The 55,058-nt window shown below is 72.5% G+C and carries 56 protein-coding genes (1 of these 56 running past the window's edge); 21 read left to right on the top strand and 35 right to left on the bottom strand.

Annotated features, from left to right (window positions below):
- Position 1 precedes the first annotated feature (1 nt).
- From ACRB68_RS14140 to ACRB68_RS14165, 4 genes are all read right to left on the bottom strand, one after another.
- Entirely contained in the window at positions 2-1,507 is a 1,506-nt protein-coding gene (locus ACRB68_RS14140; RefSeq protein WP_153532947.1) for a fibronectin type III domain-containing protein, read from the bottom strand.
- A 3-nt stretch (positions 1,508-1,510) separates the two neighbouring features.
- Positions 1,511-3,184 (bottom strand): fibronectin type III domain-containing protein, encoded by a 1,674-nt coding sequence (locus ACRB68_RS14145; RefSeq protein ID WP_153532948.1) that lies wholly within the window; start codon positions 3,182-3,184, stop codon positions 1,511-1,513.
- A 120-nt stretch (positions 3,185-3,304) separates the two neighbouring features.
- Positions 3,305-5,923 (bottom strand): fibronectin type III domain-containing protein, encoded by a 2,619-nt coding sequence (locus ACRB68_RS41230; protein WP_235959383.1) that lies wholly within the window; start codon positions 5,921-5,923, stop codon positions 3,305-3,307.
- A gap of 65 nt (positions 5,924-5,988) precedes the next feature.
- Positions 5,989-7,278, bottom strand: a complete 1,290-nt coding sequence (locus tag ACRB68_RS14165; RefSeq protein WP_153532949.1) for a DUF6801 domain-containing protein — start codon at positions 7,276-7,278, stop codon at positions 5,989-5,991.
- A gap of 709 nt (positions 7,279-7,987) precedes the next feature.
- Between ACRB68_RS14165 and ACRB68_RS14170 the strand changes: the two genes are divergently transcribed.
- Entirely contained in the window at positions 7,988-9,181 is a 1,194-nt protein-coding gene (locus ACRB68_RS14170; protein WP_194293314.1) for a helix-turn-helix domain-containing protein, read from the top strand.
- Between the two features lie 36 nt (positions 9,182-9,217).
- Here the strand turns inward: ACRB68_RS14170 and ACRB68_RS14175 are convergent, their stop codons facing one another.
- The 6 genes from ACRB68_RS14175 to ACRB68_RS14200 form a co-directional block, all read right to left on the bottom strand.
- Entirely contained in the window at positions 9,218-10,951 is a 1,734-nt protein-coding gene (locus tag ACRB68_RS14175; protein ID WP_153532951.1) for a pyruvate dehydrogenase, read from the bottom strand.
- Between the two features lie 55 nt (positions 10,952-11,006).
- Positions 11,007-12,413, bottom strand: a complete 1,407-nt coding sequence (locus tag ACRB68_RS14180; RefSeq protein ID WP_207709691.1) for a DUF2079 domain-containing protein — start codon at positions 12,411-12,413, stop codon at positions 11,007-11,009.
- Complete coding sequence (locus ACRB68_RS14185) at positions 12,410-12,856, bottom strand: hypothetical protein (protein ID WP_153532952.1); 447 nt, start codon at positions 12,854-12,856, stop codon at positions 12,410-12,412. Before ACRB68_RS14185 ends, ACRB68_RS14180 begins: the two co-directional genes overlap by 4 nt.
- Positions 12,849-13,352, bottom strand: coding sequence for a SigE family RNA polymerase sigma factor (locus ACRB68_RS14190; RefSeq protein WP_153532953.1), 504 nt, complete (start codon positions 13,350-13,352; stop codon positions 12,849-12,851). Before ACRB68_RS14190 ends, ACRB68_RS14185 begins: the two co-directional genes overlap by 8 nt.
- Positions 13,353-13,446: 94 nt before the next feature.
- Complete coding sequence (locus tag ACRB68_RS14195; protein WP_207709692.1) at positions 13,447-13,989, bottom strand: hypothetical protein; 543 nt, start codon at positions 13,987-13,989, stop codon at positions 13,447-13,449.
- Positions 13,990-14,064: 75 nt separating this feature from the next.
- Positions 14,065-15,477 carry a DUF2079 domain-containing protein gene (locus tag ACRB68_RS14200; protein ID WP_153532955.1) on the bottom strand — a complete coding sequence of 471 codons (1,413 nt, stop codon included), beginning with the start codon at positions 15,475-15,477 and terminating at the stop codon, positions 14,065-14,067.
- 198 nt (positions 15,478-15,675) lie between these two features.
- Between ACRB68_RS14200 and ACRB68_RS14205 the strand changes: the two genes are divergently transcribed.
- Positions 15,676-16,254: a TetR/AcrR family transcriptional regulator gene (locus ACRB68_RS14205; protein ID WP_153532956.1), complete on the top strand. Its 579-nt coding sequence runs from the start codon at positions 15,676-15,678 to the stop codon at positions 16,252-16,254.
- On the opposite strand, the gene ACRB68_RS14210 is transcribed toward ACRB68_RS14205, so the two are convergent.
- The gene (locus tag ACRB68_RS14210) at positions 16,255-17,460 is read right to left on the bottom strand and encodes a PucR family transcriptional regulator (protein ID WP_153532957.1); all 1,206 of its coding nucleotides are present in this window, start codon (positions 17,458-17,460) and stop codon (positions 16,255-16,257) included. It abuts the gene before it with no gap.
- A gap of 257 nt (positions 17,461-17,717) precedes the next feature.
- Between ACRB68_RS14210 and ACRB68_RS14215 the strand changes: the two genes are divergently transcribed.
- Positions 17,718-18,386 carry an esterase/lipase family protein gene (locus tag ACRB68_RS14215; protein ID WP_153532958.1) on the top strand — a complete coding sequence of 223 codons (669 nt, stop codon included), beginning with the start codon at positions 17,718-17,720 and terminating at the stop codon, positions 18,384-18,386.
- On the opposite strand, the gene ACRB68_RS14220 is transcribed toward ACRB68_RS14215, so the two are convergent.
- From ACRB68_RS14220 to ACRB68_RS14240, 5 genes are read right to left on the bottom strand one after another with little or no spacing between them, the layout of a single operon-like run.
- Positions 18,383-19,621, bottom strand: a complete 1,239-nt coding sequence (locus ACRB68_RS14220; RefSeq protein ID WP_153532959.1) for a DUF4032 domain-containing protein — start codon at positions 19,619-19,621, stop codon at positions 18,383-18,385. The two genes, ACRB68_RS14215 and ACRB68_RS14220, sit on opposite strands and share 4 nt — an antisense overlap.
- Before the next feature lie 2 nt (positions 19,622-19,623).
- Positions 19,624-20,868 carry an ABC transporter ATP-binding protein gene (locus tag ACRB68_RS14225; RefSeq protein WP_153532960.1) on the bottom strand — a complete coding sequence of 415 codons (1,245 nt, stop codon included), beginning with the start codon at positions 20,866-20,868 and terminating at the stop codon, positions 19,624-19,626.
- A 10-nt stretch (positions 20,869-20,878) separates the two neighbouring features.
- Positions 20,879-21,709 carry a carbohydrate ABC transporter permease gene (locus ACRB68_RS14230; protein ID WP_153532961.1) on the bottom strand — a complete coding sequence of 277 codons (831 nt, stop codon included), beginning with the start codon at positions 21,707-21,709 and terminating at the stop codon, positions 20,879-20,881.
- The gene (locus ACRB68_RS14235; RefSeq protein ID WP_153532962.1) at positions 21,709-22,629 is read right to left on the bottom strand and encodes a carbohydrate ABC transporter permease; all 921 of its coding nucleotides are present in this window, start codon (positions 22,627-22,629) and stop codon (positions 21,709-21,711) included. The genes ACRB68_RS14230 and ACRB68_RS14235 overlap by 1 nt, the downstream gene beginning before the upstream one ends.
- Before the next feature lie 13 nt (positions 22,630-22,642).
- The gene (locus tag ACRB68_RS14240) at positions 22,643-23,956 is read right to left on the bottom strand and encodes an extracellular solute-binding protein (protein WP_153532963.1); all 1,314 of its coding nucleotides are present in this window, start codon (positions 23,954-23,956) and stop codon (positions 22,643-22,645) included.
- Positions 23,957-24,184: 228 nt separating this feature from the next.
- On the opposite strand from ACRB68_RS14240, the gene ACRB68_RS14245 reads away from it, so the two are divergent.
- Entirely contained in the window at positions 24,185-25,501 is a 1,317-nt protein-coding gene (locus ACRB68_RS14245; protein ID WP_328594193.1) for an ammonium transporter, read from the top strand.
- On the opposite strand, the gene ACRB68_RS14250 is transcribed toward ACRB68_RS14245, so the two are convergent.
- The gene (locus tag ACRB68_RS14250; RefSeq protein WP_153532965.1) at positions 25,502-26,482 is read right to left on the bottom strand and encodes a hypothetical protein; all 981 of its coding nucleotides are present in this window, start codon (positions 26,480-26,482) and stop codon (positions 25,502-25,504) included.
- 170 nt (positions 26,483-26,652) lie between these two features.
- On the opposite strand from ACRB68_RS14250, the gene ACRB68_RS14255 reads away from it, so the two are divergent.
- The 3 genes from ACRB68_RS14255 to ACRB68_RS14265 all read left to right on the top strand — a co-directional run bounded on the left by ACRB68_RS14255 (position 26,653) and on the right by ACRB68_RS14265 (position 29,249).
- Positions 26,653-27,306 (top strand): hypothetical protein, encoded by a 654-nt coding sequence (locus ACRB68_RS14255; RefSeq protein ID WP_153532966.1) that lies wholly within the window; start codon positions 26,653-26,655, stop codon positions 27,304-27,306.
- A 118-nt stretch (positions 27,307-27,424) separates the two neighbouring features.
- The gene (locus tag ACRB68_RS14260; RefSeq protein ID WP_153532967.1) at positions 27,425-28,036 is read left to right on the top strand and encodes a hypothetical protein; all 612 of its coding nucleotides are present in this window, start codon (positions 27,425-27,427) and stop codon (positions 28,034-28,036) included.
- 718 nt (positions 28,037-28,754) lie between these two features.
- On the top strand, positions 28,755-29,249 hold the full coding sequence (locus tag ACRB68_RS14265) for a hypothetical protein (RefSeq protein WP_153532968.1): 495 nt from the start codon (positions 28,755-28,757) through the stop codon (positions 29,247-29,249).
- Between the two features lie 30 nt (positions 29,250-29,279).
- On the opposite strand, the gene ACRB68_RS14270 is transcribed toward ACRB68_RS14265, so the two are convergent.
- Both ACRB68_RS14270 and ACRB68_RS14275 read right to left on the bottom strand, forming a co-directional pair.
- Entirely contained in the window at positions 29,280-29,774 is a 495-nt protein-coding gene (locus ACRB68_RS14270; RefSeq protein ID WP_153532969.1) for a hypothetical protein, read from the bottom strand.
- Positions 29,771-29,926 (bottom strand): ATP-binding protein, encoded by a 156-nt coding sequence (locus ACRB68_RS14275; protein ID WP_153532970.1) that lies wholly within the window; start codon positions 29,924-29,926, stop codon positions 29,771-29,773. Before ACRB68_RS14275 ends, ACRB68_RS14270 begins: the two co-directional genes overlap by 4 nt.
- 111 nt (positions 29,927-30,037) lie before the next feature.
- Here ACRB68_RS14275 and ACRB68_RS41235 point away from each other — a divergent pair, with 111 nt between their 5' ends.
- Complete coding sequence (locus ACRB68_RS41235) at positions 30,038-30,796, top strand: hypothetical protein (RefSeq protein WP_235959385.1); 759 nt, start codon at positions 30,038-30,040, stop codon at positions 30,794-30,796.
- 6 nt (positions 30,797-30,802) lie between these two features.
- Here ACRB68_RS41235 and ACRB68_RS14285 read toward each other — a convergent pair whose 3' ends face one another.
- Positions 30,803-31,336 (bottom strand): hypothetical protein, encoded by a 534-nt coding sequence (locus tag ACRB68_RS14285; RefSeq protein ID WP_153532972.1) that lies wholly within the window; start codon positions 31,334-31,336, stop codon positions 30,803-30,805.
- Between the two features lie 444 nt (positions 31,337-31,780).
- Between ACRB68_RS14285 and ACRB68_RS14290 the strand changes: the two genes are divergently transcribed.
- The gene (locus ACRB68_RS14290) at positions 31,781-32,485 is read left to right on the top strand and encodes a hypothetical protein (protein ID WP_153532973.1); all 705 of its coding nucleotides are present in this window, start codon (positions 31,781-31,783) and stop codon (positions 32,483-32,485) included.
- A gap of 2 nt (positions 32,486-32,487) precedes the next feature.
- Here ACRB68_RS14290 and ACRB68_RS42470 read toward each other — a convergent pair whose 3' ends face one another.
- A complete protein-coding gene (locus ACRB68_RS42470; protein WP_328594195.1) occupies positions 32,488-35,181 on the bottom strand; it encodes a helix-turn-helix transcriptional regulator in 2,694 nt (897 codons plus the stop codon).
- Positions 35,182-35,243: 62 nt separating this feature from the next.
- Here ACRB68_RS42470 and ACRB68_RS40170 point away from each other — a divergent pair, with 62 nt between their 5' ends.
- Genes ACRB68_RS40170 through ACRB68_RS14305 form a run of 3 tightly spaced genes read left to right on the top strand, consistent with a single transcriptional unit; the run spans position 35,244 to position 36,840 of the window.
- The gene (locus ACRB68_RS40170; RefSeq protein ID WP_194293315.1) at positions 35,244-35,594 is read left to right on the top strand and encodes a hypothetical protein; all 351 of its coding nucleotides are present in this window, start codon (positions 35,244-35,246) and stop codon (positions 35,592-35,594) included.
- Positions 35,561-36,202 carry an ABC transporter ATP-binding protein gene (locus tag ACRB68_RS14300; protein ID WP_194293316.1) on the top strand — a complete coding sequence of 214 codons (642 nt, stop codon included), beginning with the start codon at positions 35,561-35,563 and terminating at the stop codon, positions 36,200-36,202. The genes ACRB68_RS40170 and ACRB68_RS14300 overlap by 34 nt, the downstream gene beginning before the upstream one ends.
- On the top strand, positions 36,187-36,840 hold the full coding sequence (locus ACRB68_RS14305; protein WP_153532976.1) for a hypothetical protein: 654 nt from the start codon (positions 36,187-36,189) through the stop codon (positions 36,838-36,840). Before ACRB68_RS14300 ends, ACRB68_RS14305 begins: the two co-directional genes overlap by 16 nt.
- Here the strand turns inward: ACRB68_RS14305 and ACRB68_RS14310 are convergent.
- The 5 genes from ACRB68_RS14310 to ACRB68_RS14330 form a co-directional block, all read right to left on the bottom strand.
- Entirely contained in the window at positions 36,830-37,576 is a 747-nt protein-coding gene (locus ACRB68_RS14310; RefSeq protein WP_153532977.1) for an alpha/beta fold hydrolase, read from the bottom strand. The genes ACRB68_RS14305 and ACRB68_RS14310 overlap by 11 nt on opposite strands.
- Positions 37,563-38,642 carry a hypothetical protein gene (locus ACRB68_RS14315; protein WP_153532978.1) on the bottom strand — a complete coding sequence of 360 codons (1,080 nt, stop codon included), beginning with the start codon at positions 38,640-38,642 and terminating at the stop codon, positions 37,563-37,565. The genes ACRB68_RS14310 and ACRB68_RS14315 overlap by 14 nt, the downstream gene beginning before the upstream one ends.
- Before the next feature lie 7 nt (positions 38,643-38,649).
- Complete coding sequence (locus ACRB68_RS14320; RefSeq protein ID WP_153532979.1) at positions 38,650-38,970, bottom strand: DUF2795 domain-containing protein; 321 nt, start codon at positions 38,968-38,970, stop codon at positions 38,650-38,652.
- Positions 38,971-39,067: 97 nt separating this feature from the next.
- Positions 39,068-39,247, bottom strand: coding sequence for a DUF6243 family protein (locus ACRB68_RS14325; protein ID WP_153532980.1), 180 nt, complete (start codon positions 39,245-39,247; stop codon positions 39,068-39,070).
- Between the two features lie 177 nt (positions 39,248-39,424).
- Entirely contained in the window at positions 39,425-39,808 is a 384-nt protein-coding gene (locus ACRB68_RS14330; protein WP_153532981.1) for a YybH family protein, read from the bottom strand.
- A gap of 48 nt (positions 39,809-39,856) precedes the next feature.
- Between ACRB68_RS14330 and ACRB68_RS14335 the strand changes: the two genes are divergently transcribed.
- Positions 39,857-40,225 (top strand): winged helix-turn-helix transcriptional regulator, encoded by a 369-nt coding sequence (locus ACRB68_RS14335; RefSeq protein WP_328594197.1) that lies wholly within the window; start codon positions 39,857-39,859, stop codon positions 40,223-40,225.
- On the opposite strand, the gene ACRB68_RS14340 is transcribed toward ACRB68_RS14335, so the two are convergent.
- A complete protein-coding gene (locus ACRB68_RS14340; RefSeq protein WP_153532983.1) occupies positions 40,183-41,022 on the bottom strand; it encodes a helix-turn-helix transcriptional regulator in 840 nt (279 codons plus the stop codon). The two genes, ACRB68_RS14335 and ACRB68_RS14340, sit on opposite strands and share 43 nt — an antisense overlap.
- Positions 41,023-41,152: 130 nt before the next feature.
- Here ACRB68_RS14340 and ACRB68_RS14345 point away from each other — a divergent pair, with 130 nt between their 5' ends.
- The 4 genes from ACRB68_RS14345 to ACRB68_RS14360 all read left to right on the top strand — a co-directional run bounded on the left by ACRB68_RS14345 (position 41,153) and on the right by ACRB68_RS14360 (position 44,851).
- Positions 41,153-42,160: an aldo/keto reductase gene (locus tag ACRB68_RS14345; RefSeq protein WP_207709693.1), complete on the top strand. Its 1,008-nt coding sequence runs from the start codon at positions 41,153-41,155 to the stop codon at positions 42,158-42,160.
- A gap of 14 nt (positions 42,161-42,174) precedes the next feature.
- Complete coding sequence (locus ACRB68_RS14350; RefSeq protein ID WP_153532985.1) at positions 42,175-42,465, top strand: putative quinol monooxygenase; 291 nt, start codon at positions 42,175-42,177, stop codon at positions 42,463-42,465.
- Positions 42,466-42,534: 69 nt separating this feature from the next.
- On the top strand, positions 42,535-43,590 hold the full coding sequence (locus tag ACRB68_RS14355; RefSeq protein WP_153532986.1) for a quinone-dependent dihydroorotate dehydrogenase: 1,056 nt from the start codon (positions 42,535-42,537) through the stop codon (positions 43,588-43,590).
- Positions 43,591-43,663: 73 nt separating this feature from the next.
- The gene (locus tag ACRB68_RS14360; RefSeq protein WP_153532987.1) at positions 43,664-44,851 is read left to right on the top strand and encodes a sodium:proton exchanger; all 1,188 of its coding nucleotides are present in this window, start codon (positions 43,664-43,666) and stop codon (positions 44,849-44,851) included.
- Here ACRB68_RS14360 and ACRB68_RS14365 read toward each other — a convergent pair.
- From ACRB68_RS14365 to ACRB68_RS14380, 4 genes are all read right to left on the bottom strand, one after another.
- The gene (locus ACRB68_RS14365) at positions 44,848-46,323 is read right to left on the bottom strand and encodes a DUF7059 domain-containing protein (protein ID WP_153532988.1); all 1,476 of its coding nucleotides are present in this window, start codon (positions 46,321-46,323) and stop codon (positions 44,848-44,850) included. The genes ACRB68_RS14360 and ACRB68_RS14365 overlap by 4 nt on opposite strands.
- Positions 46,324-46,353: 30 nt before the next feature.
- The gene (locus tag ACRB68_RS14370) at positions 46,354-47,202 is read right to left on the bottom strand and encodes an N-acetylmuramoyl-L-alanine amidase (RefSeq protein ID WP_328594198.1); all 849 of its coding nucleotides are present in this window, start codon (positions 47,200-47,202) and stop codon (positions 46,354-46,356) included.
- A 152-nt stretch (positions 47,203-47,354) separates the two neighbouring features.
- A complete protein-coding gene (locus tag ACRB68_RS14375) occupies positions 47,355-47,591 on the bottom strand; it encodes a hypothetical protein (protein WP_328594200.1) in 237 nt (78 codons plus the stop codon).
- Positions 47,592-47,819: 228 nt separating this feature from the next.
- The gene (locus tag ACRB68_RS14380; RefSeq protein ID WP_153532989.1) at positions 47,820-48,281 is read right to left on the bottom strand and encodes a hypothetical protein; all 462 of its coding nucleotides are present in this window, start codon (positions 48,279-48,281) and stop codon (positions 47,820-47,822) included.
- Positions 48,282-48,422: 141 nt separating this feature from the next.
- On the opposite strand from ACRB68_RS14380, the gene ACRB68_RS14385 reads away from it, so the two are divergent.
- Complete coding sequence (locus ACRB68_RS14385) at positions 48,423-48,902, top strand: MarR family winged helix-turn-helix transcriptional regulator (RefSeq protein WP_207709694.1); 480 nt, start codon at positions 48,423-48,425, stop codon at positions 48,900-48,902.
- Between the two features lie 148 nt (positions 48,903-49,050).
- On the opposite strand, the gene ACRB68_RS14390 is transcribed toward ACRB68_RS14385, so the two are convergent.
- Complete coding sequence (locus ACRB68_RS14390) at positions 49,051-50,121, bottom strand: LacI family DNA-binding transcriptional regulator (RefSeq protein WP_153532990.1); 1,071 nt, start codon at positions 50,119-50,121, stop codon at positions 49,051-49,053.
- A 292-nt stretch (positions 50,122-50,413) separates the two neighbouring features.
- Between ACRB68_RS14390 and ACRB68_RS14395 the strand changes: the two genes are divergently transcribed.
- Positions 50,414-51,148: a TetR/AcrR family transcriptional regulator gene (locus ACRB68_RS14395; protein WP_328594201.1), complete on the top strand. Its 735-nt coding sequence runs from the start codon at positions 50,414-50,416 to the stop codon at positions 51,146-51,148.
- 271 nt (positions 51,149-51,419) lie between these two features.
- Here the strand turns inward: ACRB68_RS14395 and bldC are convergent, their stop codons facing one another.
- Complete coding sequence (gene bldC, locus ACRB68_RS14400; RefSeq protein WP_012850682.1) at positions 51,420-51,623, bottom strand: developmental transcriptional regulator BldC; 204 nt, start codon at positions 51,621-51,623, stop codon at positions 51,420-51,422.
- 281 nt (positions 51,624-51,904) lie between these two features.
- Complete coding sequence (locus ACRB68_RS14405; RefSeq protein ID WP_328594524.1) at positions 51,905-52,819, bottom strand: hypothetical protein; 915 nt, start codon at positions 52,817-52,819, stop codon at positions 51,905-51,907.
- A gap of 272 nt (positions 52,820-53,091) precedes the next feature.
- Here ACRB68_RS14405 and ACRB68_RS14410 point away from each other — a divergent pair, with 272 nt between their 5' ends.
- Positions 53,092-54,174, top strand: coding sequence for a Glu/Leu/Phe/Val family dehydrogenase (locus tag ACRB68_RS14410; protein ID WP_328594202.1), 1,083 nt, complete (start codon positions 53,092-53,094; stop codon positions 54,172-54,174).
- 242 nt (positions 54,175-54,416) lie between these two features.
- Entirely contained in the window at positions 54,417-54,626 is a 210-nt protein-coding gene (locus tag ACRB68_RS14415) for a DUF3073 domain-containing protein (RefSeq protein ID WP_153534827.1), read from the top strand.
- Positions 54,627-54,695: 69 nt separating this feature from the next.
- Here ACRB68_RS14415 and ACRB68_RS14420 read toward each other — a convergent pair whose 3' ends face one another.
- Positions 54,696-55,058: the 3' portion of a SanA/YdcF family protein gene (locus ACRB68_RS14420; RefSeq protein WP_328594203.1), read on the bottom strand. 318 nt of this gene lie beyond the right edge of the window; the window shows 363 of its 681 coding nt (coding positions 319-681); its start codon lies off the right edge, out of view — the gene reads right to left on this strand; its stop codon occupies positions 54,696-54,698.

Genomic DNA, 55,058 nt, shown 5'->3' on the forward strand with positions numbered 1-55,058 from the left:
ACTAGCTCTTGGGGGACAGGGTCAGGTCGATGGTGTTGCCGGCGCCCTTGGTGAAGGCGCTGAGCAAGGGGGTGAGCGCGCCGCAGTCCTTGATCTCGGACAGGTCGTAGGTGCCCTTGATCCGACCGCCCTTCAGTGGCTCGAACCCGCCGGGCTCGGAGGTCAGCGTGATGTCGGACGGGGCGGCGGTCCGGCAGTTCTCACCGCCACCGATCGAGATACCGAACAGGGAGAAAGCCGGCAGCTTTGCGGTCACCCTGGAGTGCGCGGTGAGCGTGCCGGACTTCAACGTGCCGGTCGTCTCACCCTCGGGCACCAGCACGATGCCGGCCTGCACCGGCAGGAAACCGAAGATCTTGAAGTCGCCCTTGGTCGGCTGGAGCGCCAGGTCCGCGGTGAACTCGCCCGTCAACGGCTTCAGCTTCGCCTCCACGGTGCCGTCCAGCGCCGCGGTCCCGTTCGGGGCCTTGACGAACGTCGACCCCTTCAGCGTGTACCGGTAGTCCATGGGCGCACTGGTGCTCGACTGGGTGTGCACGGTGATCGCCAGCGGGGTGGACTTGCGGTCGTTCTCCCCTGTGGCCCGCACCGTGAAGGTGTAGCCGGTGTCCGGGGACAGCCCGGTGATCGTGGCCGTGGTGGTCTTGGCATCGGTGCTCGCCACGACCTTGCCCGCGGCGTCATAGACCTCGTAGCCGGCCAGATCGCCGTTGAGGTAACCCACCAGCTCGGGGTCGACCATCGCCTGCCAGGTCAGGGTCGCCGTGGTGTCGGTGGTGACACCGGCTCCGTTGACCGGCGGCGACAGTTCGCCATGGTGGATGCCGCCGGGATTGGGATCGGGGACGGGGTCGGCCGGCGCGATCTCGGGCAGGGTGAAGGAGGTGTTCTGGCCGGGCAGCACTGTGCATCTGATTTTGCCGAAAGCTTCAGGAAGCGGGACCTCCGGAGCGGTCCGCACGCTGTTCGCCAGGTTCAGCACCAGATCGCCCAGGTCGAACTTGGCGGGCCCGGGCTCGGCCAACCTGACAGGAGGGATGAAGCCCGTCCCCTTCAGGCCGGACGGCGTCTCCTCCAGCGCGAGCGGCACCCCGAAGGACACCTCACCTTGCGGCGCGGAAAGCATGGCCTCCAGCCTCGCCGTTCCCCGCAGTTGCTCGATGCCGGCCTGCTCGAAAGCTGCCTGCGTCGTCTCGTTCACTGCGGCCAGCATGTCGACCCGGATCTTGGGGGTGGGGACGCCCACCTGGATCGATCGGGGGAAGTCCACGTTGAACTTGGCGACCATGGTCTGCTCGGGTACCAGCGGGAACGCACAGCTGTACTTCAGAGTCATCGACGCGGGGTCCGCCGACGCGGGGCCTGCGGTCACGACACCGAGCGCACCGGCGGCCAGGCTGCAGGCGACGGCTGCCACCCGCAGTCCGGTCGTTCCTGGCCTGTTTCTCACCGGGTCGCCTTTCGGAGGGGAGCTTCGCTCGGTCGCTTCATCGGCACGGGATCGCATGGGCTACTTCCCGAGGGTCAGGACAGCGTCGACGGTGTTGCCGGCGCCCTTGGTGAAGGCGCTGAGCAAGGGGGTGAGCGCGCCGCAGTCCTTGATCTCGGACAGGTCGTAGGTGCCCTTGATCCGACCGCCCTTCAGTGGCTCGAACCCGCCGGGCTCGGAGGTCAGCGTGATGTCGGACGGGGCGGCGGTCCGGCAGTTCTCACCGCCGCCGATCGAGATACCGAACAGGGAGAAAGCCGGCAGCTTGGCGGTCACCCTGGAGTGCGCGGTGAGCGTGCCGATCTTCAACGTGCCGGTCGTCTCACCCTCGGGCACCAGCACGATGCCGGCCTGCACCGGCAGGAAACCGAAGATCTTGAAGTCGCCCCTGGTCGGCTGGAACGCCAGGTCCGCGGTGAACTCGCCCGTCAACGGCTTCAGCTTCGCCTCCACGGTGCCGTCCAGCACCGCGGTCCCGTTCGGAGCCTTGACGAACGTCGAACCCTTCAACGTGTATCCGTACTTCACCGTGCCGGAGGTCATGCTGATCGTCAGGGGGTCGGACCTGTTGCCCCTGGCGTCCTTGGCCCGCACCGTGAAGACGTAGTCCCGGCCGGGCTCCACCCCGGTGATCGTGGTCGTGGTGGTCTTGGCGTCGGTGACCGCCACGACCTTGCCGGTGGCGGCGTCGTAGACCTCGTAGCCCGCCAGGTCGCCGTCGATGTCGGTGGCCGCGTCCCACGACAGGATCACCGAGTCCGCGGAGGCGGTGATGGTCCCGTTGGCGGGGGCGGAGGGGGCGTGGTTCCCCAGCGGGGACGGCTGGGTGGTCACGTTGACGGCTTCGGAGGCCGCGGAGAAGTTGCCCGCCTTGTCCCTGGCCCGCACCGTGAAGGTGTAGCCGGTGTCCGGGGACAGCCCGGTGATCGTGGCCGTGGTGGTCGCGGCGTCGGTGGACACCAGGACCTTGCCGTCGGCGCCGAGGACGTCGTAGCCCGCCAGATCGCCGTCGGCATCGGTCGACGCACCCCACGTCAGCGTCGCCGACTCCGAGGTGGTGGTGCCCGACGGCCGGCCCGGCGTGGTCGGCGGGATGCCGAAGCCGTAGCCGACCTGGAACTCGGCGAAGACGATGCTCTGGCCCGGCTGGACCGTGCACGCGATGGCGTGGACGTCGGCGGCCGGGTCGTCGATCTTCACTTCGTTGCCGGCGGTGTCGCGCGGGGTGATGTCCAGCGTCATGTCGCCCAGGACGATCCTGCCGGGGCCGGGCTTACGGAGCGCGATCATCGGCTTGAAGACCTGCGGCGGGGCGTCGCCCACCGTGACCGGCACCCCGAGCGTCACGGTGCCGCTCGGCGCCTCCAGCTTGGCCGCCAGCTTTCCGGTGCCGTTCGCCGTCTTGGCCCCCACCCGCTCCAGCGCGGACCAGAACGCCGCGTTGAGGGTGGCCACGGCCTCGAACTCGGGCTTGAAGGAGGCCGTGGTCGAGACCACCTTGGGAACGTCCCCCTTCACCTTGACGACGATGTCCTGCTCCCCGACCAGCGGGAGGAGGCACCGGTACTTCAGGGTCATCGACACGGGGTCCGCCGACGCGGGGCCTGCGGTCACGACACCGAGCGCACCGGCGGTGAGGACGCCGGCCACGCTCACGGCCAGGGACGACCTGAGCATTCCTGAGATGTCTCTCATGTTTCACCTCTCGCGGGGCTACACAGGAGCTGCTTCATCGGAGCCGAGGCGCCGGCGGGGACGACGTGTCAGCGAGCGGGGACGGCCCCGGGCTCGGGGAGAGCCCGGGGCCGCGAGGGGTTACTTCTTGGGCTTCGGCGTCAGGGTGACGTCGATGGTGTTGCCCTTGCCCTGAGTGAAGACGCTCAGGATCGGGGTGAGCAGGTTGCAGTCCTTGATCGCGGACAGCTCGTACTCGCCCTTGATCTGGCCGCCCTTGAGCGCCTGGAACCCGCCGGCCGCCGAGGACAGCTTGATGTCGGACGGCTTGACCGTCTGGCACTTCTCACCGCCGCCCAGCGGGATGCCGAACAGCGTGAACGACGGCAGCTTGACGTTCACCTTGGAGTTGGTGGTGAGCGTGTTGCTCTTCAGCGTGCCGGTCGTCTTGCCCAGCGGCTCCAGCACGATCCCGGCCTGCACCGGCAGGAACCCGAGGATCTTGAAGTCGCCCTTGGTGGGCTGGAACGCCAGGTCCGCGGTGAAGTTACCGGTCAGCGCGTCGAGGCTGGCGTCCACGGTGCCGTTCAGCGGCGCGGTCCCGTTCGGGGCCTTGACGAACGTCGAGCCCTTCAGGGTGTACCCGTAGTTGATGGGACCGCCGTCGCCGCCCTTCTGGGTGTGCGCCGTGATCGACAGGGCCTCGGACTTGTTGCCCTTGGCGTCCTTGGCCTTCACCGTGAAGGTGTAGTCCTTGTCCGCGTCCAGGCCGGTCACCGTCGCCGTGGTGGTCTTGGCGTCGGTGGACGCCACGACCTTGCCGGCGGCGTCGTAGACGTCGTAGCCGGCCAGGTCACCGTCCTCGTCGGTCGACGCGTCCCACTTCAGGGTCGCCGAGTCCTTGGTGGTGGTGCTGGACCCGTTGGCCGGCGTGGTCGGCGCGTGGTCGGCGGGAGCCTTCGGCTTGGTGTGCACGGTGCCGGCGTCGGAGGCGTCGGAGACGTGCCCCTCCTTGTCCTTGGCCTTCACCGTGAAGGTGTAGTCCTTGTCCGCGTCCAGGCCGCTGATCGTGGCCGTGGTGGTCTTGGCGTCGGTGGACGCCACCACCTTGCCGGCCGCGTCGTAGACGTCGTAACCGGCCAGGTCACCGTCGGCGTCGGTCGACGCGCCCCAGGTGAGCGTCGCCGAGTCCTCCGTGGTGGTACCGCTCGGCTTGCCCGGCTTGGTCGGCGCGGTGCCCTCCGGCTTGCCCGGCTTGGTGTGCACCGTGACGGGCGCGGAGGCGTCGGAGGTGTTGCCCTTGGCGTCCTTGGCCTTCACCGTGAAGGTGTAGTCCTTGTCCGCGTCCAGACCGGGGATCGTCGCCGTGGTGGTCTTGGCGTCGGTGGACGCCACGACCTTGCCCGAGGCGTCGAGGACGTCGTAACCGGCCAGGTCACCATCGGGGTCGGTCGACGCGCCCCAGGTGAGCGTCGCCGCGTTCTCGGTGGTGGTGCCGGACGGCGTGCCCGGCTTGGTCGGCGGGTGGTCGACCGGGGCCTTCGGCTTGGTGTGCACCGTGACCGCGTCGGAGGCGTCGGAGACGTGCGCGGCCTTGTCCTTGGCCTTCACCGTGTAGGTGTAGTCCTTGTCCGCGTCCAGGCCGCTGATCGTGGCCGTGGTGGTCTTGGCGTCGGTGGACGCCACCACCTTGCCGGCGGCGTCGTAGACGTCGTAACCGGCCAGGTCACCGTCGGCGTCGGTCGACGCGCCCCAGGTGAGCGTCGCCGAGTCCTCCGTGGTGGTACCGCTCGGCTTGCCCGGCTTGGTCGGCGCGGTGCCCTCCGGCTTGCCCGGCTTGGTGTGCACCGTGACGGCCTCGGACGCCGGGGAGACGTGCGCGGCCTTGTCCTTGGCCTTCACCGTGTAGGTGTAGTCCTTGTCGGGCGACAGGCCGGCGATCGTGGCCGTGGTGGTCTTGTCGTCGGTCGACGCCACCACCTTGCCCGCGGCGTCGTAGACGTCGTAACCGGCCAGGTCGCCATCGGGGTCGACCGACGGACCCCAGGTCAGCGTCGCCGAGTTCTCGGTGGTGGTGCCGCTCGGCTTGCCGGGCGCGGGCGGCGCGACGCCGCCGCCGCCCGGCGGAGTGATGTCGAACTCGGCCAGGGTGACGTTCTGACCCGGCTGGATCTTGCACGCCACCTTGTGGATGTCATAGTCCGGGTCGTCGAGGGTGACCTCGGCGCCGTCGGAGTCACGCGGGGTGATGTTCAGCATCAGCGCGCCCACGTTGATCTTGGCGTGGCCGGCCTTGCTGAACTTCAGCGACGGCGCGGTGCCCGAGCCGTGCATGTCGAACGGAATCGGGGTGTCGCTGGGCGGCAGCGCGGTCTTGTCCAGCTTGACCGGAACGCCGACCGCCACGTCACCCTGCGGCGCGAGCACGGTCGCGTCCGCGCGGGCGCTACCTTCCAGCGTCGCAACACCGGCGATGTTCAGGGCCGAGTAGGTCTTGGCGGTCTGCGTGGACACCACGTCGACCACGATCTTGGGCGTGGCGGTGTTCACCGGGATCGTCGTGGGGACATCAGACTTGATCTTGGCGACCACGGTCTCGTCCCCCAGCAGGGGGAAGCCACAGGTGTACTTCAGCGTCAGGTTCACCGGGTCCGCCGACGCGGGACCGGCGACCGCTCCCAGCATTCCGGCGACCATGCCGCCGGCGGCGGCCGTCGCCAGAGCCAGCCGGATCTTGCCCGATTTGCTCTTGATATTCAACGTCTCACCTCTCGGAAGCGGTCCCGGGCTCGCGATGAGCCCGGGACCGCACTAGCTAGGGGGGACTAGCTCTTCGGCTTGGGGGTCAGGGTGAGGTCGATGGTGTTGCCCTTGCCCTGGGTGAAGACGCTCAGGATCGGGGTGAGCAGGTTGCAGTCCTTGATCTCGGACAGGTCGTAGGTGCCCTTGATCGTGCCGCCCTTGAGCGCCGGGAACCCGCCGGGCTCGGAGGCCAGCTTGATGTCCGACGGGGTGGTGGTCTTGCAGTTCTCACCGCCGCCGATCGGGATGATGCCGAACACCCGGAACTGCGGCAGCTTGGTGATCACCTTGGAGTTGGTGGTCAGGGTGTTGCTCTTCAGCGTGCCGGTCGTCTTGCCCTGGAAGTCCAGGACGATGTCGGCCTGCACCGGCAGGAAGCCCAGGATCTTGAAGTCGCCCTTGGTGGGCTGGAGCGCCAGGTCGGCGGTGAAGTTACCGGTGAGCGCGTCGAGGTTGGCGTCCACGGTGCCGGTCAGCGGCGCGGTGCCGTTCGGGGCCTTGACGAACGTCGAGCCCTTGATCGTGTACCCGTACTTGATGCCGCCGTCGCCGGGGGGCGTGGTCTGCGGCGTGGTCGCCGGAGTGGTCTCCGGAGTGGTCTGCGGGGTCGTCTCCGGCGTGGTCTGCGGAGTCGTCTGCGGGGTCGTCTCCGGCGTGGTCTGCGAGCCGGTGCCGTCGGTGATGTCGAACTCGGCCAGGGTGGCGTTCTGACCCGGCTGGATCTTGCACGCCACCTTGTGGATGTCGTAGTCCGGGTCGTCGAGGGTGACCTCGGCGCCCTCGGAGTCACGCGGGGTGATGTTCAGCATCAGCGCGCCCACGTTGATCTTGGCGTGGCCGGCCTTGCTGAACTTCAGCGACGGCGCGGTGCCCGAGCCGTGCATGTCGAACGGAATCGGGGTCTCGCTGGCCGGCAGCGCGGTCTTGTCCAGCTTGACCGGCACGCCGACCGCCACGTCGCCCTGCGGCGCGAGCACGGTCGCGTCCGCACGGGCGCTGCCTTCCAGCGACGCGACACCGGCGATGTTCAGGGCCGAGTAGGTCTTGGCGGTCTGCGTGGACACCACGTCGACCACGATCTTGGGCGTGGCGGTGTTCACCGCGATCGTCTTGGGGACGTCAGACTTGATCTTGGCGACCACGGTCTCCTCCCCCAGCAGGGGGAAGCCACAGGTGTACTTCAGCGTCAGGTTCACCGGGTCCGCCGACGCGGGACCGGTGGCCAGCACGGCGAAGGTGCCGGCGACCATGCCGCCGACGGCGGCGGTGGACAGGGCCAGCCGGATCTTCTGGGACTTGCTCTTGACGTTCACGTATTGCCTCTCGTGTAACGATTTGACTGGAGCATCTCGCCGGCCCCCGAGGGGTTGTCTTCTCCTCCCAAAGGCGGCTGTCGACGGGGTGGGAAATGCCTGGAGCTGGGTGATGCCGGACAGTGAGTCGACGGCCACGGAAGACCGGCTCAGCCGGATCGTCCCTGCTCGTCGGGCTAGAGTCGGGTTCTCGACTCCGCTCCGCCGGATCGTTCGGGGGCTATGAACGCGCAAACTATCCGGCGGTTCCCGGCAAGTCCATACATTTGCGATTGGGCCTAAAAATTTCATAAGTAGTGAGCGACGCCACACTTCCTCCTATCAAGGAGAGGCAAGCGACAGGAGAAACCGCGGGCGCGGACGCCAATCTCATAAAGCCGGTTTTCGGCGTCAACCCAACTTTTCCCGGGGCGGTTGCTCACTCAGGTGCAGGTTTGCGGGACGGCGGCGCGCGGTTGTCAGCCGGTGAGCAGAAGTACTCACGCGTTTGTGTCCCGGTCGTACGGAACACCAGGCAAGTCACCGGTTACCGTCGCGGTGTCCTGGATCACGTCAGGTCCGGCGCGCAGGGGTTTCGTTCGACGCGCGTCCCACCCCCCGGCGTGATCTGAGCGCTACCGCCGGCCGCCCCGGCCAGGCCGGACACGGAGCCGCCCCGCCCCGTCCGGACCGCCTGGCCGTTGCGACCACGGTGATGGAAGGTGACCCGATGACCCGCACCCTCGACCTCGGAACGCCGGCCGAGCCCACGTCCCCGCTCCCGCCGCGGCTCGCCCGGCTGATGCGGCCCGAACTGCCCACCCTCGCCGACGAGATCATCGCCGAGATCCGCCGCGCCGTCCCCGAGTACGCCGGGCCGCTGGACGGCCCGTACGGGCAGGTGCTGCGCGCCGCGGTGCGGCAGAACCTCGCCTCCTTCGTCGACCAGGTCGCGGGCGGCCCCCGCGCGGTGCACGCCGACGGCGCCCGCCGGCTCGGCCGCTACGAGGCGCGCGAGGGCCGCAGCCTGGACTGCCTGCAGGCCGCCTACCGGATCGGCGGGCAGGTCGCCTGGCGGCGCATCATGAAGGTCGCGCCGCGGCACGACATCTCCTCGGCGGTGATGTCCCGCCTCGCCGACGCGCTGTTCGTCTACCTCGACGAGCTGGCCGCGCTGTCGCTGGACGGCTACCTGGAGGCGCGCACGCACCCGGTCGCGGCGCTGGACGAGCGGCGCCGCCGGCTGCTGCGCACGCTGCTGGACGGCCCGGCGGTGCCCGGCCCGGTGCTGGAGGAGCAGGCCGAGGCGGCCGCCTGGCCGATCCCGGCGCAGGTCACCGTGGTGGCGCTGCGGCCCGGCGGCCGGTGCGCGCGCCCGGCCCTGGACGCCGACCTGCTGATGGACCTGGACGGCCCCGAGCCGCGGCTGCTGTTCCCCGGGCCGCTCACCGCGGGCCGCGCGGCGATGCTGGAGGCGGCCTTCCCCGGCCGCCGCATCGCGGCGGGCCCGGCGGTCGCGCCCGCCAAGGCCGCCGACGGGCTGCGCTGGGCGCGGCAGGCGCTCACCCTGGCCGCCGAGGGCGTGATCACCGGCGGCCCGCTGATCCGCTGCGACGACCACCTCGTCACGCTGTGGCTGATGGCCGATCCGGGCCTGCTGGAGCAGCTGGCCGGGCGGCTGCTCGGCGTGCTGGAGCCGATGACGCCGGGCCAGCGCGACCGGCTGACCGAGACGCTGCGGACCTGGCTGGTGACGCGCGGCACCGCCGCCGAGATCGCCGGGCACCTGCACATCCACCCGCAGACCGTGCGGTACCGGATGCGGCGGATCGAGCAGACGCTCGGCGACCGGCTGAGCGACCCCGAGGCCCGGTTCGGCATCGAGGCCGTGCTGCGCGCGATGGAGCTGCGCGGCACCGGCTGACCCCTTGCGGGACCGGTCCGTCCCGGGCCGGTCCCGTCAGGGGCGGGGGATGTTGCGCAGGTTGCTGCGGGCCATCTCGGCCATGCGGCCGACGCCGCCGGTGAGCACGGTCTTGCCGGCGGCGAGCGCGAACCCCTTCAGCTGGTCGGCGGTGATGTGCGGCGGGATGGACAGCGCGTTCGGGTCGGTGACGAAGTCGACCAGGAACGGGCCGTCGGTCTCGAACGCCTTGGTGAGGGCGGCGCGCACCTGCTTGGGCTTCTCCACCCGGACCGACGGGATGCCCGCGGCGGCGGCGATCGCGGCGAAGTTCACCGGCGCGTGGTCGGTCTCGTAGTCGGGCATGCCGTCGACCAGCATCTCCAGTTTCACCATGCCGAGCGAGGCGTTGTTGAACACCAGGGTCTTCACCGGCAGGTCGTGCAGTTTCACGGTGAGCAGCTCGCCCATGAGCATGCCGAGGCCGCCGTCGCCCGACATCGACACGACCTGCCGGTGCGGCTCGGCGAGCTGCGCGCCGATCGCGTGCGGGAGCGCGTTGGCCATCGAGCCGTGCACGAACGAGCCCATCACGCGCCGCCGCCCGTTCGGGGTGAGGTAGCGGGCGGCCCACACGTTGCACATGCCGGTGTCGACGGTGAACACCGCGTCGTCGTCGGCGACCTCGTCCAGGATGCCGGCGATGTACTCGGGGTGGATCGGGGTGTGCTTCTCGATCTTGCGGGTGTAGGCGTCGACGACCTTGTCCAGCGACTTGGTGTGCCGCTGCAGCATCGTCTTCAGGAACTTGGCGTTGGTCTTCTGCCGCAGCTTCGGCAGGACGGCGCGGATCGTCTCGCCGATGTCGCCGTGCACGGCGAGGTCGAGCGGAGTGCGGCGGCCGAGGCGGGTCGCGTCGGCGTCGACCTGGATGGTGTTGCGGCCCGGCAGGAACGGGTTGTAGGGGAAGTCGGTGCCGAGCAGCAGCAGCAGGTCGGCCTCGTGCATCGCTTCGTAGCAGGCGCCGTAGCCCAGCAGGCCGCTCATTCCCACGTCGAAGGGGTTGTCGTACTGGATCCACTCCTTGCCGCGCAGGGAGTGCCCGATCGGCGACAGCACCCGGTGCGCCAGCTCGATCACCTCGTCGTGCGCGTCGCGGACTCCCGCGCCGCAGAACAGCGTGACGGTCTTGGCCTCGTTGAGCGCGCGCGCGAGCTGGTCGACCTGCTCGGCCGGCGGGCGGACGGTCCCGAATCGGGTGAGCAGGTCGTGCTCACCGGCCGGTTCGGCCACGTCCTGCTGCGCGACGTCGCCGGGCAGCACCACGACCGCCACCCCGCCGCCGCCGACGGCGTGCTGGACGGCGGTGCGCACCACCCGCGGCATCTGCGCGGCCCCGTTGACGACCTCGCAGTAGTTGCTGCACTCGGTGAACAGCCGCTCGGGGTGGGTCTCCTGGAAGTAGCCGGTGCCGATCTGCACGCTCGGGATCTGTGAGGCGATCGCGAGGACGGGCGCGCCGGAGCGGTGCGCGTCGAACAGGCCGTTGATCAGGTGGGTGTTGCCGGGGCCGCAGCTGCCCGCGCAGACGGCGAGGTTCCCGGTGAGCTGGGCCTCGGCGGCGGCGGCGAACGCGCCGGCCTCCTCGTTGCGCACGTAGATCCATTCCATGTCGCCGTCGCGGCGGATCGCGTCCACGACGGGGTTCAGGCTGTCGCCCACCACCCCGTAGATCCGCCGGACTCCGGCCTGCTTGAGCATCCGGACGAGCTGGTCGGCGAGCGTGGCCATGGTCTCCCCTTGTCACTGCGGCTACGACCTGGGGAAATGCCCGGAGATCACTGTTCTAATCCCGCAGCCGCAGCATCCACAGGCCCCGCTCGGCGGCCGCGACGGTGTAGGACGCGTCCGGGTGGAGCCGCCGGGCGTACTCCAGCATCGACTCGCGGGTCTGCCCGGGATCGAAGGAGACGATGTACCGCGGCGTGATCCCGTCGGTGCCGCCGATCCAGAAGACCCGGCAGCGGTTCGTCAGATACGCGGCGGGGCGTGAGTCGCTCTCCACCGTCGCGCCGTCGGGGATCCCCGCCAGGACGCGCGCGGCGGCTTCGCCGACCGGGCCGCGCCGGTAGGCCGAGGTGTGGGTCAGCGACGCCAGCGGCATCGTGGTGGACAGCGTGAGCGCCGCACCGAGCGTCAGGGCGGGCAGGTGGTGGGCGTAGATGCGCAGCCAGGGGCGCTCACTGGCGCGCGCGCGGACGATGGCGTCCACCAGCGCGAGCATCACGATCGGCATGAGCACCGCGCTGTAGTGCCAGTCGGTGCCCCAGTAGTGCTCGTCGCGCGCCGTCAGCCGCCAGGCGAGCGTGGGGACGGCGGCGAGCAGTAGCGGCGAGCGCAGCGCCAGCAGCCCGGTGGTCGGCGCCAGCAGCCACAGCAGCGTGCGGATCTTCAGGTCCCAGCCGCCGGTGCCCGGGACGCCGCCCTCGCCGATCTTCTCCCAGTAGGCGTAGCCGCCACTGTCGTTGAACGCGGGGATCAGCACGGTCAGCGTGAGCGCCGACATCACCGCCCCGAACACCGCGACGCCGGTCCCGAGCACCGCGGCGCGCGGCGCGGCCCGGTACGACCGCAGCACCACGACCGCCGCGATCGCCGCCACGGTGACGCCGAGGTCCTCCTTCACCGCGACGAGCGGCACCGCCCAGCCGAGCGCGGCCGTCCACCGCTCCTCCAGCAGCGCCTCCAGCGCGAACGCGATCAGCGGCACGGCGAAGCAGATCTCGTGGAAGTCGAACTCCACCGCGCGCTGAACGCCCCACGACAGGCCGTAGGCGGCGCCGACCGCCGCGCCGGAGTGGTCGCCGAGCAGACGCCGCGCGGCGCGGGCCACCGGGACGACCGACAGCGCCATCAGCGCGGCCTGCGCGACCAGCAGCGTCACCGGCGTCGAGAAGACCGCATAGAGAGGAGCGAGCAGCATCAGCACGGGGCTGAAGTGGTCGCCGAGGATGACGAACCCGGGGCCCTTCAGGTCGGCGACCGGCATCCGCAGGCGCGCGTAGGAGCCGACGACCTGGTCAAAGATCCCCAGATCCCAGGACATCGTCTCGAACCGGCGGAAACGGGTGACCGACAGGGTCGCGTACCCGGCGAAGAACAGCGCCGCCAGCAGCCAGGGGACACGGCGGGAGGAGCCTCGGGGGGCGGGCGGCACGTCCTGGCGGTCCGGGGCGTGGGCGAGCGCCGTCACCCGCCGCTCCCCGGCGCCGACGGCGAAGAGACACTGGCCGACGGGGTCACGTCGGTCGGGGTCGGCGTGACACCCGTCGGTGTCGGGGTCGGCGTGACATCCGTCGGGGTCGGGGACGCGCCGGGCGGGCTCGGCGTGACCGGGTCCGCGGGCACCTTGGCCGGCGTCGCCGGCGAGGAGGCAGCGGGCGGCGCGGCGGGCCGCACCGGGGTGGGGGCGCCCGGCAGCAGCGCCGCGCCCGCCCCCGCGCAGCCGACCACGGCCGCCATGATCGCCACGCTCGCGGCGGCGGCGCGGATCCGCTGCCGCCGGACGCCGCGCGCGATGATCCGCCCGCCGTCCGGGGGCGCCGCCGCGCGGCCGCCCGCGGCGGCCGCCGCGTGCAGGGCGTGGCGCAGCCGCCGGTCCTGGTCCGCCATGGCCGAGACATGCTGGTCAGACACCGGGCTCCCCCACGTTGACGGAATCGTCCAGGTGCGGGGCGAGCGCGGCGCGCCCCCGCGACAGGTGGGTCTTGACGGTCCCCACCGACATCCCGGCCTCGGCGGCGATCTGCGCGACCGGCAGGTCGAACACGTAGAACAGGACGACGGCGAGCCGCTGCCGCTCGGGCAGCCGCCGCAGCGCGGCGGCGAGCAGCACCGCGTCCGGCTCGGGCTCGGCCACGACCGGGCGCTGCTGGCCGCCGAGCCGGCGCCAGGCCTCCAGGCTGCGGCCCTGCCGCCGCCACCGGCTCGCCGCGAGCCGCAGCGCCGCGGTGCGCACCCACGCCTCGGGGCCGCCGTCGCGCTCCAGGCGGCGCCGGTGCCGCCAGGCGCGCACGAACGCCTCCTGCACCACGTCCTGCGCCTCGTGCAGGTCACCGGTGACGAGGTAGAGCCGCCCCGTCAGGCGCCGGACGCTGTGCGCGTAGAACTCTTCGAACTCCTCGACGGTCAATGCAGGCGCCCCCGGGCCGGTGGATGTCGCTGGTGATACCTCCGGGACGACCGGTCCGGTTGACAGAGGATCTGGATATTTACGCTATGTAGCGCTATGCAGCGGTAGCGGTGCGGCGGGCCGCCGACAGCGCCCAGAGGCCGCCGCCGAGCAGCAGCGCGCCCGGCGCGACCCCGGCGAGCGAGGCGACGACCGCGTGCGCGGCGCCCGCGAACGCCGCGGCGAGCCCGGCGAGGCCGAGCGCCGCCAGGCCGCCGCCGATCCAGGCCAGCGACCGCGCCCGCCACACCACGGCCAGGCCGAAGAAGTGCACGCCGACGACGAAGGTGATCCACCCGAGCACGGCCGACGGCCGGTCCAGCGGCCCGTTCAGCAGGAGGTTGCCGCCGAGGAACGCCGCCACCTCGGCCGCCACGATCAGCCAGTAGCCGCGGGTGAAGCCCCGGCGCGGCCCGCCGTCGTCCGGCGCGGCCGAGCCGCGGGCGCGCACCAGCAGGACGAGGACGGCGGCGTAGGCGAGCGCGCCGAGGATCCGGGCGGTCAGCGCGGCGGCCGCGGGCAGCGCGCCGGCGTTCACCTCCACGTAGATCAGGCCGAAGGTGGCGCCGATGAGCGCGCCGAGGCGGTCTGGTGTCACGTTGTTCATCCTTTGCGGGGGTTCATCCCTTTACGGGAGAACAGCCCACAATGCCAGCTCCGGACGCTGGAATGATCAACTGAGCTCGAAGGTGCGGCGCAGCACCCACACGCCCCGCTCGTAGGCCTCGACGTCGTAGGCCGCCCCGGGGTGACGCGACCGGGCGTCGTCCAGGATCGCGTCGCGCTGCTTGTCAGGCTCGAAGAGGGCGACGTACTGCGGGGCGTGGCCGCCCGTGTCGCCGACCCAGAAGACCCGGCAGCGGTTCGTCAGATACGCGATGGGGCGGATGTTGCTCTCCACCGTCGCGCCGTCGGGGATCTTCGCCAGGGCGCGCACGGCGGCCTCGGCGACAGGGCCGCGCTCGTACCTCTCCGGACGGGCGAGCTGCTCCAGCGGCAGGGGGAGCATCACGGTCGTCGACAGCGCCACCAGCAGCGCCCCGGCCGGCAGGTGGCCGGCGCAGGCGCGCAGCCAGCCGGAGCGCGCGCGGGCGGCGGCGTCCACCAGCGCGAGCATCACGATCGGCATGAGCACCGCGCTGTAGTGCCAGCCGGTGCCCCAGTAGTGCTCCTCCTGCGTCAGCAGCCGCCAGGCGAGCGTGGGGACGGCGACGAGCAGCAGCGGCGAGCGCAGCGCCAGCAGCCCGGTCGTCGGCACCATCACCCAGAACAGCGTGCGGATCTTCACGTCCCAGCCGCCCGCGCCCGGGGTGCCGCCCTTGTCGACCTTGTCCCAGTAGGCGTAGTCGCCGGCGTGGTTGAAGGCCGGGATCAGCACGGTCAGCGTGAGCGCCGACATCGCCACGCCGAAGATCCCGACGCAGACGGCGGCCACCGCGACGCGCCGCGATCCGCGCCAGGTCCGCAGCAGCACGACCAGCGCGATCGCCGACGCCGTCACGCCGAGGTCCTCCTTCACGGTGACCAGCGGCGCCGCCCAGCACAGCGCGGCCACCCAGCGCTCCCGCAGCAGCGCCTCCAGCGCGAACGCGATCAGCGGCACGGCGAAGCAGATCTCGTGGAAGTCGAACTCCACCGCGCGCTGGATCCCCCACGACAGCCCGTAGGCGATGCCGATCGCCACGCCGGCGTGGTCGCCGAGCAGACGGCGGGCGGCGCGCGTCACCGGGACGACCGACAGCGCCATCAGCGCGGCCTGCGCGACCAGCAGCGTCACCGGCGTCGGGAAGAGCGCGCGGAAGGGCGCGAGCAGCGCCAGCACCGGGCTGAAGTGGTCGCCGAGGATGTTGAAGCCGGGACCCTTCAGGTCGGCGACCGGGGCGCGCAGGTGCGCGTAGGAGTCGACGACCTGGTCGAAGATCCCCAGGTCCCAGGACATCATCTCGAACCGGCGGAAACGAAGGACCGACAGGGTCGCGTAGCCGGCGAAGAACACCGCGGCCAGCAGCCAGGGCACGAAACGGGCGGGGTGCCGGGGCGCGGCCGGCGCCTCCTGGATCTCCTCGGCGGGAGCGGTCACCGTCATTCGCCGCGCTCCGTTCCAAGCGGATGGGCCGTCCCCGACGATCCTTCCGGGAACTCCCCCGTTATCCACCGCAAACCAGGAGATTTACTTCTTTGTGCGTATAAATGCCTCATTGCTCGGCAGAATACTGCTCAGCGGGCAAAAGCATCCCGGCGCGAAAAACTGCGTTATGCGCACTCTTGTAGGGTGAAGGCCATCATGGTCGGACTCCGCGAACGCAAGAAGGCCGCCACCAGGCAGGCGCTGCACGAGGCCGCGCTGCGGCTGGCGGTGGAGCACGGTCTCGGCAACGTCACCGTGGAGGCCATCGCCGACGAGGTCGGCGTCTCCCGCCGCACGTTCTCCAACTACTTCGAGGGCAAGGAGGACGCCCTCCTGTACGGCGACCGGGAGCGGATGTGGCTGCTGCTGGACGCCTTCGCCGCCCGCCCGCCGGGCGAGCCGTCCTGGACCGCGCTGAAGCACGCCGTCCACGACGCGTTCGGCGACGCCCCCGAGTCCGACCCGCGCTGGGCCGTGCGCGGCGCCCTCGTCCGCGACCACCCCGCGCTGCTGGCCCGCCAGCTCGGGCACTACGCGGCGCTGGAGCAGCGGCTCGCCGAGCTGGTCGCCGAACGCGACGGGACGGCCGCCGGGTCCGCCGCGTCGCGGGTGCGGGCCGCGGCGTTCCTGGCCTCGCTCCGCATCGGCCTGCACCGGTGGCTGGAGGACCAGTCCCGGCCCCGGACTGACGTCGTCGACGAGGCCCTGACCGAGATGGCCCGGCCCTTCGCCTGATCAGCCCGCGGCGCTCTCGGTGCGCTGCCGGGTGAGCCACAGCGTCAGCAGCATGTGCAGCTCCAGGTGGCAGGACGGGTCCTCGAGCTGCTCCCCGAACAGGGCCTCCAGGTTGCGGATGCGGTAGCGGATCGTCTGCGGGTGCAGGTGCATCCGGCGGCCGACCTCGGTGGCGTTGAAGCGGAGCTCGAAGCAGGCGTTCAGCGTCTCGGCCAGGGGCAGCCGGATCGACTCGCGGACGTCCAGCAGCGGCTTCAGCCTGCGCTCGATGGCGTGCTCGACCAGGTCGGGGTCCTGCATGAGCATCAGCAGGGCCAGGTGGTCGGCGGCGAACACCGGCCCGTCGCCGGGCAGGACGCGCCCGGCGGCCAGGCTGAGCGCGCGGCGGCTCCAGCGCAGCGACTTGGCGGTCTCGGCGGGGTCGACCTGGATGCCGACGGCGCAGGTCCGGCCCGCCAGCAGCTCGGTCAGCAGCGCGCGGCGGCCGGGCCCCTCGGGGTCGGGGACGATCAGGCACGGGCCGTCGGCCAGGTGGTAGCCGGTGAGGATGTCGGGCGGGAACCCGCGGTCGGGGACCCGGTCGAGGGCGACCGCCGCGACCTTGCCGGGCACCGGCCAGCCGAGGGGGCGCGCGAGCCGGGCGATCTCGTCCGGGCCGGCCGCGCCGGACACCAGCAGGTCGACCAGCCGCCGCCGCCCGAGCTCGAACCTGCTCCGGTCGCCGCTCGACGCCTTGGCGTGCCCTTCGGCCGCGCTCGCCATCAGGTGGTTGTGGTAGACGAACAGCGCGTCGGCGATCTGGGCCATGGTCCGGGCCGTGGTGTCCATGCCGAGCAGGTCGGCCTCCTCGGTCAGCCGGCGGACCGCCACGCCCGCGCCGATGCGCAGGCTCTCCGACAGGGGCACCAGGCTGCGGCCCTCCCGCGCCTCGCCGGCGCCGAGGTCGTACCAGAAGCGCAGCAGGTCCTCCGACGACAGGGACGGGTCCGCCATCAGCGCGAGGAAGTGGTCGATGACCCAGAAGGTCACCTGCCGCATCACCTCGGCGTAGCGCGGGTCGTAGGGCCGGTCGTAGTCGGGCAGCCGCCGCAGGCTCGCCTCCACGGCCTCCTCGGCGATGCCCTCGGCGTAGGCCCGCAGGATCACGCAGCGCCGGGCCAGGTCCTTGCCCTCGACGTTCAACTCGATGCGCGCCGTGTCCACCATGCTCGTTCCGTCCCGCCTGGATGCCGTCCGCGGAGATCAGAGGTTACTTACCGCGGAACACGATTGACCAGCGCGTACCCCCTAAGACTCACATACCGCCATAAGTGAGCACTTACATTCCGGGGCTTTCTTGTCGGTGTGCACACCCGCGTCCCGGTCTGCTTTACCTGTGCTGCGTAGTGCCGCGGCGGCGCCCGTCGCGACCATGGGCCTCCCTCGCCGCCCCTTGAGCGGGGCGCTTTCCCCCTGGAGCCCCCATGCGCCGTCTCTCCTTCGCCGCCGCCGCGATCGCCGCCGCGGCCACCTGTCTCGGCACCGCCTCCGCCGCCCGGGCCGCGACCCCCGACCCGGTGGTGTTCGTGCACGGCTTCTCCGGCAGCGGCGCGAACTGGACGACCGCGCACTCGGTGTTCCAGGAGGCCGGGTACTCCGCCGACCGGCTGTTCGACTACGAGTACAACTCCTACGGCGACAACATCAAGAACGCCGAGGGCCTCGCCTCCTACGTCGCGGAGGTGAAGGCCAAGACCGGCGCCCGCAAGGTCGACATCGTCAACCACTCCATGGGCGGCCTGGTCAGCCTCTGGTACCTCAAGAACCTCGGCGGCACCGCCGACGTCGGCAAGCTGGCCTCCCTGGCCGGCGCCAACCACGGCACCTACGCCGCCTACAACTGCTTCTGGCTCACCACCTGCCAGCAGATGATGCCGGGCTCGAAGTACATCAAGAACATCACCACCGGCGACGAGACGCCCGGGGACACCTCCTACGCGACCTGGTACTCCTCCTGCGACGGCGTCATCAACCCCTACAAGAGCACCGTCCTCGCCGGCGCGGACAACCACCTCACCGGCTGCGTGAAGCACCTGAAGTTCCTCACCGACACGGACGTGCTCAAGCAGGTCGCCGGCTTCCTGAAGTCCTAGTCGTCCGGCGGCGGGACCGACTCGGTGAGCTCGGCGGGGACGGCCGGCAGCACCGTGCGGTAGTAGTCGCGGGCCGCCGCCGTCGTCCCGACGTCGCGGCCGGAGCGCTCCGACAGGAACCAGCGGTGCTCCAGCACCTGGTGGAAGATCTCGACCTCGTCCAGCCGGCCCCGCAGCCCGGCCGGGATCGCGCGCACCACCGGCTCGTACACCTCCTCCAGCCAGCGCCCGGCCGCCACGACCTCCGGGACCGGGCGGCCGGTGCCGCGCTCCAGCCAGCCCCGGTAGGAGGCGATGTCGTTGAGCAGCCGGCGGGCCTGGTTCTCCTCGGCGGCCAGGCCGGTGCGGGCGTGCAGGGTGCGGCGGTGGTGGCCCGGCTCGGCCACGCGGGTGCGCACCCGCAGCCGGACGCCCTCGCCCGTGCCGGAGGACGCCGCGTCCAGCAGTTCGACCTCGTCCACGTCGAAGCCGAGGTCGTTGATGCGGCGGACCCGGTCGGCGACGCGGTAGCGCAGCTCACCGGGCCGCAGCACCTCCTCGCGGGTCAGCTCGTCCCAGAGGGCGTCGTAGCGGCGGACGGTGTCGTCGGCGACGCCGACCGGGTCCACGTCCGGCGGCAGCGTCCCGGCGGCGGCGAGGTCGAACAGCTCCCCGGCGATGCGCTCGCGCGCCAGGTCGACGTCGTAGCGGCGCTGCCCTTCGGACAGGGACGGGTGCAGCTCGGCGGTCTCGGCGTCGACGAGGTAGGCGGCGAACGCGCCCGCGTCGAAGCGGAACAGCACGTTCGACAACGAGCAGTCGCCCCACATGAACCCGGCCAGGTGCAGCCGGGCCAGCAGCTCCACCAGGGCGTCCAGCAGCCGGTCGGCGGGCTCGGCGCGGGGCGCGGTGAACAGCGACCGGTAGGAGCTGGAGTGGTCCAGGAAGCGGGTCACCAGGATCGCGTCGACGTCGCCGGGCCGGTCCACCACGACCCCGACCGCCTCGACCGCGGGCAGGCCGAGCTCGCGCAGCCGCCGCAGCAGCCGGTGCTCGCGGCGGGCCAGCCGGTCCGCCAGCTCCTTCAGCGCGTAGACCCGGCCGCCCTCGGAGACGAACCGCACCACGTGCCGCGACAGGCCGCGCCGGCGGATCTCCACCAGCCGGTCGTCGGCCCACTCCGCCAGCGGCTCCCGCCACGGCAGGTCCAGCAGGCCGGCCGCGGCCTCGGCCGGCGGGCTGAAGACGAAGTGCATCGCTACCCGGGCGCGTCCTGCCGGGCGCCGCGCTGGGAGAGCCGGACGCGTTCGGCGTGCCGGCCGAGCTCGGCGACGCGCTCCTCGTCGCGGGTCAGGTTCTCGCCCGTCGCCGGGTCGAAGATGTGCAGCCTGCCGGTGTCGACCCACAGCTCGGCCTCGTCGCCGGCGGCGATGAGGCTGGCGGCGTCCAGCGCGACCACGGCCTGGGTGCGCAGCTGGTCGCCGTCCAGCTCCCGCGACAGCTCGCGCAGCTGCGCGGCGAGGTCGGCGGGCGCCTCGTAGGGGACGTAGGCGAACTGCTCGTTGCCGAGCCACTCGGTGACGTCCACCCGGGCCCGCACCGTCTGGCCCGTCGCGCGCTTGTCGGCGCCGACCAGGGAGGCGTCCTCGAAGGCCTCGGGGCGGATGCCGACCAGCACCACCTCGCGCCCGGCGGCCGCCGCCGCCTTGGCCGGGTCGCGCAGGTCCAGCCGGCCGAGCGGCGTCACCAGCTGCGTCCCCTCCACCGACGCGGGCAGGAAGTTCATCGACGGCGAGCCGATGAACCCGGCCACGAACAGGTTGACGGGCTGCTCGTACAGCTCGCGCGGGCTGCCGACCTGCTGCAGCACGCCCTTGCGCAGCACCGCGACGCGGTCGCCGAGCGTCATCGCCTCGGTCTGGTCGTGCGTGACGTACACGGTGGTGACGCCGAGGCGGCGCTGCAGCCGGGCGATCTCGGTGCGCATCTGGCCGCGCAGCTTGGCGTCCAGGTTCGACAAAGGCTCGTCGAACAGGAACGCGTCGGCCTGCCGGACGATCGCGCGGCCCATCGCGACGCGCTGCCGCTGCCCGCCCGACAGGTTCGCGGGCTTGCGCTCCAGGTGCTCGGTCAGCTCCAGCAGCCCGGCGGTCTCGGTGACGCGGCGGCGCACCTCCTCGTCGGGCGTCTTGGCGAGCCGCAGCGGGAACGCGATGTTCTCGAAGACGGTGAGGTGCGGGTAGAGCGCGTAGTTCTGGAAGACCATCGACAGGTTGCGCTGCCGCGGCGCGACGGTGTTGACGACCTTGTCGCCGATGCGCATCTCGCCGGAGGTGATGTCCTCCAGCCCGACGATCATCCGCAGCAGGGTGGACTTGCCGCAGCCCGACGGCCCGACCAGGATCATGAACTCGCCGTCCTGCACGTCCAGGGAGACGTCGTTCACGGCCGGGAAGCCGTCGCCGTACTTCTTGACGATGTTGCTCATGGTGATGGCGGCCATGCCGGCTCCCCTATCCCTTGACGGCGCCGGACGTCAGCCCGGCGACGATGCGGCGCTGGAACAGCAGGACGATGACGACGACCGGGACGGTGACCACCACGGCCGCCGCGCAGATCGCCGTCGTGGGCTGCTCGAACTGCGACTCGCCGCTGAAGAACGCCAGCGCCGCCGGGACGGGCCGGGCGTTGCCGGTGGAGGTCAGCGAGATGCCGAACACGAAGTCGTTCCAGCAGAAGAAGAAGGTGAGGATCGCGGCGGTGAACACCCCGGGCGCCGCCAGCGGCACGATGACCTTGCGGAACGCCTGCCAGCTGGTGGCGCCGTCGACCTGCGCGGCCTGCTCCATCTCCCAGGGGATCTCGCGGAAGAACGCCGACAGCGTCCAGATCGCCAGCGGCAGCGCGAACGAGATGTAGGGGATGATCAGGCCCGGCCAGGTGTCGTAGAGGCCGATGTCGCGCCACAGGTTGAACAGCGGCCCGACCAGCGACACCACCGGGAACATCGCGATGGCGAGCGCGAACGACAGGATGATCTTCTTGCCGGGGAAGTCCAGCCGGGCGATGGCGTAGGCGACCAGCGTCGCGAACACCACCCCGACGAAGGTCGCGATCAGCGAGATGCCGATCGAGTTGATCAGGGCCGAGGTGAACAGGTCGGTCGCGAAGACCGTGTGGTAGTTCTCCCAGGTCCACTTCTTCGGCAGGAACCGGTGCACGTTGCCGATCTCGCCGGGCTGCTTGAACGACAGCATCACGATCCACAGCACCGGGAACAGCGCCCACACCAGGATGACCGCCGAGACGGCGATCCACAGCGCCTTCGAGCGGGCCGACTCCATCAGCGGTCACTCCTCACCTGGGACAGGTCCACCCGGAACCCCTTGATGAAGACCGCGGCGATCAGCACCACCGACAGGAACAGCAGCACCCCGACCGCGTCGCCGAGCCCGATCGCGGTGCGGCTGATGGTCTGCCGGTAGGTCAGGAACGACAGGGTCTCGGTCTTCTGCTGGCCGGCCGTCATCACGAACACGTTGTCGAAGATGCGCCAGGCGTCCAGGGTGCGGAACAGCACCGCCACCATGATCGCCGCGCGCATGTTGGGGATCGTCACCTTCCACAGCCGCTGCCAGGCGGTCGCGCCGTCCACCGTCGCGGCCTCGCCGAGGTCGCCGGGCACCTGGGCCAGGCCCGCCAGGAGCAGCAGCGACACGAACGGGGTCGTCTTCCAGATCTCCGACACGATGATGACGAACAGCGACGACCAGCGGCCGGAGAACCAGGCGTAGTCGCCGAGGCCGAACCAGGAGTTGACGAACCCCGACTGCAGGTCGAAGGCGTACTTCCAGGCGAACGCCGAGATCACCGTGACGATGCCGTAGGGCAGCAGGATCGCGGTGCGCACGGTGCGCCGGCCGAAGATCGCCTTGTGCATGACCAGCGCCAGCCCGAAGCCGATCACGATCTCCACCGCGACCGTGCAGAAGGTGATGATGAACGTGGTGAACACGTCCTGCCAGAACAGGCCGTCGGTCAGCGCGGTGACGTAGTTGCCGAACCAGACGAAGCGCTTGTCGTCGGGCGCGGTGAGCCGGTAGCTGAACAGCGACAGGTACAGGGCGTTGCACAGCGGGTAGGCGGTGACCAGCAGCATCACCAGCACGGCGGGCGCCGACAGCAGCAGCCCGAGCCGCCGCTCGGCGCGGCTGCGGTCGGTGGTCGCGGCGGGCGCCGGCGGCGCCGCCTGCACAGCGGTCATGTCCCCTGCCTCCTCACAGCAGCGCCTCGTCGCGCAGGACCTGGCGGATGAAGGTGGCCGACCGGCCCGGCGTGGTGTTCGGGTCCACCGACGCCGGCGGGTGCCAGCGGCTCTGCACGGCGCCCGACACGTCGGTGTAGTACGGCGTGATGGGACGCGGCGCGGCACTGTTGATCGAGTCGCGGATCAGCGCCGCCATCGGGAACTCCCTGACCACCTCGGGGTCGTCGAAGACCTCGGGGCGCGCGGCCGGGTTGCCCGAGTCGAGCATGTACTTCTTCATGTTCTCGGTGGAGGTGATGCACTTGACCGCCTCGACCGCGAAGGTGTTCCTGTACTTGCCGTAGGCGCCGATGCCGAGCTCGATGCCGCCGAACGGCGGCCTGCTCTCCTGGCCGGGGACGGCCCGCGGGTAGCGGGCCCAGCCGAGGTCGCCCGGAATGCTCTTGCTGATCACGCCGTCCTTGGCGTCGCCGTTCTCGGCGCGCCAGATGTAGCCCCAGTTGACCATGAAGCCGCCGCGCGGGCCGTTCAGCAGCGCGCGGGTCTGCTCCTCGATGTCGGTGGACAGCGTCGGGCTGGCCGCCTTGGAGTGCGCCAGCCTTGAGATGATCGCCGCGGCCTGCCGGCCCGCTGGGGAGCCGATCTCGATGGAGGCGTCGTCGCCCTTCTCGGCGTTGCCGATGATCCGCCCGCCGGACGAGGCGATCAGGGCGTTCACCCAGACCATGTAGCCCTCGTACTTGTTGCCCTGGGCGCCGACGGTGGTGCCGGTCCGCACCGCCGCGTCGATCATCTTGTCCCAGGTGAAGTCGGGCGCCGCCGGGTCGACACCGGCCCTCTTGGCGACCGACTTGCGGTACCACAGGACCTGGGTGTTGGCCCAGAACGGGGCGGCGTAGAGCCTGCCCTCCCAGGTGGAGTTCTGCACCGCCGCCGGGAACACGCCCTGGGTGAACTGCCGGCTCTCCTCCGGCGCGAACGGGCGCAGGAACCTGGCGTTCGCGGCCTCGGCGACGAACACCGGGTCCAGGCTCATGATGTCCAGGCCCGAGTCCTTGGCGGCGAGCCGCCGGATGAGCTGCTCGCGCTGCGCCGTCGCGTCGTTCGGCAGCACCGACGTGCCGATCCGGTACCGGCCGCCCGCCTTCTGGGTGCAGGCCGCGGCGAGCCGCGCCTGGCCGCCGTCGTCGGGGTTGGTGTACCACCGCAGGGTGGGGGCGCCGCCGCCGCTGGAGCACGCGGCCAGGCCGCCCGCCGTCAGGGCCAGTGCCAGCGCGCCGCGGATGCGGCGGCCGGGGCCGCGGTACCTCGCTCGCTCGACCATCGGGCCTCCCGAAGCGTCCTGCCACCTGCGGACACTTCGCCGGACCGCATGCGTGGCGGGGCCGGTTTCCATCAGAACACCGGACAACGACGCTGTCGAGGGTCGATACCCGGCGTGCGTGGAACGCAACACAGTCGAAACACGAAACACGCCGGAAACAGAACGGCATACGCCCCGAAACGGGCACCGGTGATTCTCGGGCGAACGCCGACCCCCGAAGGAGCCGACGTGCCCTCCACGATCGACGCCGGTGCCACCGCCTGGCTGCTGGCCAGCACCGCCCTGGTCCTGCTGATGACCCCCGGGCTCGCCCTGTTCTACGGCGGCATGGTGCGCGCCAAGAGCACCCTCAACATGATCATGATGAGCCTGGTCGCGATCGCGCTCGTCACCGTCGTCTGGCTCGCCGCCGGCTACAGCCTGGTCTTCGGCGCCGACCTCGGCGGCCTCGGCCTGCTCGGCGGCCTAGACCACCTCGGCCTCGCCGGCATCACCCCCGGCACCGCGCACGGCAAGGTGCCCGAGCTGCTGTTCGCCACCTTCCAGCTCACCTTCGCGATCCTGACGGCCGCGCTCATCAGCGGCGCCATCGCCGACCGGGCGAAGTTCTCCGCCTGGATGGTCTTCGTGCCGGCGTGGGCGCTGCTGGTCTACGTCCCGATCGCGCACTGGGTGTGGGGGCCGGGCGGCTGGATCGCCGGCCTCGGCGCGCTGGACTACGCGGGCGGCCTCGTCGTGGAGATCGCCTCGGGCGCGTCCGGCCTCGCCATGGCCCTGGTCCTCGGCCCGCGCATCGGGTTCCGCAAGGAGGCCATGCGGCCGCACAACCTGCCGATGGTGCTGCTCGGCGTCGGGCTGCTCTGGTTCGGCTGGTTCGGGTTCAACGCCGGCTCCGCCCTCGACGCCAACGGCACCGCCGCCGCGGTCTTCCTCAACACCCTGGTCGCCGGCTGCACCGGCCTGCTCGGCTGGCTGCTGGTCGAGCAGCGCCGCGACGGCCACCCCACCACGTTCGGCGCCGCCTCCGGCGTCGTCGCCGGCCTCGTCGCGATCACCCCGTCGTGCGGCTCGGTCAACGTGCTCGGCGCGCTGGCCGTCGGGCTCGTCGCGGGCGTCGTCTGCTCGTTCGCGGTCGGCTGGAAGCTGCGCTTCGGCTACGACGACTCGCTCGACGTCGTCGGCGTGCACCTGGTCGGCGGCATCGTCGGCACCGTGCTGATCGGCCTGCTCGCCGCGCACGTCATGACCGGCGGCGCGCAGGGCCTGCTGTTCGGCGGCGGCCTCGGCCAGCTCGGCAAGCAGGCCGTCGCGGCCCTGGCCGTCGGCGCCTACGCCTTCACCGTCACCTACGGGCTCGGCAAGCTGCTGGACCGCCTCATGGGCTTCCGGGTGTCGGCCGAGGACGAGAACACCGGCGTCGACCTCGCCCTGCACGCCGAGACGGCCTACGAGCACGGCGTCCTCGGCCACGCGTCGCCGATCGGCGGCGCCGTGCCGCTCGGCCGGCCGATGCCCGCGCCGGGCGTCCCCGGCGCGGGCGGCTGATCAGTAACCCCCGCCGTAGCCGCCATTGTCACCGGAGGAGGTCCCCGCGGCCTTCTTGCCTTCGGGAGTGCTGGCGAACCAGACGCCGCCGACGCCCTGCCCCTTGGCGTCGCCGGGGGCGGCGTCCTTGGCGTAGTAGTACATGGGCCAGCCGTTCACGGTGAGCTGGCACTTGCCGTCGTCCTTGCGCTCGATGAAGTCCACCAGCTTGCGGTCGACGCCTTCGAGCTTCAGGTGCTTCCAGCCGTTGAACACCACCGGCGGCCAGAGCGCCTTGCAGGCACCGAAGCAGGTGGTGGTGGGCGGCTTGGCCTTGTCCTTGTCGAACCGGTAGATCGTGCGGCCTTTGCCGTCGGTGAGGATCAGGCCGAGCTTGGGGTCCTGCTTGGCCTTCAGGACCGTCCAGCCGCTCCAGCGCCGACCGCCCGGCGGCGGCGGTGCCGCAGCCGGCGCGGCGCCGCCGCCCGCCTTCTTGCCGTCGGGCGCACTGGCGTACCAGGTGCCGCCGACGCCCTGCCCCTTGGCGTCGCCGGGGCTGACGTCCTTGGCGAACCGGTACAGCGGCCAGCCGCCGAGGGTGACCTGCCACTTGCCGTCCGGCCGCCGGACCTTGCCGACCAGGGCCTTGTCGACGCCCTTGACCTCGACGTCGTCCTTGCCGGCCCACACCGGCGGCCACTTCCTGGCGCACGCGTCCTCGCAGGTGGAGGCGGGCGGCCGGGCGGTGTCGTTGTCGAACCGGTAGAGCGTGCGCCCGTCCCCGTCGGTGACCACCCTGCCGATCCTGGTCACGCTGGCCACCTCCAGCGTCGTGGCCTGCGGGGCCGGATCGTCCGCAGGCTCCTCGGAGGGCCCGGGCGTCACCTTCGACCCGGCGGCGGCGTTACGCTGCTTGCCGGCCTCCTGCCCGCACGCGGTGAGGGTGATGCCGGTCGCGGTCAGGACGGCCACGGCGGGGATCGCCCAGCGTCGGATTTCCATGTCGTGTCCTCTCTCGCTGTCGGTCGATCGAGGCGGAGCGGCCGCACCGCCCTCCCGGATCGAGGGGCAGTACGGCGCGACGGCGGGACAGGGTTCACCCCCGCGGGAACCTCCAGGCCGCCCGCCCCCTCTTACAAGGGGACGGCGAACACCGACAGGAGCACGTGAGCATGGCGAACGACCAGTACCGGGCCGAGGCACCGGGATGCATCCTCTGGCCGCTGCGCGCCATAGCCCTGGTGATCATGGTCCCGCTGCGGCTGCTGTGGGAGCTGCTGAAACTGGTGGGGCGCGGCGTCGGCTGGGTGCTCGCCCAGTTCTCCCGGTACGTGCTGTACCCGCTGGCGGTCGCGCTGGCCTGGCTCTGGAAGACGCTGATCGTCGCGCCGGTCCGCTTCGTCGCGACCCAGATCTACCGCTGGATACTGCGCCCCATCGGCCTGGCACTCGCCTGGCTGTTCACAGCCCTCATAGTGCCGCCGCTGAAGCTGCTCTACCGCTACGTCCTGGCTCCGCTGGGCCGAGCGATCGCCTGGCTCCTGTACACCTTCGTCGTCGTACCGCTGGTAGCCCTGTACCGCTACGTCCTGGCCCCGATCGGCCGCTTCCTCGCCGCCACCTGGGCCCTCGCCGGCCGCATCCTGGCCTGGACCGGCCGGGTCTTCATCGTGACCCCGTTCCGCTGGCTGTACCGAACGATCCTGACCCCCGTCGGCCACGCCATCCGGGCAGTGTGGCGGGTCACGGTCGTCGCCCCGTCCCGCTGGGTCGGCCGCAACATCCTCGCCCCGGTGGGCCAGGCCTGCCGAGCCCTCCTCGGCTGAACATACTCACCCCACCCTGAGTACCAGCACGGATACCGTCCACCCACCGCACCCGGAAAGCTGTGACCTGCGCGGGTACCGAACGGGGGCACCCGCGCCCCACAGCAGGACGGAGCCCATGCCCTTCAGAGTGCGTCACCTGGCCACCGCGACGGCCCTGGCCTACGCGGCGGCGCCCCTGACCATCTACGGGCTGAGCTTCACGGACATGTTCGACGACGGCAGCCCGCAGAGCGCCGTCCGCGCCCTGACCTACCCGGCGTCCCTGGCGGCGCCACCGGGCAACATGCTCGCCTGCGCCCTCGCCGGCCTGCTCCAGGCCACCGCCGTCCTGACCCTCCTGCGCCGGCGGTCAGGCACCTGGGCCGAGCCGATCAACGCCTTCACCCACCACTACCGCCGCGGCCCCCTCATCTTCTGGTGGGCCTACGGCTACGCCGCCGTGTACTTCACCGTCGCGTTCTGGGCCCTGTTCACCACAGCGCAGAACAGCGAAAGCATGGCGGCCATCTGGCTGATGCCACTGATGGGCCCGGCCCTGCTCCTGATGGCGCTGCCGTTCAGCACCGGCGGCCTGCTGATCCTGGCCGGCCCCGCCCAGGCCTGGCTGCTCTGGCGCCTCCTACGAGGCCGCCACACGGCCACTTCACCAACAGCACCGCCCCGGCCGCAACCGCAGCCCACCGGCCCACCGGCCCACCGGCCCACCGGCCAGCGAACCGCTGGCTAGCAACCCTCCAAAGCCGCAAGGCCAGCGACACCGCACCACCCCACCCGCGCGGGTAGGCCGCGAGGTCGCTGTCATACGAACGCTTCACCAGCAGCGCCGTCCCAGCCGTAGCCGCAGCGCTCCCGGCCGCCAGTCCGGCAAATCACCGACCGGCACCTCCGGAGCGGCGAAGTCGGCGTCGCCACGCTGCCCCACAAGAGCGCATGGCCTGCCCTCATCTGTTTCGCCCGACGTGGGGTCAAGGCGACCACCGTCCAAATGCCCGCATTCTGCGCGGAGTCGCCATCAACGGGCACCTGTGGAACCTGCTCACCAGGCCGTGGATCCGGCCGCGACCAAGACCGGCATCACGCTCCGGCACCGCCCGGGGCAGCGCAGCCGTAGACGCGGAAGCCGGTCCCGCTCGGTGTCCGCGGCGGCTGAACGCACCGTCCCTAAAGACGGACGAAGCGGCGCCCCGACCTTCACCAAGGCCGCGAGGAGCGTTGCCTGCGGCGGCATGCCGGCACCGTGAACTGGCACGAAGAGAAAGATCGAGAACGGCGTGAACTTCCCCATGCCGTCGGCACATCCAGACGCCCCCATCGGCCCGCGGGTTCGGCCCATACCGGGTCGGCTTGATCACGTCCCGGCGCGCCAACTCCGCCGCCCGCGCCCCCATCTCACCCGGTACAGCGTGATCAACAAGGTCGCGCACCGAGGACGGGAGCAGGAACTCATGCGGAAGATCGCGATCACCGGCATGGCGGCGGCACTGGCGTTCGGCCTGACGGCCTGCGGCGGCGGCAACGACAAGACCGCGGCGCCCGCGCCCTCGTCGCCCACCGGCTCCGCGCCCGCGCCGGGCACCGCCACGCCCAACGAGGCGTCCACCCCCAGCGCCGCCCCCGCACCCGGCAACCCGGGCGCTCCGGGCACCCCCACGATCCGGCACACCCCGCCCGCGCCCCAGGCCGGCCAGCAGATCAAGTCCAAGTGGGGACAACTGCGCTACCTGGCGCCGGGCAAGTACCTCGTCGGCGACGTCGCCTTCTTCACCGCCACCGACACCGTCGTGTACGTCGCCGGCGGCACCTGCCCCGACGGCAGCACCCCGCCCGACAACAGCAAGTGCTCCCCCGAGGGGCTCGACGAGTGGGCCAAGGCCGGTCCGCACAACGTCACCGTCCGCTTCTCCGGCCAGACCGCCACCCTCATCCGCGAAACCCAGTGACGGCCGCGCGTCCATGAGGAAGAAACAGGTTCAGGGCGGCGGAACCTTGAAGCCCGCGCGGTGCAAAGCACCGTAGATCTGCACCGCGCGGATGGCACCGATCTTGCGGATGCCGAGCAGCCCGCGCTTACGCGCCACCTTCACCAGCTCCCCAACAGTGCGCAGCCCGGCCCGGTACAACGGCCCGAGAACACATTCGTCCAGCCCCAGGCAGCCGATGGCGCACCCCGCCCGCACACCCCGATGCCCAGGTTCATGCGCGACATCCAGTGACGCGGCGATGGCAGCGGCGGCCCGCTTCAGCGGCGCACGAGAAACGCACCCGCCGGGCCACACGAACAGGTCGTCGAACACCGATACCCGCTGCTGCCCGTAGGCCCACGGTGCGGTGTTGCGCACGACCAGATACGGCGCCCCCGTCGCCGGCGGTGACACCAGCCACGCCTCCACCCCGCGCAGATCCTGCAAGGCCCTGCCCAAGGCAATCAAGGGCAGGGCCTCGGCGACCTCTCGCCCGGCGCTCATGCCACCGGCTCCAGCACGGCGAACACGACCTTCCCGGCCTCGTCGGCGAGCGGTCGCACACCCCACTCACGCACCAGGTTCTCGATCAGAAAGAGCCCGCGCCCCGAAGTCGCATGCAGGCGGTGAGCCGATCCGGAGGGCTTCTGCGACACCGTCTTTCCCCTCCCGGACGGCTCGCACTCCGCCGTCGGCCTCGACGCTCTGCCGGTGCGCCGCACATGGCGTAGCGTGCGGGGCGAAGGTGCGCGATCTGGGGGCGGCTGATGGTTCGGCGTTCACGGCTCACTCTGTGCGGCGATGTCGGGCCGGCCGGCTGGGTCGTCGCGGGCGTCGGGCCGTTCGGGTCCGGGGTGGGCGCTCTGGTGCCGCACGGCTTCGAGGCCTACGCGCGGATCCTGCACCCGGCCTACGCGGCCGACGGGAGCCCGGTGACGTGGGCGCGGGTGGCCGCGTGGTCGGGCGGAGTGGTGCATCCGCGGGTGCAGTTCCAGTCGCTGGCCGGGCCCGTGCCGCGGACGGGCGACGCGCGGCCGTGGGCGCAGGAGCCCGACTCCGGGTCGCTGGACCCGGCGCTCCTGGCGGCGCTGTGCGACGTCCTGGCCCGGCACACCGAGTCGGCCGGCCGCTGCTGGTTCTGCGTCTGGGACGGGTACGGCCCGGCCTCGGCGGGCTCGACCGCCACGTTCACGGCGGACGCGGGCGACGCGTGGGAGCCCGACGTGCTCCCGCCGAAGATCACCGAAGGCCCCCGAGTGGAGCTGCCGGAACGCAGCTATCTCCTGCTCGAGGGCCCTCTCGACGCCGCCGGTGAACTCGCGATGTCACTCGCTCCGCAGTCGCCCAGCCTGTTCTGGCCCGATGACCGGGCGTGGTGCGTCACCACGGAGACCGATCTGGACTCCACCTACCTCGGGGGGACCGCCGCGCTCGTCGCCGAACTGCTGGCGGACGAGCGGCTGGAGGCCGTCCCGGTGCAGGTGACCGACCCGGTGTGGGCGGACAGCGACGAGATCAACCGCTGATCCGGATCAGCAGTGGATGGAGACCGTGCGGGTCTTCTTGCCGACGGTGGCGACCGGGGGCGTGTATCCGGGAGGCGCGTAGAGGGTGGCGGCCACCTCGCCGTGGTAGCGGCCGGTCCGGCAGACGAGCGCCGCGTTGCCCTTGGCCGTGCGCGACCCGGTGCTGCCGAACGCCTTGATCTTGGTGCCGCGGTTGCTGAAGAGGCCGACCTTCCCGCGGATCATCCGGAGCGGCTGGGTACAGGTCACCCCGGTGCGGACGTTGATGGTGCCGTGCACGTGACCGGACTTGTGCGGGATACCGCCGTGGTCGCCGATGAAGCGGACCTCGCAGTGGATGACCCGGACCCTCTGGGCCGCGGCACCGGTCGTGGCACCGGTCGTGAAGTCGACGTTGTACTTGGCCAGGACCGTGGGGCCGGCGGGCGTCGCCGCCTCCGCCGCCCCCATGGTGCCGACGACGCCCATGGCGGCCACGGCCCCCACCACGGCCAGCTTCCGCTTCAGACCCTGCGTGGAACCTCGACGCTGCTGTTCCATGCGCTGCCTCCCGTGCGATTGCCGAATCATGATCCCCAACGGGGATTTGTGACTTTGCAGCACACCTGAATAGGTGTCAACGAAATTCCCCGGGTTCCCGAATGGCCGAGATCGGCCATTGGCCTGACTGTTCCTGCACCCATGAAACGGAAGCAAGATCGGTATTAGACTTCCGGAGTAACGGGTATATCGACAGCAGGTCGGTTGTATCGTCTGGCGAAATATCATGTGACATAGATCTCGCGCCATCACTCCCGGAAACACGCCGATGGTCTTCCAGGGAAGTTGAGACCACCACATCCCAGCCATTCGCGTTTTTTATCCCTAAAGTGCGTGAAGCACCCCGAACAGCGACATCAACCCCGTCTCCGTCGCGACCGGGGCAGCCCGGCACGGACGCCCCGGACTTGACGACCGCTGCGGCCTCGTCCACGATCGGCCCCCATGGCGTCATGGATCAGCCGGTACCGGGACGGCGAGCTCTATCCCGTGTGGCAGGAGATGCGCGCGGGCGTCCCCGGCGCGCTGCGGGAGGACGCCGAGGAGGTCGTCCGGGAGACCATGACGCGGGTAGCCCTGAACTGCGATGTCATCGTGGAGCGCCTGAACGAGGCCGGGTTCGTGTTCGCGATGCCGGATGACACCCGGGTTCGGCCGACGGCGGCGGATACACGGGCCATCGCCCAGCTGGAACGGTCCTTCGGAGAACTGCCGTTGGCGCTGCGGGGCTGCTTCGAGCACGTGGGATCGGTGGATCTGCTCGGCGACGGTGGCGCGGCCCTGCCGCACGTCTCCTACCACCAGGACCCGCACGAGGAGTCGGGCCTGCTGCCCGATCCGCTGTGCCTCCCCTCGGCCGCGGACTTCCTGTCGCTCGCCGAGAGTTTCAGGGACGGCGGAACCGTGCCCTTCGCGCCGGACGACCTCCACAAGGCCAACATCAGCGGCAGCTCGCACTCGCTGGAACTGCCCGGCAGTCCGGTGGACCCCGTGCTGGACGGGGTGCCGCGCCGCCCCGGCATCACCCTGGTGGAGTACCTGCGGCTGTCGCTCGCCTGGGGCGGCTTCCCCGGATACGACGCCCTGCCGCTGGATCGTCCCCTGCCGCCCATGCTGGAGGTCCTGCGCCGCGATCTGCGCATGTTCTGACGTCAGGCGCCCTGGGAGCTGTGCCAGGCGGCGATGTGGGCGCGGTTGTTGACGCCCAGCTTGTCGAGGATGTGCGAGATGTGGTTCTCGACGGTGCGTTCCGACAGGTGCAGCCGGGTCGCGATCTGCCGGTTGGTGAACCCCTCGGCGATCAGCGCGGCGACCTGGGCCTCCCGGTTCGAGAGCGGGCTGCCGTCCGCGCCGCGCAGGGCGCCGGCGCGGGCGGCCAGGGAGGGCATGCCGAGCCGTTCGGCCTCCTGGTGGGCGTGTTCGCGGTGCGCGGCGGCGGCCCGCAGGTCGCCCGGGGCGCGGCGGCGCAGCCCGAGGACGGCCAGCTCCAGGTGGGTGAGCGCCTGGTAGGGCGGGGAGCCGATGGCGCGGCTTTCGGCGAGGGCGTTCCGCAGGTGGGTCTCGGCCGCGGGCCAGTCCTCCAGCAGGAGCGCGAGCCGGCCGAGCGACAGCGAGACGGGCCCGCCCCACGGGGTGGCGGACGGGGCCTTCACCTGGCCGCCCGCGAAGGGCAGCAGGGTGGCGTAGAGGGCGGGCGCGCCGGTCGTCTCGCCGAGCAGGGCGAGCAGCTCGGCGTTGCCGACCGCGATGATCAGCCATTCGTTGGTGTGCTCGGGCACCTCGGTCAGGTGCGGGGCGAGCTCGTGCCAGATCCGGGACGCCTCGTCGCGGCGGCCGAGGTGGGCGAGGACCAGGGCGAGCCAGGCGCGGGCGAAGTAGGGGCCCTGCTCGGTGAAGCGGCGGACGCGCGGCTCGACCTCGGCCAGCCCTTCGCCGGTGAGCACCGCGTCGTGGGCGACGAAGACCAGGTCGATGAACTCCGCGCCCTCGTGCCCGCAGCGCCGCCCGATGGTCAGGGCCTCGGCCGTCCGGGCGCGGCCCTCGGCGAAGCGGCCCTCCAGGTGGGCCAGGCCGGCCAGGGTCAGCGTCCGGTGCCAGCGCCACAGCGGCTCGCCGGACCGCTCGACCAGGTGGGTGAAGGCGGCCAGCTCGGCGTCGAACTCCACGCGCCGGCCCAGCTCGGCGAAGGCGTCCAGGCGCCAGCTGTGCCCCCACAGCGCGCATTCGGGCGGGCCGAGGCGGATCGCCCGCTCGCCGAGGGCCAGCCGCTCGTGCACGTGCCGCCGGTTGGCCAGCTCGGTGTGCCGGGCCTGCAGCGCCAGCAGCTGCGCCTCGGCGTCGCCGGTGCCCTCGGCCGTGGCGAGGGCCTGTTCGCCGAGGTCGCTTCCGCCGCTGGTGGCCCACGGGTCGGCGGTGATGGCGAGCTGGGCGAGCAGCCGTGCCCGGCGCACCGGGTCGGCGTCGCCCAGCAGGTCCAGCGCCTCCCGGCAGAGGGTGTGGACCTGCGCGGCCAGCGGGGAGAAGTGCTGGATGCCGCGCGGCACGGTGGCGGCGTCGGCGACGGTCCGCGCGTCGCCGGCCGCCCGGCTAAGGTCGGCGGCCTGCCGGCAGTGCCGCCACGCCTCCTCGACGTCGCCGCTGCGGAACTCGCAGCGGGCCAGCTCGACGAGCAGCCCGGCGCGGCGGGGTGCGGCGCCGGGCAGGGTGAGCGCCGCGCGGTACTGGACGGCGGCGTGCTCGTAGGCGAGGCGGGCGGCGGCCTGCCGGGCCGCTTCGAGGGTCGCCTCCAGCGCGCGCTCGCGCTCGCCGGCCTGCCGTAGGTGGTGGGCGAGCGACTCGATCGGGCCGTCTTGCAGCGCGCGCGCTGCCAGCGTGTGCAGGCGGCTGCGTTCGTCCGCGCCGAGGCGCGCGTAGAGGGCCTCCTGGACGAGGGCGTGCGCGAACCGGATCGCGCCGTCGTCGTCCAGCCGGACCAGCCCGGCCGCCACCGCCTCGTCCAGGACCTCGGGCGGTTCCCCGGTGACGGCGCCGAACAGTTCGGGCGAGAACTCCCGGCCCAGCACCGCGGCCTGCCGCAGCGCGCGCGCAGCCGGTGCGCCGAGCCGGCCGGTGCGCTCCTCGATCACCTCGCGGACGCCCTGCGGCAGGCCGCCCCCGGCGCGGCCGGTGACCCGGATCAGCTTCAGCAGTTCCAGGACGAACAGCGGGTTGCCGCCCGACCTGTCGCGCAGGCCCGCCAGCGCCCGCTCGTCCAGATCGCGGCCGAGCGTCCACGCCGCCAGCCGCCCGACCTCGCCGGGGCTGAGGCCGCCGAGCGCGATGTGCGAGCAGGCCCGCTCGCGCAGCACCGCGCGCAGCTCCGGCGGCTCGGGGCCGCGGTAGAGGCCGACCAGCAGCAGCGGCATGTCGGCGGCCTCGGCCGCCACCACCCGCAGCAGCGCGAGCGAGGACGGATCGGCCCAGTGCAGGTCGTCCAGCACCAGCAGCAGCCCGGAACCGGCGGCGTCCCGGACGGCCTCGGCGACCTGGTCGAACAGCCGCGGCCGGCTGCCGCCCGCCAGGTCCAGGCCGGGCAGCCGGAGCGTGCGGACGATCTGCGCCCACGGCCGGTACGGCGCGGCCCCCTCCCCCTCCAGGCAGGTGCCCCACGCGGTGCGGACGCCGCCGGCGCGGGCGCGGCGGCCGAGGACGTGCGCGAGCGCGGTCTTGCCCGCCCCCGCGTCGCCCTCGACGAGCACGACGCCGCCCTCCCCCGCGAGCGCCTCGGCCAGGCGCTCCTCCAGGAAGGCCAGCTCGCGTTCCCGCCCTACGAACATCGCGTTGAGTACCCCGCTGAGTGGAACCACCGATGCCCGTAGCCTGCCCGATTCCTAGCGTTGGCGGCAGGTCAAGGAGAAAGGAAACCCCCATGAACCGCTTCCACCTCGGGCTCCTGCTGTGCGCCCTGTCGGCCGCCTGCAACGTCGACGGGCTCATCGCGATCGCCCTGCCCGACCCGCCGCCGGTGTTCGTCGGCGTCGCCTCCGGCGTCCTCGCCCTCGCCACCCTCGCCGGGGTGCTGCTGGCCTGGAGCGAGCGCAGGGGCGGCACCGCCCTGGTGATCGTCTCCCGGCTGGTCTGGGCCGCGGTCATCGCCCTGCCGTCGTACTTCCTGGACGCGCCGCCCTGGGTCCTGGCCACGGTGAGCGCCGGGCTGGCCCTCGCCGCCGCCGGGATCGGGCTCGCGTGGACCGGCCGCCAGGCGCGGGCGACGGGGTGAACCCCGTGCCCGCCCTCGCCGCCACCGGCATCGGCAAGCGCTACGGCCGCCGCGTCGTGCTGGAGCGGGCGGAGCTGACCGCGCGGCCGGGCGAGGTGACGGCCGTCGTCGGCGAGAACGGCTCGGGCAAGACCACGCTGCTGCGCATCTGCGCGGGCGTCCTGCGGCCCGACACCGGCCACGTCACCCGCCTCGGGCGGACCGGCTACTGCCCGCAGGAGCCCGCGCTGCTGGAGCGGCTCACCGCCCGCGACCACCTGGTGCTGTTCGGCCGCGCCGCCGGCTGGGACCGGGCCCGCTCGCTGGCCGACGGCACCCGCGTCCTGCGCGCGTTCGGCTTCGACGGGCAGGACCGCACGCCCGTGCGGCACCTGTCCGGCGGCGGCCGCCAGAAACTGAACCTCGCCCTGTCCCTGCTCGGCGACCCCGACATCCTGCTGCTGGACGAGCCCTACCAGGGCTTCGACCACGGCGCCTACGTGGACTTCTGGGACTGCGTGGCGGCCTGGCGCGACCAGCGCAAGACGGTGGTCGTGGTCACCCACCTGCTGGCCGAGCTGTGGCGGGCCGACCAGGTGATCGAGGTGCCGGCATGCTCCGCGCGCTGACCGTCGCCGAGATGCAGGCCCGCGACCTGGCCCGCCGCTGGGTCACCCTCGGGCTGCTGTTCGGCCTGCCCGCCACCTGGTACCTGGCCGAGCGCGCGTCCGGTGCGCCCTGGGCGATCGGCGCGGGGGCGCTCGCCATGGGCTGGACGAGCGGCGCCGCGGCGCTGTTCGCGGTGCTCGGCAGCCGCCGGGTCGACCCGCGCCTGGTCCAGGCCGGCTACCGGCCGCTGGACATCCTGGCGGGGCGGATCGCGGTGCTGCTCGGCCTCGCCCTGCTGACCGCGACCGCGTTCGTCCTGCTCATCCTCGTCGGCTCGCACCCGGACCGCATCGGCGACCTGCTGCTCGGCCTCGGCTTCGGCGGCCTGGTCGCGGTGACCCTCGGCTGGGCCGTCGCCGCGCTCGTCCCGCACGAGCTGGAGGCCACCCTGGTGCTGATCGGCCTGGCCGGCATCGCGCCCACGGCGCCGGGGGCGGTCGGCCGGTACCTGCCCTTCTACCCGCTGCTGCGGTTCACCGACGTCACCCTGCCGCCGCCCGCCGCGCTGCCGCTCGTCCTGCACGCCCTCGCCTACACCGCCGCGCTGCTGACGGTGGCGCTCCTGCTCTGGCGCCGCCACGTGCGCGTCATCCGCTGAGGAACGGGCGGACGAGGGCGGCGAACGCCCCGGCCGTCGTGTAGGTGACGCCGTGCGGGGCGCCGGGGAGGGTCACCGCCGTGCCGTCCGGCAGCAGCCGGGCCACCTCCTCCGCCCAGGCGCGGGTCACCACCGGGTCCCGGCCGCCCCGCACCACGAGGGTGCGGTGCGGGACCCGGCGCAGCTGCGCCGGCAGGTCCAGGCCCGACGACAGGCGCAGCGTCCGCCACATGCGCCACGGCCCCGAGCACAGGTAGTCGCGGACGGCGAGCGGGACCAGCGACGGCGCCTCGCGCGGCGCGTCCAGCAGCAGGCGGCCGGCCTGCGCCGGCGGCGTCCGGGCCCGCGGGTCGCCGTTCGGGCCGGCCAGGACCAGCCGGCTCACCCGGCCGGGATGCCGCCCGGCCGCGACCGCGACGACCTGCGCCCCCAGGGAGTGGCCGACCAGGGCGGCGCGGGGCAGGCCGACGGCGTCCATCCACGCGATCAGGGCGTCGGCGAGGCCGGTGACGCCGAGGGGCTCGTCCGGGCGGTCGCTCGCGCCGATGCCCGGCAGGTCGGGGGCGAGCACGCGGTGGCCGGCCAGCCGCCGCATCAGCGGCACCATGGCGGCGCCGGACAGGCCGAGGCCGGGCACGAGCACCACGGCGGGCGCGGACGGATCGCCGAGCGTCCGCGTCCGCACCCTGAAGGGGCCCGCCCGGTCCCAGCGGCGGGTGACCTCAGCCGCCGCCACCGCCCCCTCGGTAGCGGCGCACGCCGACGAGCAGGGTGAACTCCACGATGGCCGAGGTCGCCGCGGCGAACTGCTCCGAGTAGAAGACCAGCAGGTCCACCACGCACACCATGAACAGCAGGGAGTACTGGGCGAGGGCCAGGCCGGCGTCCCGCGCGAACAACAGGAACGCCGCGAAGAGCAGCAGCGCGCCCGCCACGCCGTCCAGCAGGGCGCGGACTAGCACCAGCACGACGCCGCCGCTCCCCTTGAGGTCGATGCCCGCGACCCGCTGCAACCGGGCGGTCAGCGAGCCGGTCCGGCCGTCCCAGGAGTCCAGCAGGACATAGGCGACGGCCGCCAGGTCCGCGAGCGCCGCCGCGCCCGACAGCGCCAGGCCCGCGATCAGCAGGACGCGCAGCCGGGGCCGGGTGAACACCCGGCCCGCCAGGTCCGACAGGCGCCGGCCCCAGCGCCGCAGCCGGCCCGGCTCCGACACCGCGACGTCGGGGACGTAGTCCTGGAGCAGCCCGGCCAGGCGGTGCAGGTGGGGCGGGGCGTCCTTGTCGCCGGCGGCCACGCGCAGCCGCCGGTCCAGGTCGTCCTTACCCTTCTGGTCGAGGTCGCCGTCGAGCATGGCGCCGAGGTCGCCGAAGGCGCGGTGCAGCTCGTCCCGGGCCGACCGCTTCCGCCCCGAGCGCACCTGGACGTAGGCGAGCACGGCGAGCAGGAAGACCGCGTACACGATCGGGGCGGCGGCGGGGAAGAAGTAGTCGTTGTCCTGGGTGATGAGCTTGCCGACCTCGTCGATGAACAGGCCCGCCCCGACGCCCGCCAGCACGGCCGCCACCCGGGACACGCGCCGCCCGGACAGGACCAGCGGCAGCAGCGCGGCGACGAACAGCAGCAGCCCGCCCCACAGCGCGTGCGAGATGTGCAGCCCGCCGCCGCCCACCTGCGGGTACCCGGTGGCCGCCAGGTAGGCCCGGGTGGCCAGGACCGAGACGGCGAACCCGGCGAGCATCCACCGCAGGTACACCACGGCGTCGCCGCGCTGGACCAGCCGCCGCCGCAGCCCCTCGAACACCGCCGGCTCAGCCCTCGTCCAGCTCCTGCTCGATCGGCGAGGGGGCGGCGTCGCGCTCGTACTCGGCGAGACCGGCGGGGCCCTGCCCGTGCGCGCGGCGCTGCTCGGCGGCCTCGGTGCCGGTGCGGTCGGGCGCCGGGTCGACCGGCACCGACCGCAGCACCTCGGCCAGGTTGTCGTAGTCGGCCCGGGGCATCGCCCGCAGCGCCCGCAGCTGGGTCTCGTCGGCGCCGCGGTGCCGCGCGTGCTCGACGATCGCGTCCTTGCCGGCGGGGAAGTCCATGTCGTTCAGCACGCCTTTGACCTGGTCGGCATCGTGAAGTCTCATGACATGTCGCTACCCACGGCGACAGCTGGTGACTCTCCGGACCGAGCCCCGGAATGACACGAGCCGGTCCCGTCCAGGACGGGACCGGCTCGATCGGTCATTCGGCCGCGTCGGTGCGCCGGGCCAGGCGCTCCTGCATCCTGCGGGCCAGCTCGCGCTTCAGCGCCTTCGGGTCGCCGCCGGCGCGCTCGCCGGACGACTCGCCGCGCAGCGCCCTGCGCGAGATGTTCCTGCGCTGGCCGCCCACGCCCAGCAGGCCGTTGCGGTTCTTGGACATGCTCGTGCTCCCGTTCGGCAGGTGGTCGGAGAAGTCCTCGTCCGGCCTGCTCAGGAGCGCGCGGTTCAGAAGGTGATCGCGCTCCGGCCGGACCCGGCCGCCGGGCGATCGCGGTACACGCGCTGCGGAACGGGCCACCACGCGGTGGCCCGGGCGTTGATCAGCATGTCCGCCACGCTAGGCGCGGGCGGCCTGCGGCTCAACCGGTTTTCCGCCGAACGGGCTGTCGATGACGTAGCGCCAGCGCCCGTCGGGGCCGCGGCGCGCGACGTCGGTGGCGGTCCCGGTGATCCCCGCGTCCTCGATGGCCCAGTCGACGACCAGCAGGGCGACGTCGCCGGCGGTGTAGACGTGCCGGGGCCGCACGGTGATCGGCAGCCCGAGCCCGAGGAAGCGGGCGTTGGCCTCGTGCAGCGCGGCGCCGGTCACCGGCGCGCCCGGCTCGGGGACGAACACCGCGCCGTCCTCGTAGATCTCCGCCAGCGCCGCGGCGTCGCCCGCGTTGAAGCGCTCGGCGAAGACGGCGGGAACATTCTCGGGACGTTCGGCGAGCTCGCGCATCGGCGATCCTTTCGGGGAGGGATGCCGCACAAGCTAGGAGGCGTTTTCGTGGCTCACCAAACGGTTCGTCACCCAGGGCTGCCCGACGATCCGCGGGCGCGGGTCACCGAGCCGGCGCCCGACTGCCCGGTGGAGATCGCCCTGGCCGCCCTGCACGGCCGCTGGACGACGCTGGTGGTCCGCGAGCTCCTTCAGGGTGACCGCAGCTTCAGCGAACTGCGCGCCGCGCTGCCCGTCCTGTCGGACAAGGTGCTCACCGACCGGCTGGCGCGGCTGGCCGAGGCCGGGGTGGTCGCCCGGGAGCGGACGCCCGGCTGGCCGCCGCGGGTGCGCTACTCGCTCACCCCGCGCGGCCGGGGCCTCGGCCCGGTCCTTCAGGCCCTCTGGGACTGGGGCGCCCAGGCCGCCAGCAGCTGAAGCGCGGTGTGCGACGGGCTGCCCTCCTCGACGGTGTGCGCGATGAGCGCCTGGTCGGGGTCGTCGGGCATGCGCAGGGTCTCGTAGCGCAGGTCCAGCTCGCCGACGACCGGGTGCCGGTAGAGGTAGCGGCCGTGCGTCTTGTCGCTGACGCGCTGCTCGGCCCACGCCTCCCGGAACTCCGGGACGGCCGACAGGTCCGCGAGCAGCCGCTCGGTGCGCGGGTCGCCGGGGTGGCGGGCCGAGTCGTAGCGCAGGTAGGCGACGACGTCGGACGCCTTGCCGGGCCAGTCGGCGTACAGCTCGCGCATCCCCTCGTCCTGGAAGACCAGGCGGGCGAGGTTGCGCTGCTCGGGCGGCAGCGCGCCGAAGTCGGTGATGAGGGCGGCGGCGAGGGCGTTCCAGGCCAGCACGTCGGTGTTGCGGCCGACGATGTAGGCGGGCACGTCGCCGGCCGAGTCCAGCAGGCGCTGCAGGCCCGGCCGGACCCGCTGCGGCTCGGCCTCGGCCTGCCCGGTCCAGGGGCGCGCGAGCCGGTGCAGGTGGGTGCGTTCGGCGTCGTCCAGGCGCAGCGCGCGCGCCACGGCGTCCAGGACGGCCTCGGAGAAGTGCAGCGTGCGTCCCTGCTCCAGCCGGACGTAGTGGTCCACGCTCACCCCGGCGAGCTGCGCCAGCTCCTCGCGGCGCAGGCCGGGGACGCGGCGGCGGCCGCCGTAGTCGGGCAGCCCGAGTTCTTCGGGCCGGAGCCGGGCCCGGCGGGAGCGGAGGAATTCACCGAGTTCTGCGCGCCTGTCCATGACGTCAGTATTCCGGGTGATCTTCGGGGCGAGCCTGGTCATGCCGTGCCCAGGCACGGGAGGCCACTGGGTAGGGCTTTTCCGGGCGGCCAGAGTGATGGCCATGGAGAACGAGCACACCATCGCAGACATGAAGATCAGCCGCCTCGGGTTCGGTTCCTGGGCGGTCGCCGGCGCCGGCTGGCGGTTCGCCTGGGGCGCCACCGACGACGCCGAGTCGATCGCCGCGATCCGGCACGCCGTCGAGTCCGGCGTCAACTGGATCGACACCGCCGCCGTCTACGGGCTCGGGCACTCCGAGGAGCTGGTCGGCAAGGCCATCGCCGGCCTGGCCGACAAGCCGTACGTCTTCACCAAGGCCGGGCTCGTCTGGGACCCCGCGGACCCGCAGGCCGCGCCGCGCCGGATCATGAAGCCGGCCAGCGTGCGGCGCGAGGTGGAGGACTCGCTGCGGCGCCTCGGCGTGGACCGCATCGACCTGTACCAGGTGCACTACCCCGACACCGGCGAGTCGCTGGAGTACGCCGGCGGCGGCTTCGGCGCGGTGTCGCCCAACGCCACCCCGCTGGAGGAGTACTGGCAGGTCATGGCCGACCTGAAGGCCGAGGGCAAGGTCCGCGCGATCGGCCTGTCCAACCACGGCGTGGAGCTGCTGGAGGCCGCCGAGAAGATCGCGCACGTGGACGCGGTCCAGCCGCCGTTCTCGGCGCTCAACCGGTCGGCCGCGGCGGAGATCGCCTGGGCGCGCGAGCACGGCACCGGCGTGATCGTCTACTCGCCGATGCAGTCCGGGCTGCTCACCGGCGCGTTCACCGCCGAGCGCGCCGCGGCGCTGCCCGCGGGCGACTGGCGCGCCGCGCACCACGACTTCACCACCGGCCTCGCCGCGAACCTTCAGGTCGCCGAGGCGCTGCGGCCGGTCGCGGCGCGGCACGGCGCGACCGTCGCCGAGGTCGCCGTCGCCTGGGCGCTGGCCTGGCCCGGCGTCACCGGCGCGATCGTCGGCGCCCGCAGCGCCGCGCAGGTCGACGGCTGGATCGGCGCCGCGGGCCTCACCCTGACGCCGGCCGACCTCGAGGAGATCGCCGCCGCCATCACCGCCTCCGGAGCGGGCACCGGCCCCGCCCGCGCCGTCTGAACGGGAGCACCGCCATGCCACTGACCGTCATCGCCGAATGCGTCGCCTCCCCCGGCCAGGAGGACCGGCTGCGCACCGCGCTGGAAGCCATGATCGAGCCGTCGCTGGACGAGCCCGGCTGCCTGGCCTACCGGCCCTACACCGACCCCAACGACGCCGCCCGGATGGTCATCGTCGAGGAGTGGACCGGCCCGCAGGCCCTGGAGGAGCACTTCGCCACCGACCACTTCCGGCACGTCGAGCGGGTCCTCGCCCGGATCCTGGCCGAGCCCCTGGTCGTCCGGCGGCTGGTCGAGGCCGGGTGACGCGCCCCGCGGTACGGGCCCGCCGGGCCGGGCCCGTACCGTAGGAGGGGCTTTTTGGAGGGGAATCGCTTGTATCGACTTCTGTTCTCGCTGGTCATCACGCGGGTGCCGGCCGAGACCGCGCACCACTGGACGATGCGGGGGCTGCGCCTGGTGCAGGCCGTCCCCGGCGCGGCGCCCGCGCTGCGCCGGGTGCTCGCGCCGCGCGACCCGGCCCTGGCGGTGCGCGCGCTCGGCCTGGAGTTCCCCGGCCCGCTCGGCCTCGCCGCCGGGTTCGACAAGGACGCCGTCGCCTACGACGCGCTCGGCGCCTTCGGGTTCGGGCACGTGGAGATCGGCACGCTGACCGGGCAGGCGCAGCCGGGCAACCCCGCGCCGCGGCTGTTCCGGCTGACCGCCGACCGCGCCGTCATCAACCGGATGGGCTTCAACAACCACGGGTCGGCCGACGCGGCGCGGCGGCTGAGGAACCGCAAGGCCGGGACCGTGGTCGGCGTGAACATCGGCAAGACCAAGGTCGTGCCGGAGGCCGAGGCCGCCGCCGACTACGTCGCGAGCACCGAGCGCCTCGCCCCCTACGCCGACTACCTGGTGGTGAACGTCAGCTCGCCGAACACGCCGGGGCTGCGGAACCTGCAGGCCGTGGAGCACCTGCGGCCGCTGCTCACCGCCGTCAAGGACGCCGCCGGCGGGGTGCCGCTGCTGGTGAAGATCGCCCCCGACCTGGCCGACGACGACGTCGACGCCGTCGCCGACCTGGCCCTGGAGCTCGGCCTGGACGGCATCATCGCGACCAACACCACGATCGCGCGTGAGGGCCTGCGCAGCCCCGCCGGGCTGGTCAAGGAGACCGGCGGGCTGTCGGGCGCGCCGCTGAAGGAGCGGTCGCTGGAAGTGCTGCGGCGGCTGCGCGCGCGCACCGGCGACCGGCTGGTGCTCATCTCCGTCGGCGGCGTGGAGAACGCCGACGACGTGTGGGAGCGCATCCGGGCCGGGGCGACGCTCGTCCAGGGCTACACCGGCATGATCTACGGCGGGCCGCTGTGGGCGTACCGCATCCACCGGGAGCTGCGGCGGCGGCTGCGCGGCAGCGCGTTCGCGACGCTCGCCGACGCCCGGCGCTGAACTTTGCCGTAGCGCGGGTTGCCGCCGACCCCATCGGCGGCACCAGCAGGGTATGCCCCGGCATGCCAAGACGATGGCGCACCGCAGTGTCGCGGTGCGGGTCGCGCTGACGCTCTGCGTCGCGCTGCCCGCGCTGGTCCTGCGGCTGTCGGGCGCGCATCCGGCGCCGATCGCCGGGATGGCGGTGTACGGGGCGGGCGTGCTCGCCGCCGCCATCGTGCTGATGTGGGCGGCCGAGACCGCGCGGGCCGACATGTCGGGCGCGCTGGCGCTGGCGCTGCTCGCCCTGATCGCGGTGCTGCCCGAGTACGCCGTCGACCTGTACTACGCGTACGCGGCGGGCTCCAAGCCCGAGTACGCGGCGTACGCGGCGGCCAACATGACGGGCGCGAACCGGCTGCTGGTCGGCGTCGGGTGGTCGCTGGTGGTGGTCGCGTTCGCGCTCGGGCTGCGCCGCCGCAGGCTCCCGGCGCGCGAGGTGCGGCTGACCCGCGGGCACCGGATCGAGCTGGGGTTCCTGGCGCTCGCCGCGGTGATCGCGTTCGTGCCGCCCATGGCCGGCGAGATCGGGTGGTACGTCTCGGCCGTCCTGATCGCGCTCTACCTCGCCTACATCGTGCGGATCGCCCGGTCCGGCGGCGGGGGCGAGGAGGAGCTGACCGGCGTCCCGGCCTGGTTCGCCGCGCTGCCCGCCCGGCCGCGCCGGATCGCGACCTGGGGCGGGTTCGCGCTCGGCGCGCTGATCGTGTTCGCGTCGGCCGAGCCGTTCGCCGAGTCGCTGGTGCACGCCGGCTCGTCCCTCGGCATCGACGAGTTCCTGCTGGTGCAGTGGCTGGCGCCGCTCGCCTCCGAGGCGCCCGAGCTGATCGTGGCGGTGGTGTTCGCCTGGCGGCTGCGCGACTCCGACGCGATCGGCGCGCTGCTGTCCAGCAAGGTCAACCAGTGGACGCTGCTGATCGGCACGCTGCCGCTCGCCTACAAGGCGGGCGGCGGCGCCTGGTCGCTGCCGCTGGACGACCGCCAGATGGAGGAGGTGCTGCTCACCGCCGCGCAGACCGTCCTCGGCCTGGCCTTCCTGGTCGACCTGCGCTTCCGCCGCTGGGAGGCGGCGCTGCTGTTCGCGCTGTTCGCGGTGCAGTTCGCGCTGCCCGGTCAGCATGCCCGGCTGCTGCTGTCGGGCGTCTACCTGGCGATCGGCTTCTCGGTGCTGATCGCCAGGTGGCGGCTGCTCGCCCGCGCGATGGCCGCGACGATCCGCTAGACCTCGAAGAAGCCGTCGGCGATCAGCTCGGGCAGCACCGCGTCGGCGTGCGCCCGGACCTGGTCGGAGTCCAGGTCCATCAGCTGGGCGATGGCGTCCAGCAGCCGGTCCAGCGGCAGCGAGCCGTCGCAGACGCCGGCGAGGGCCGCCTCGACGGTGCCGACCCCGGCCGCGCGGCGCAGCCCGCCGGACTGGCGGAGCAGGATCCGCTCGGGGTCCTCGGCGCCGGGCGGGCCGATCTGCTCCTGGACGATCCCGGCGGCCGCGCGCACAACCTTTCCACAGCCTGTGGAAAAACTTTGGGATGCGGCCAGGCCGTCCAGCACCCGGTCCACATAGGCGCCGACGGGCTGCTCGACCGCGTGCCGCAGCTCCTCGACCCGGATCGCCGGATCGGCCGCCCCCGAGCGCCGCAGCGTGATCCAGCCGAACCCGATCCCGGCCACCCGCTGCGCCTGGAACGCCTCCAGCCACGCCTCGTACCGGCGCCGGTACCCGGGGGTGCCGGCCTCCGCCGAGTCGCGCAGCCACAGCTCGGCGTACTCGGCCGGGTCCTGGACGTCGCGCTGCACGATCCACGCCTCGCAGCCCGACTCCGCCGCCCACGCCCCGACGCGCTCCTCCCAGGGCTCGCCCTCCACATGCAGCCAGTTCGCCAGCATGTGCAGGTGCCCGCCGTCGGTCAGCAGCGCGGGCCCCTCGGTCACCAGGCGGCGGCAGAACTCGTCGCCCGGCATGCCCGTCTCGCGGTAGCTGTGGCGGGACTCGCCGGGCGGCGTGACGACGAACGGCGGATTCGACACGATCAGGTCGAACCGCCATCCCCGCACCGGCTCCAGCAGCGACCCCTCCAGCAGCTCCACGTCGCCGATGCCCGACAGCGCGAAGCTCATCGCGGCCAGCTCCAGGGCGCGCGGATTGACGTCGGTCGCGGTGATGCGGACCGGCCGGGGCCGCACCTTCGGGTCGGCCAGATGCAGCGCCTGCACGCCGCAGCCGGTGCCGAGGTCCAGCGCGTTGTCCACAGGGCTGTGGACAACGAGGCGGGCCAGGTTCGCCGACGCGCCGCCCGCTCCGACGACATGGTCGGGCCGCAGCGCGTCCCCCGAACCGGGCCGCACCTTCAGGTCCGACACCGCCCAGCCGGCATGGCCCGAGCCGGTGACCGACTCCAGCGGCTCGACGTGCAGCAGCGGCCGCAGCTCGTCCCCGGACCCGGCGGCCAGGCCCGCCGCGACGAGCGGCTCCGCGAGCTCGGGAGCCGCAGCCACCGGGACCTGGAGCCAGAACAGGCGGGTCAGCGTCTCCAGTGGCGAACCGCCGCCGGTCGCGCGCAGCGCCGGGACGATCTCGTCGCGGGCCAGCGCCCCGCCCGCCACCGGGCCGAGCAGGCGCCGCACGCCGTCCACGGTGTAGTCCGCGCCCTCCAGCAGGTCGCGGACGGGTTCGAGAAGTGCGAGGTGATCGGGCATCCGCCCATCCTGCCCTCTCAGGAGGCCGCCTCAGCCCAGGTAGTCGCCGATGCCCTTGGCCAGCGAGTCGGCGATCCGCTGCCGGAACGCCGCGTCCGACAGCTTGGCGGCGTCGCCCGCGTTGCCCATGTTGCCGCACTCGATGAAGATCTTCGGCACCGTGGACAGGTTCAGCCCGCCCAGGTCGTCGCGCCGGTCCAGCGCCTTGGTGCCGATATAGGTGGAGTAGGGGACGCCGGTCCCGGCGTGGTAGGCGTCGCGGACCGCCAGGCCCAGCTTCTGCGACGGCACGACGATCTTGGCGTTGTGCCCGGCGACCAGGGCCGGCTCGATGATGTGGAAGCCGTGCCCGGACGCGGGCGCGCCGTCGGCGTGGACGGAGATCGCCGCGTCGGCCCTGGCCTTGTTGCCGATCGCGGCCCGCTCGGTGATGCACGGCCCGACACCGGAGTTGCTGTCGCGGGTCATCACCACCTTCGCGCCCTGCGCGGTCAGCAGCTTGCGCAGCCGCAGCGAGACGTCCCAGGTGAAGGCCGCCTCGGTGTACCCGGCCTTGGTCTCGGTGCCGGTGGTGTCGCACTCCTTGTGCCCGTTGCCGACGTCGACCTGCTTGGCGATCTCGGACGGGTGCGACGCGTTGCCCCCGTTGTGCCCCGGGTCGACCAGGATCGTCTTGCCGCGCAGGCCGCCGCCCTTCGGCTGCGGGCTCGGCGGCGCGGCGGTGTCGTCCACGCTCGCCCTGGTCGTCGAACCGGCCGTCGGCGGCGCGGCACTCTGCGCGCCGGGCTTGGCGCCGTCGTCCGAACCGCCGCAGGCGGCCAGGGCGCCGAGGCAGAGCGCCAGTCCGGCGGCCGCGCGGCCGCCCCGGTGAATCAGCACAGACTCGTCTCCCGATATGAGTTCGTTACAAACCAATCATGTCAGTCTGCACACCGGCGGGTCTTCCTCAAAACCAGGGCGGGTAAAACGACGGCCGTGATCCCCGCCCCCTGCCCGGGGCGCCGGATCACGGCCGTCTCACTTCGCGTCGCTCAGCGCACCGGGTCCTCCCTGCCGAGGAGCGCGGCGAGCGCGCGCGCCTCGTCCGCGTCCAGGCCGAGCACCACGCGGGGCCGCCCCCACGGATGGTCGATCGAGTGCGCCACATAACTGGCGACCGACTCCGAGACCTGCCCGGCCAGGCCGCGCGCGTGCCGCCACTCCGACCAGGCACGCTCCAGCTCGCTCGCCGCATGCTGCGCGCACGACACCAATTCCGGATCACGCACGGTTGTAACCCCCTTGGGTGACACGCCAGGCGGCCTCCCTGCGAGGCCGGCCGGGCGCGCGGTTCCCCCCACTCGCCGAACGGTGTGCCCATTAACCCTCCGCGGGTTGCGCGCCGACCCGCGGAATGCAGGATTCTTGATCGAGCTCTTACCGTTCCGTGTGGAGGTCCGGCCCCGGGGCGGACCGGCGCGGCCCCCGCCCGGGAGCGGGGGCCGCGCGTCCTCGGGTCAGGCGGTCCAGACGGTCTTGACCGGGCTGCAGATCTCCCAGGTCCAGGTGTTGTCGACGCACTCCTGGACGGTGACCTTCCGCAGGCCGGCGCCGCCCATGTTCGTCCAGGTGTGGTAGCGGTTGTCGGCCGCCACGTTCAGCTTCACCTTGGTGATGCTGCCGGCCACGGTGCCGTACTTGACGACCCAGACGTAGGCGCCCTTGCGGTCGGCGGCGGTGTCCTTGGCGGTGACGTGCACCTCGGCCTTGTTCCGGCTGATGGTGCGGCTCTTGCCGGAGGTCGCCACTCCGGCGGCGCCCGGCTGCAGGGTCCAGGACTTCCAGGCCCCCACGGCGGCCGCCCGGGCCTGCTCGGCCGGCGCGGCCTGGGCGGGCGCGGCCAGGCCGGCGACGGCGGCGGCGGTGGCCGCGCCGAGGGAGAGGGTGAGCATCGCGCGGGCCGTCTTGTGCGAACGCATCGAACGCCTTTCGTCGGAGGGCGGTCACGGCCTCCCCGTTCTGCCGTGCGGAGCACGGCCCGGCCGGACCAAGATCATTATTAGCACGGATCACGTGAATCACGGAAGTCGTAATATTCGGATTCGATAAGATTCGCGCTCATGACGTCCGGTGACATCGAAGAACCGCCCGGCAGGGACGAGGTGCTCGCCCAGCTGGCGGTGCAGGGCCGGCTGCTGCACCTGGCGATGACAGGTCTGACGACGGCCGCGGCCGCCAGGTTCGGACTGCAGGTGATCGACCACCAGTGCGCCGGGCTGCTGCACCACACCGGCCCGATGAGCGTGGGCCGGCTGGCCGAGCTGGCCGGGCTCACCCCCAGCTCGGTCACCGGCGTCGTCGACCGGCTGGAGCGCACCGGCCGGCTGCGCCGCGAACCCGACCCGAACGACCGCCGCAAGGTCATCCTCATCCCGCTGCGGCCGGTCGAGGTCGACGAGGCCTTCCGCGGCCTCGCCGAGCAGTTCCAGGCCATGTACGCCCGCTACAACGACCAGGAGCTGATCCTGCTGAACGACTGCCTACGGCAGATGACCGACCACATCCGGGGCCACATCACCACCCTGCGCGAGCAGCGTTAACTCCAACTTTGTGAGGGGATGCCCCCGCGGTCGGGCCCGGGCGCGCCCGGCGCTCGCACCGGACACGCCCGAACCCGAGCAGGGGACTCCGTCCCCCGCACCCCCGGACCCCTTCGGGGCGCATCGCGAACCCGGGGGCTTTCGTGGGTTATTCGGGGGCTCTGCCCGTGCTGGATCTGATGACCAGGTGGGGGACCACCAGGTTCTGCCTCGCCACGCAGGACGGGTCGGCTATCCGGGAGGTCAGCATCTCGGCCGCCACCTTGCCCATGTCGCGGCGGGGCTGGTCCACGCTGGTCAGGGAGATGTGCCGGATCGCGGCCAGATGGGTGTTGTCGTAGCCGACGATCGACACCTGCCCCGGGACCGGGAGCTCCAGCTCGTCGGCGGCCGACAGGGCGCCCGTGGCGACCAGGTCGTTCGGGGCGAAGATGGCGGTCGGGCGGCCGGGGCGGGACAGCAGGGCGCGGGCCGCGCGGTAGCCGCCCTCCTCGGTGAAGTCGCCCGGTTCGACGACGATCTCGTCGGCCAGGCCGTGCCGCCGCATCGCCTTCTCGTAGCCGGCCCGGCGGTAGCGGGCCGTGGTGGAGGGGGCGCCCTCGATGTGCGCGATCCGCCGGTGGCCGAGTCCCACCAGGTGGTCGACGGCGAGGCTGGCGCCGAGCTCGTCGTCGTCGACGACGATGTCCACGCCCACCACGTCGCGTTCGCCGACCACGACCACCGGGACGCTGGCGGCCGCCTCGCGCAGGGAGGCGGGGACGACGCTGAGCAGCACCAGGCCGTCCACCCGCATCTCCAGGAAGGACTCGACGGCCTCGGCCTCGAAGAGGGGGTCCCAGCGGCCGCTGCCGACCAGCATGCGCAGGCCCGCGCCGTGCAGGCTCTCCTGCAGGCCGTCCAGGAACTCGGCGAAGAAGGGGTTGTGCAGGTCGGCGACGATCGCGCCGATCAGCCGGGTGCGGCCCTCCACCAGGCTGCGGGCGACCGCGTTCGGGCGGTAGCCGAGCTCGCGGGCGGCCTGCAGGACGGCCTGCCGGCGCCGCTCGCTGACGTGGGGCGAACCGCGCATCACCAGCGACACCAGGGACTTGGACACGCCCGCGCGTTCGGCGACGTTGCGGATCGTGGGCTTTTGGGCCGGGACCGGCCTGCCCTCCGGGCCGCGCGGCGCGGGGACCGCGTCCTCGCGCGTGGGACTGTCTTCACCAGCTGACATGGCACTCCGTCCAGGGGGCCTGCGGGTCCTGCCACAAAGGCGCGGCCGGTCCCGCGAAGGGGGCCGGCGCGCCTTCCTCACTCGGGAGGAGTTGCCATGATGCACCGCCTTCTCCCCAAATGGTCGCAACAGGGAGTAACGGACGGCCGTCAATGCCGGTTCGGGTCTGGGGTGTTACGGGGCACCACGGCGTTCCCATAGATGGCGAATCGCCCCTTTCGGGAGAAAAGTCCTGGTGTCAAGGCCGCTCGGCGGCGATCGCCGGCCCCCGCCGCTCGGATACCCTGCCGAGGTGGCAGATCGTGCAGCGGCCGGCGACCAGGCGGGCAACAAGCAGAGCGCCCCGTCCGCGCGCGCCCGGCAGGGCGGCGCCGGGCGCGGCAGGCGCAGGCTCAGCGTCGACGAGCGCCGCGACGAGCTGATCGAGGCCGCGCTGGAGCTGTTCAGCACCCGCCCGCCCGAGGACATCTCCATCGACGACGTCGCCGCCGCCGCCGGGGCGTCGCGCGCGCTGGTCTACCACTACTTCGGCGGCAAGTACGAGCTGTACATCGCCGCGCTCGGCAGCGCCGCCAAGCAGCTGTCGGTGCTGCTGGAGCCGCCGACCGAGGGCACCCCGCTGGAGCGGCTGCGCATCTCGCTGAAGCGCTACTTCGACTTCGTGGAGAGCCACGCCGCGGGCTTCACCGCGCTGCTGCGCGGCGGCCCCGCCGACCGCTCCGGCGAGGTCGGCGAGATCGTGGAGAGCATCCGCGAGCTGCTGCTCGGCCGGATCCTGCACGCGCTCTGCATCGAGGTGCCGCCGCCGGTGCTGCGCATCACGCTGCGCTCGTGGATGGCGTCGGTGGAGACCGCCGGGCTGGACTGGCTGGAGAACCGCGACCTCACCCGGGCGGAGCTGGAGGGCCTGCTGGTGGACCAGCTGATCGTGCTGCTGCACGTGGCCGGCAACCACGAGCCGTCCATCGCCGAGCTGTTCGAGCAGCTGGTGCGGGAGGAGTTCGGCGCCGGGGACACCGCGTCCTGACCGCCGCCGGGCATGCGAACGTCCCGCTCGCGGGAGCACCCGTCCCGTCACCGGAACGCGTGATCGCGAACGGGACCCCCGTTCGACGTTGAGCGGCCCAGGACCGCGATTCTCGGATGATCGTGGTCCTGGACCCTTCGTTCAGGAGACCTCTGCCGCCTCCTCGCGCGCACCTGGCAGGCGAGGTCGTGCAGCGGCCCCCTGACCGCCCCCCGTTGCGGTGTCGGGTACGTCCGGCGGGCCCGCTGGGGCGCCCGCCGGCCGGAGTGCGTTACTCCGAACGCTGCTGCGGGATCCCCGCCAGCAGCGCCCGCACCTCGGCCTCGCGGTAACGCCGGTGTCCCCCCAGGGTGCGGATGGACGTGAGCTTGCCGGCCTTCGCCCACCGCGTGACGGTCTTGGGGTCGACGCGGAACATCGTCGCCACCTCCGCCGGCGTCAACAGGGGCTCGGCCTCTGGCGTACGTGCTGACATGATGTGCGGCCTCTCCTCCGTGGACCGATGACAGCGATCCTGCGATTGATCCTCGCGCGGACTTAGATGTCCCCTATGGCCCAAAAGAGCCACAATGACATCACAACGTGTAACCTTGCCACCACTGAACGCAACAAGCAAGTACCTGACGGTACGCCGTCAACGGTGCGACCGCTTCGCGGTCGTTCCCGCCGGACTGCATGCTCCGTGGTCACTGGGTCACGCTGCGTGATTCTAGCTACACGTATAGTCGTATGGCACAGGGATTCGGGAAATTTGTTTCAGTTCGCCGATTCGAGGGCGCGCACCGGCCGCCACCGGTCGACCAGCCGCTGGTACATCGCCACGGCCAGCTCACCCTCGCCGCGCGCCATCGCGGCGAGCGCCACGCCGGTCTCGGCGACCGACTCGTCGGCGCGCAGCGCGGCGTCGTCCAGCAGGTGCACCAGGCCGCCGTAGTCCAGCTCCACCAGCGCCCGCGGATGGAACCCCGCCAGCCAGTGGCCGAGCGTTTCCAGCCGCCCCGCGGTGAGCGAACCCTCCCCCGGACCGTCGCCAAGAGTGTCGCGGACGACAGGGAGCGCGGCCGCGACCCGGCGGCGCGCCTCGGGCATGGCGGTGACGTAGACGAGGGTGCGCGCCGGGACCGCCGTGGCGGGGACGCGGCCGGCCGGGCCCTCCTCCTGCGCCGCGGGCGCCTCCCGGTCACCGGGCGGGCCGCCCAGCACCAGGCACCGCTCGTCCGCCGCGAACGGCACGAACCACGTCAGCGGAACGTGCCAGGTGCTGGACAGGATGTGCGGCTGCAGCGGCCGCCCGGCCCGCTTCCAGCGCTCGAACTCCCGCGCCGCCCGCTCGGCGACGACCGGCGGCACGAACGCCGCCGCCAGCGCCAGCGAGTGCTCGGCGCGGAACCGGTCGAAGGCGAGCCAGGAGCGCAGCCGCGTCTCCCACGGGCAGACGTGCACGGTGTCGCCGACGCGCCGGACATAGGCGTCGCGGCTCTCCCGCTCGGGCGCCACCTCGGGCGGGACCGCGACGAGGCGCCGCGCGGCCTCGGCGTGCTCGGCGCCGAGCGCGCCGGCCCGGCGGGGGCGCCGCCGCGAGTCGGCGTAGACCGTCCACAGGGTCCGCGCGGGCTCGGGAAAGGCGGTCACCGGCTCGTATACCCGTAGGTAGGCGGCGTACGGAAACACCATCGCATCGTGACACGAGTCCGGCCGCAGGGCCGGGACCTCGGCCGTGTCCGAGACCGTAGTGTCACCTCGGATCCACCGCACCTGGGGGGCCATGCACGCGGGAGCGCGCTCGACGCCGCCTCCGTGAGTTCCGCCGCACCGGTGCCCGCGGTAGTGATGGCCGTCACTCTTGGCCTTAGCATGACCATGACGCTCGTTTCCGCCCCACCACCCCCAGGGGCGGGAGCACCTGCATACCCGCAGGTCACGATAGGAAAGGTACCCATACCGTGCCTAATGTCTTCGGGTCGCCCCACAAGGGCAACGACTCCCGACACGAGCAGGTCGTCTTCTGCCAGGACGAGGCCAGCGGCCTGCGGGCGATCATCGCCATCTACTCCACCGCGCTCGGGCCCGCGCTCGGCGGCACCCGCTTCTACCCCTACGGGACGGAAGAGGAGGCGCTCGCCGACGTGCTGAACCTGTCCAAGGGGATGGCCTACAAGAACGCCATCGCCGGGCTGGACCTCGGCGGCGGCAAGGCCGTGATCATCGGCGACCCGGCGACCGACAAGTCCGAGGCGCTGCTGCGCGCCTACGGCCGGTTCGTGCAGTCGCTGAACGGCCGCTACTACACCGCCTGCGACGTCGGCACCTTCAGCGAGGACATGGACCTGGTCGCCCGCGAGTCGCGGTTCGTGACCGGCCGCACCGTCGCCAACGGCGGCGCCGGCGACTCCTCGATCCTCACCGCGTTCGGCGTGTTCCAGGGCATGCGCGCGGCCGCCGAGACCGTCTGGGGGACGCCGTCGCTGCGCGGCCGCCGGGTCGGCGTGGAGGGCGCGGGCAAGGTCGGCCACCGCCTCGTGGAGCACCTGCGCGACGACGGCGCCGAGGTGGTGCTCTGCGACGTCAGCGAGGCCGCGATCGAGCGGGTGCGCACCCGCCACCCCGACGTCGAGGTCGTCGCCGACAACGCCGCGCTGATCGCCGCCGGCCTGGACGTGTACGCCCCCTGCGCGCTCGGCGGCTCGCTGAACGACGAGACCGTGCCGGTGCTCACCGCAAAGATCGTCTGCGGGGCGGCCAACAACCAGCTCGCGCACGCCGGCATCGAGAAGCAGCTCGCCGACCGCGGCGTGCTGTACGCCCCCGACTACGTGGTCAACTCCGGCGGCGTGATCCAGGTCGCCGACGAGATCGGCGGCTTCGACTTCGAGCGGGCCAAGGCGCGCGCCACCGGGATCTACGACACCTCGCTGAAGATCTTCGGGCTGGCCGCCGACGAGGGCGTGCCGCCGGCGGCCGCCGCCGACCGGCTCGCCGAGCGGCGGATGGCCGACGTCGGGCGGCTGCGGGGCATCCTGCTCTGACGCCCGGCTGCGGGGCCCGCACGCGCCCGTGTCGCCCTGAGTCAGTGAACTCGCCAACACCCGATACACTGGGCATCTCCGCAACGAGCGTGCCGCCACGTACTGACGATGTACCGAGCCGGGCGCAAAACGGGTACGGTTGTACTCGTGACTGACGCATGGCTCATCAGGCACCGGTTCGTGTGGTACACGCGCGCGTTGATGGGCCCACGAAAGCCCTGACCATCGAGGGGGTCGAGCCAATGGGTCGCGGCCGAGCCAAGGCCAAGCAGGTAAAGGTTGCCCGCCAGCTCAAGTACAACAGCGGCGGCACAGACCTCGACCGCCTGAAGAACGAGCTGGGGGTCAACGACTCCCCCGTCGATGACTACGACGAGCTCGTCGAGAAGTACGCCGACTACGCCGACGACTACGGTTCCGAGGACCGCAAGGACGGCACCACGGGCCGGTAGAGCGCTCGACAACACGCCGCCGCCCGGTCGCAGCACCGGGCGGCGGCGTTTTTTCGCGCCGGATGTCCCTCAGGGCGAGGCCAGGGCCCGGCGCACGCCGTCCTCGGAGCCGCCGAGCAGATGCGGGTCCGGGCGGAATGTGACGCTCGTCACCGCCTTCAGCATCGCCAGCGGTTCGCGGGTGTAGCCGGTGACGGTCGCGCCGGTGCGGCCGCCGCCCATGCTGTCGTCGCCGACGCCCCAGGCGTCCAGCCCGGCGGCCCGGCAGAGCGCGACCGCGCGCGGCAGGTGGAACTCCTGGGTGACCACGGTCAGCCGGGTCACCCCGAAGATCCTCTTGGCGCGGGTGCAGGAGTCCCAGGTGTCCAGCCCGGCGAAGTCGCGGACGACCTTGCCCTCGGGCACCCCGTGCGCGACGAGGTAGGCGCGCAT

Source organism: Actinomadura macrotermitis (genome assembly GCF_009604375.1).
GTDB lineage: Bacteria > Actinomycetota > Actinomycetes > Streptosporangiales > Streptosporangiaceae > Spirillospora > Spirillospora macrotermitis.

Bases quoted from the DNA above. Each gene is read 5' to 3' on its own strand.
- ACRB68_RS14140 (WP_153532947.1), bottom strand. From the start codon at position 1,507: ATGCGATCCCGTGCCGATGAAGCGACCGAGCGAAGCTCCCCTCCGAAA.
- ACRB68_RS14145 (WP_153532948.1), bottom strand. From the start codon at position 3,184: ATGAGAGACATCTCAGGAATGCTCAGGTCGTCCCTGGCCGTGAGCGTG.
- ACRB68_RS14170 (WP_194293314.1), top strand. From the start codon at position 7,988: ATGACCCGCACCCTCGACCTCGGAACGCCGGCCGAGCCCACGTCCCCG.
- ACRB68_RS14175 (WP_153532951.1), bottom strand. From the start codon at position 10,951: ATGGCCACGCTCGCCGACCAGCTCGTCCGGATGCTCAAGCAGGCCGGA.
- ACRB68_RS14200 (WP_153532955.1), bottom strand. From the start codon at position 15,477: ATGACGGTGACCGCTCCCGCCGAGGAGATCCAGGAGGCGCCGGCCGCG.
- ACRB68_RS14205 (WP_153532956.1), top strand. From the start codon at position 15,676: ATGGTCGGACTCCGCGAACGCAAGAAGGCCGCCACCAGGCAGGCGCTG.
- ACRB68_RS14210 (WP_153532957.1), bottom strand. From the start codon at position 17,460: ATGGTGGACACGGCGCGCATCGAGTTGAACGTCGAGGGCAAGGACCTG.
- ACRB68_RS14215 (WP_153532958.1), top strand. From the start codon at position 17,718: ATGCGCCGTCTCTCCTTCGCCGCCGCCGCGATCGCCGCCGCGGCCACC.
- ACRB68_RS14220 (WP_153532959.1), bottom strand. From the start codon at position 19,621: ATGCACTTCGTCTTCAGCCCGCCGGCCGAGGCCGCGGCCGGCCTGCTG.
- ACRB68_RS14225 (WP_153532960.1), bottom strand. From the start codon at position 20,868: ATGGCCGCCATCACCATGAGCAACATCGTCAAGAAGTACGGCGACGGC.
- ACRB68_RS14230 (WP_153532961.1), bottom strand. From the start codon at position 21,709: ATGGAGTCGGCCCGCTCGAAGGCGCTGTGGATCGCCGTCTCGGCGGTC.
- ACRB68_RS14235 (WP_153532962.1), bottom strand. From the start codon at position 22,629: ATGACCGCTGTGCAGGCGGCGCCGCCGGCGCCCGCCGCGACCACCGAC.
- ACRB68_RS14240 (WP_153532963.1), bottom strand. From the start codon at position 23,956: ATGGTCGAGCGAGCGAGGTACCGCGGCCCCGGCCGCCGCATCCGCGGC.
- ACRB68_RS14250 (WP_153532965.1), bottom strand. From the start codon at position 26,482: ATGGAAATCCGACGCTGGGCGATCCCCGCCGTGGCCGTCCTGACCGCG.
- ACRB68_RS14255 (WP_153532966.1), top strand. From the start codon at position 26,653: ATGGCGAACGACCAGTACCGGGCCGAGGCACCGGGATGCATCCTCTGG.
- ACRB68_RS14260 (WP_153532967.1), top strand. From the start codon at position 27,425: ATGCCCTTCAGAGTGCGTCACCTGGCCACCGCGACGGCCCTGGCCTAC.
- ACRB68_RS14265 (WP_153532968.1), top strand. From the start codon at position 28,755: ATGCGGAAGATCGCGATCACCGGCATGGCGGCGGCACTGGCGTTCGGC.
- ACRB68_RS14270 (WP_153532969.1), bottom strand. From the start codon at position 29,774: ATGAGCGCCGGGCGAGAGGTCGCCGAGGCCCTGCCCTTGATTGCCTTG.
- ACRB68_RS41235 (WP_235959385.1), top strand. From the start codon at position 30,038: ATGGTTCGGCGTTCACGGCTCACTCTGTGCGGCGATGTCGGGCCGGCC.
- ACRB68_RS14285 (WP_153532972.1), bottom strand. From the start codon at position 31,336: ATGGAACAGCAGCGTCGAGGTTCCACGCAGGGTCTGAAGCGGAAGCTG.
- ACRB68_RS14290 (WP_153532973.1), top strand. From the start codon at position 31,781: ATGGCGTCATGGATCAGCCGGTACCGGGACGGCGAGCTCTATCCCGTG.
- ACRB68_RS40170 (WP_194293315.1), top strand. From the start codon at position 35,244: ATGAACCGCTTCCACCTCGGGCTCCTGCTGTGCGCCCTGTCGGCCGCC.
- ACRB68_RS14305 (WP_153532976.1), top strand. From the start codon at position 36,187: ATGCTCCGCGCGCTGACCGTCGCCGAGATGCAGGCCCGCGACCTGGCC.
- ACRB68_RS14320 (WP_153532979.1), bottom strand. From the start codon at position 38,970: ATGAGACTTCACGATGCCGACCAGGTCAAAGGCGTGCTGAACGACATG.
- ACRB68_RS14325 (WP_153532980.1), bottom strand. From the start codon at position 39,247: ATGTCCAAGAACCGCAACGGCCTGCTGGGCGTGGGCGGCCAGCGCAGG.
- ACRB68_RS14330 (WP_153532981.1), bottom strand. From the start codon at position 39,808: ATGCGCGAGCTCGCCGAACGTCCCGAGAATGTTCCCGCCGTCTTCGCC.
- ACRB68_RS14340 (WP_153532983.1), bottom strand. From the start codon at position 41,022: ATGGACAGGCGCGCAGAACTCGGTGAATTCCTCCGCTCCCGCCGGGCC.
- ACRB68_RS14345 (WP_207709693.1), top strand. From the start codon at position 41,153: ATGAAGATCAGCCGCCTCGGGTTCGGTTCCTGGGCGGTCGCCGGCGCC.
- ACRB68_RS14350 (WP_153532985.1), top strand. From the start codon at position 42,175: ATGCCACTGACCGTCATCGCCGAATGCGTCGCCTCCCCCGGCCAGGAG.
- ACRB68_RS14360 (WP_153532987.1), top strand. From the start codon at position 43,664: ATGGCGCACCGCAGTGTCGCGGTGCGGGTCGCGCTGACGCTCTGCGTC.
- ACRB68_RS14365 (WP_153532988.1), bottom strand. From the start codon at position 46,323: ATGCCCGATCACCTCGCACTTCTCGAACCCGTCCGCGACCTGCTGGAG.
- ACRB68_RS14380 (WP_153532989.1), bottom strand. From the start codon at position 48,281: ATGCGTTCGCACAAGACGGCCCGCGCGATGCTCACCCTCTCCCTCGGC.
- ACRB68_RS14385 (WP_207709694.1), top strand. From the start codon at position 48,423: ATGACGTCCGGTGACATCGAAGAACCGCCCGGCAGGGACGAGGTGCTC.
- ACRB68_RS14390 (WP_153532990.1), bottom strand. From the start codon at position 50,121: ATGTCAGCTGGTGAAGACAGTCCCACGCGCGAGGACGCGGTCCCCGCG.
- bldC (WP_012850682.1), bottom strand. From the start codon at position 51,623: ATGTCAGCACGTACGCCAGAGGCCGAGCCCCTGTTGACGCCGGCGGAG.
- ACRB68_RS14415 (WP_153534827.1), top strand. From the start codon at position 54,417: ATGGGTCGCGGCCGAGCCAAGGCCAAGCAGGTAAAGGTTGCCCGCCAG.